This is a genomic window from Candidatus Nitrosopumilus salarius BD31 (genome assembly GCF_000242875.2).
Classification (GTDB): Archaea; Thermoproteota; Nitrososphaeria; order Nitrososphaerales; family Nitrosopumilaceae; genus Nitrosopumilus; species Nitrosopumilus salarius.
This window is the reverse complement of the sequence record NZ_AEXL02000168.1, coordinates 1-41,398: the sequence shown is the minus strand read 5'-3', so window position 1 is coordinate 41,398 and position 41,398 is coordinate 1. Positions and strand designations below refer to the sequence as shown.

General features: G+C 31.7%; 56 protein-coding genes. 23 read left to right on the top strand and 33 right to left on the bottom strand.

Going from position 1 to position 41,398, the window contains the following annotated elements:
• The coding region (locus tag BD31_RS10155) for a hypothetical protein (RefSeq protein WP_158641246.1) at positions 1–290 on the bottom strand (290 nt) is incomplete at its 3' end.
• A gap of 159 nt (positions 291–449) precedes the next feature.
• Here BD31_RS10155 and BD31_RS09580 point away from each other — a divergent pair.
• On the top strand, positions 450–1,127 hold the full coding sequence (locus BD31_RS09580) for a M48 family metallopeptidase (protein ID WP_081583242.1): 678 nt from the start codon (positions 450–452) through the stop codon (positions 1,125–1,127).
• A gap of 233 nt (positions 1,128–1,360) precedes the next feature.
• Here the strand turns inward: BD31_RS09580 and BD31_RS09575 are convergent, their stop codons facing one another.
• The 6 genes from BD31_RS09575 to BD31_RS10150 form a co-directional block, all read right to left on the bottom strand.
• Positions 1,361–3,064 carry a hypothetical protein gene (locus BD31_RS09575; protein WP_008301721.1) on the bottom strand — a complete coding sequence of 568 codons (1,704 nt, stop codon included), beginning with the start codon at positions 3,062–3,064 and terminating at the stop codon, positions 1,361–1,363.
• Complete coding sequence (locus BD31_RS09570; RefSeq protein WP_008301735.1) at positions 3,051–3,374, bottom strand: hypothetical protein; 324 nt, start codon at positions 3,372–3,374, stop codon at positions 3,051–3,053. Before BD31_RS09570 ends, BD31_RS09575 begins: the two co-directional genes overlap by 14 nt.
• 49 nt (positions 3,375–3,423) lie before the next feature.
• Positions 3,424–3,828 (bottom strand): hypothetical protein, encoded by a 405-nt coding sequence (locus tag BD31_RS09565; protein WP_008301693.1) that lies wholly within the window; start codon positions 3,826–3,828, stop codon positions 3,424–3,426.
• Between the two features lie 211 nt (positions 3,829–4,039).
• Positions 4,040–5,395, bottom strand: a complete 1,356-nt coding sequence (locus BD31_RS09560) for a hypothetical protein (protein ID WP_008301804.1) — start codon at positions 5,393–5,395, stop codon at positions 4,040–4,042.
• Positions 5,373–5,651, bottom strand: coding sequence for a hypothetical protein (locus BD31_RS09555; protein ID WP_008301808.1), 279 nt, complete (start codon positions 5,649–5,651; stop codon positions 5,373–5,375). The genes BD31_RS09560 and BD31_RS09555 overlap by 23 nt, the downstream gene beginning before the upstream one ends.
• Complete coding sequence (locus BD31_RS10150) at positions 5,651–5,824, bottom strand: hypothetical protein (protein WP_008301689.1); 174 nt, start codon at positions 5,822–5,824, stop codon at positions 5,651–5,653. Before BD31_RS10150 ends, BD31_RS09555 begins: the two co-directional genes overlap by 1 nt.
• Positions 5,825–6,362: 538 nt before the next feature.
• Between BD31_RS10150 and BD31_RS09550 the strand changes: the two genes are divergently transcribed.
• Entirely contained in the window at positions 6,363–8,132 is a 1,770-nt protein-coding gene (locus tag BD31_RS09550; protein ID WP_158641245.1) for a hypothetical protein, read from the top strand.
• 31 nt (positions 8,133–8,163) lie between these two features.
• Positions 8,164–8,400 (top strand): hypothetical protein, encoded by a 237-nt coding sequence (locus tag BD31_RS09545; protein ID WP_008301743.1) that lies wholly within the window; start codon positions 8,164–8,166, stop codon positions 8,398–8,400.
• A gap of 12 nt (positions 8,401–8,412) precedes the next feature.
• Here the strand turns inward: BD31_RS09545 and BD31_RS09540 are convergent, their stop codons facing one another.
• Positions 8,413–11,607, bottom strand: coding sequence for a pentapeptide repeat-containing protein (locus BD31_RS09540; protein WP_008301817.1), 3,195 nt, complete (start codon positions 11,605–11,607; stop codon positions 8,413–8,415).
• Positions 11,608–11,812: 205 nt separating this feature from the next.
• Entirely contained in the window at positions 11,813–12,946 is a 1,134-nt protein-coding gene (locus tag BD31_RS09535) for a site-specific integrase (protein WP_048097652.1), read from the bottom strand.
• Between the two features lie 51 nt (positions 12,947–12,997).
• On the opposite strand from BD31_RS09535, the gene BD31_RS09530 reads away from it, so the two are divergent.
• Positions 12,998–13,240, top strand: coding sequence for a hypothetical protein (locus BD31_RS09530; protein WP_238536124.1), 243 nt, complete (start codon positions 12,998–13,000; stop codon positions 13,238–13,240).
• A gap of 20 nt (positions 13,241–13,260) precedes the next feature.
• On the opposite strand, the gene BD31_RS10445 is transcribed toward BD31_RS09530, so the two are convergent.
• The 4 genes from BD31_RS10445 to BD31_RS09510 all read right to left on the bottom strand — a co-directional run bounded on the left by BD31_RS10445 (position 13,261) and on the right by BD31_RS09510 (position 16,835).
• Positions 13,261–13,404, bottom strand: a complete 144-nt coding sequence (locus BD31_RS10445) for a DUF5679 domain-containing protein (RefSeq protein WP_008301710.1) — start codon at positions 13,402–13,404, stop codon at positions 13,261–13,263.
• Positions 13,405–13,585: 181 nt separating this feature from the next.
• Complete coding sequence (locus tag BD31_RS09520; RefSeq protein ID WP_008301802.1) at positions 13,586–14,017, bottom strand: hypothetical protein; 432 nt, start codon at positions 14,015–14,017, stop codon at positions 13,586–13,588.
• A gap of 67 nt (positions 14,018–14,084) precedes the next feature.
• Positions 14,085–15,536 carry an FAD-binding oxidoreductase gene (locus BD31_RS09515; protein ID WP_008301698.1) on the bottom strand — a complete coding sequence of 484 codons (1,452 nt, stop codon included), beginning with the start codon at positions 15,534–15,536 and terminating at the stop codon, positions 14,085–14,087.
• A 9-nt stretch (positions 15,537–15,545) separates the two neighbouring features.
• Positions 15,546–16,835, bottom strand: a complete 1,290-nt coding sequence (locus BD31_RS09510) for an HD domain-containing protein (RefSeq protein WP_008301707.1) — start codon at positions 16,833–16,835, stop codon at positions 15,546–15,548.
• Between the two features lie 169 nt (positions 16,836–17,004).
• Between BD31_RS09510 and BD31_RS09505 the strand changes: the two genes are divergently transcribed.
• Positions 17,005–17,376, top strand: a complete 372-nt coding sequence (locus BD31_RS09505; protein ID WP_100222209.1) for a hypothetical protein — start codon at positions 17,005–17,007, stop codon at positions 17,374–17,376.
• On the opposite strand, the gene BD31_RS09500 is transcribed toward BD31_RS09505, so the two are convergent.
• A complete protein-coding gene (locus BD31_RS09500; RefSeq protein ID WP_008301785.1) occupies positions 17,373–17,924 on the bottom strand; it encodes a DnaJ domain-containing protein in 552 nt (183 codons plus the stop codon). The two genes, BD31_RS09505 and BD31_RS09500, sit on opposite strands and share 4 nt — an antisense overlap.
• 9 nt (positions 17,925–17,933) lie before the next feature.
• Positions 17,934–18,377, bottom strand: a complete 444-nt coding sequence (locus BD31_RS09495; RefSeq protein WP_008301724.1) for an Lrp/AsnC family transcriptional regulator — start codon at positions 18,375–18,377, stop codon at positions 17,934–17,936.
• Between the two features lie 123 nt (positions 18,378–18,500).
• On the opposite strand from BD31_RS09495, the gene BD31_RS09490 reads away from it, so the two are divergent.
• Complete coding sequence (locus tag BD31_RS09490) at positions 18,501–18,728, top strand: tetratricopeptide repeat protein (protein ID WP_008301777.1); 228 nt, start codon at positions 18,501–18,503, stop codon at positions 18,726–18,728.
• Positions 18,729–18,768: 40 nt separating this feature from the next.
• On the opposite strand, the gene BD31_RS09485 is transcribed toward BD31_RS09490, so the two are convergent.
• A complete protein-coding gene (locus BD31_RS09485) occupies positions 18,769–19,164 on the bottom strand; it encodes a DUF6659 family protein (protein WP_008301774.1) in 396 nt (131 codons plus the stop codon).
• Between the two features lie 225 nt (positions 19,165–19,389).
• Between BD31_RS09485 and BD31_RS09480 the strand changes: the two genes are divergently transcribed.
• Positions 19,390–19,902 (top strand): tetratricopeptide repeat protein, encoded by a 513-nt coding sequence (locus BD31_RS09480; RefSeq protein ID WP_425589718.1) that lies wholly within the window; start codon positions 19,390–19,392, stop codon positions 19,900–19,902.
• Here BD31_RS09480 and BD31_RS10440 read toward each other — a convergent pair.
• Positions 19,889–20,062, bottom strand: coding sequence for a hypothetical protein (locus BD31_RS10440; protein WP_008301749.1), 174 nt, complete (start codon positions 20,060–20,062; stop codon positions 19,889–19,891). The two genes, BD31_RS09480 and BD31_RS10440, sit on opposite strands and share 14 nt — an antisense overlap.
• Before the next feature lie 73 nt (positions 20,063–20,135).
• Here BD31_RS10440 and BD31_RS09475 point away from each other — a divergent pair, with 73 nt between their 5' ends.
• On the top strand, positions 20,136–21,233 hold the full coding sequence (locus BD31_RS09475) for a radical SAM protein (RefSeq protein ID WP_008301727.1): 1,098 nt from the start codon (positions 20,136–20,138) through the stop codon (positions 21,231–21,233).
• Between the two features lie 55 nt (positions 21,234–21,288).
• Positions 21,289–21,456: a hypothetical protein gene (locus BD31_RS10860; RefSeq protein WP_238536123.1), complete on the top strand. Its 168-nt coding sequence runs from the start codon at positions 21,289–21,291 to the stop codon at positions 21,454–21,456.
• Between the two features lie 238 nt (positions 21,457–21,694).
• On the opposite strand, the gene BD31_RS09465 is transcribed toward BD31_RS10860, so the two are convergent.
• The 7 genes from BD31_RS09465 to BD31_RS09435 all read right to left on the bottom strand — a co-directional run bounded on the left by BD31_RS09465 (position 21,695) and on the right by BD31_RS09435 (position 25,421).
• Positions 21,695–22,003, bottom strand: coding sequence for an MTH1187 family thiamine-binding protein (locus tag BD31_RS09465; protein WP_048097650.1), 309 nt, complete (start codon positions 22,001–22,003; stop codon positions 21,695–21,697).
• Between the two features lie 37 nt (positions 22,004–22,040).
• Complete coding sequence (locus BD31_RS09460; RefSeq protein ID WP_238536122.1) at positions 22,041–22,337, bottom strand: hypothetical protein; 297 nt, start codon at positions 22,335–22,337, stop codon at positions 22,041–22,043.
• 641 nt (positions 22,338–22,978) lie between these two features.
• The gene (locus BD31_RS10435) at positions 22,979–23,131 is read right to left on the bottom strand and encodes a hypothetical protein (RefSeq protein WP_193353398.1); all 153 of its coding nucleotides are present in this window, start codon (positions 23,129–23,131) and stop codon (positions 22,979–22,981) included.
• Positions 23,132–23,244: 113 nt separating this feature from the next.
• Entirely contained in the window at positions 23,245–23,742 is a 498-nt protein-coding gene (locus BD31_RS09450; protein WP_008301741.1) for a pentapeptide repeat-containing protein, read from the bottom strand.
• 195 nt (positions 23,743–23,937) lie between these two features.
• A complete protein-coding gene (locus tag BD31_RS09445; RefSeq protein WP_008301812.1) occupies positions 23,938–24,231 on the bottom strand; it encodes a hypothetical protein in 294 nt (97 codons plus the stop codon).
• 44 nt (positions 24,232–24,275) lie between these two features.
• Positions 24,276–24,566: a hypothetical protein gene (locus BD31_RS09440; RefSeq protein WP_008301815.1), complete on the bottom strand. Its 291-nt coding sequence runs from the start codon at positions 24,564–24,566 to the stop codon at positions 24,276–24,278.
• A 27-nt stretch (positions 24,567–24,593) separates the two neighbouring features.
• A complete protein-coding gene (locus BD31_RS09435; RefSeq protein WP_008301739.1) occupies positions 24,594–25,421 on the bottom strand; it encodes an MqnA/MqnD/SBP family protein in 828 nt (275 codons plus the stop codon).
• Between the two features lie 261 nt (positions 25,422–25,682).
• Here BD31_RS09435 and BD31_RS09430 point away from each other — a divergent pair, with 261 nt between their 5' ends.
• From BD31_RS09430 to BD31_RS11050, 4 genes are all read left to right on the top strand, one after another.
• A complete protein-coding gene (locus tag BD31_RS09430) occupies positions 25,683–26,405 on the top strand; it encodes a glutamine--fructose-6-phosphate aminotransferase (protein WP_008301791.1) in 723 nt (240 codons plus the stop codon).
• 40 nt (positions 26,406–26,445) lie between these two features.
• On the top strand, positions 26,446–28,638 hold the full coding sequence (locus BD31_RS09425; protein ID WP_008301700.1) for an elongation factor EF-2: 2,193 nt from the start codon (positions 26,446–26,448) through the stop codon (positions 28,636–28,638).
• A 174-nt stretch (positions 28,639–28,812) separates the two neighbouring features.
• Entirely contained in the window at positions 28,813–30,384 is a 1,572-nt protein-coding gene (locus BD31_RS09420; protein ID WP_008301709.1) for a vWA domain-containing protein, read from the top strand.
• A 290-nt stretch (positions 30,385–30,674) separates the two neighbouring features.
• Positions 30,675–30,800, top strand: a complete 126-nt coding sequence (locus tag BD31_RS11050; protein WP_008301767.1) for a hypothetical protein — start codon at positions 30,675–30,677, stop codon at positions 30,798–30,800.
• On the opposite strand, the gene BD31_RS09415 is transcribed toward BD31_RS11050, so the two are convergent.
• Positions 30,797–32,074, bottom strand: a complete 1,278-nt coding sequence (locus BD31_RS09415; protein ID WP_008301714.1) for an RAD55 family ATPase — start codon at positions 32,072–32,074, stop codon at positions 30,797–30,799. The genes BD31_RS11050 and BD31_RS09415 overlap by 4 nt on opposite strands.
• Positions 32,075–32,283: 209 nt before the next feature.
• On the opposite strand from BD31_RS09415, the gene BD31_RS09410 reads away from it, so the two are divergent.
• The 4 genes from BD31_RS09410 to BD31_RS09395 all read left to right on the top strand — a co-directional run bounded on the left by BD31_RS09410 (position 32,284) and on the right by BD31_RS09395 (position 34,627).
• Positions 32,284–33,444 (top strand): MBL fold metallo-hydrolase, encoded by a 1,161-nt coding sequence (locus BD31_RS09410; RefSeq protein WP_048097649.1) that lies wholly within the window; start codon positions 32,284–32,286, stop codon positions 33,442–33,444.
• 64 nt (positions 33,445–33,508) lie between these two features.
• On the top strand, positions 33,509–34,078 hold the full coding sequence (locus BD31_RS09405; protein ID WP_008301799.1) for a hypothetical protein: 570 nt from the start codon (positions 33,509–33,511) through the stop codon (positions 34,076–34,078).
• Between the two features lie 54 nt (positions 34,079–34,132).
• The gene (locus BD31_RS09400; RefSeq protein ID WP_008301805.1) at positions 34,133–34,360 is read left to right on the top strand and encodes a hypothetical protein; all 228 of its coding nucleotides are present in this window, start codon (positions 34,133–34,135) and stop codon (positions 34,358–34,360) included.
• Between the two features lie 36 nt (positions 34,361–34,396).
• Complete coding sequence (locus tag BD31_RS09395; protein WP_008301705.1) at positions 34,397–34,627, top strand: hypothetical protein; 231 nt, start codon at positions 34,397–34,399, stop codon at positions 34,625–34,627.
• Positions 34,628–34,632: 5 nt separating this feature from the next.
• On the opposite strand, the gene BD31_RS09390 is transcribed toward BD31_RS09395, so the two are convergent.
• A complete protein-coding gene (locus tag BD31_RS09390; protein WP_008301703.1) occupies positions 34,633–35,055 on the bottom strand; it encodes a hypothetical protein in 423 nt (140 codons plus the stop codon).
• Between the two features lie 290 nt (positions 35,056–35,345).
• Positions 35,346–35,564, bottom strand: coding sequence for a hypothetical protein (locus tag BD31_RS09380; RefSeq protein WP_238536121.1), 219 nt, complete (start codon positions 35,562–35,564; stop codon positions 35,346–35,348).
• Positions 35,565–35,736: 172 nt separating this feature from the next.
• On the opposite strand from BD31_RS09380, the gene BD31_RS10855 reads away from it, so the two are divergent.
• From BD31_RS10855 to BD31_RS09365, 4 genes are all read left to right on the top strand, one after another.
• On the top strand, positions 35,737–36,123 hold the full coding sequence (locus tag BD31_RS10855; RefSeq protein WP_008301717.1) for a hypothetical protein: 387 nt from the start codon (positions 35,737–35,739) through the stop codon (positions 36,121–36,123).
• Positions 36,089–37,174, top strand: a complete 1,086-nt coding sequence (locus BD31_RS09375; protein WP_238536120.1) for a coiled-coil domain-containing protein — start codon at positions 36,089–36,091, stop codon at positions 37,172–37,174. Before BD31_RS10855 ends, BD31_RS09375 begins: the two co-directional genes overlap by 35 nt.
• A gap of 108 nt (positions 37,175–37,282) precedes the next feature.
• Positions 37,283–37,660: a DUF6659 family protein gene (locus BD31_RS09370; protein ID WP_008301814.1), complete on the top strand. Its 378-nt coding sequence runs from the start codon at positions 37,283–37,285 to the stop codon at positions 37,658–37,660.
• Between the two features lie 30 nt (positions 37,661–37,690).
• Positions 37,691–38,035: a hypothetical protein gene (locus BD31_RS09365; RefSeq protein ID WP_048097647.1), complete on the top strand. Its 345-nt coding sequence runs from the start codon at positions 37,691–37,693 to the stop codon at positions 38,033–38,035.
• A gap of 3 nt (positions 38,036–38,038) precedes the next feature.
• Here the strand turns inward: BD31_RS09365 and BD31_RS09360 are convergent, their stop codons facing one another.
• Positions 38,039–38,245: a hypothetical protein gene (locus tag BD31_RS09360; protein WP_008301781.1), complete on the bottom strand. Its 207-nt coding sequence runs from the start codon at positions 38,243–38,245 to the stop codon at positions 38,039–38,041.
• The gene (locus tag BD31_RS09355; protein ID WP_008301763.1) at positions 38,229–38,462 is read right to left on the bottom strand and encodes a hypothetical protein; all 234 of its coding nucleotides are present in this window, start codon (positions 38,460–38,462) and stop codon (positions 38,229–38,231) included. Before BD31_RS09355 ends, BD31_RS09360 begins: the two co-directional genes overlap by 17 nt.
• Before the next feature lie 83 nt (positions 38,463–38,545).
• Here BD31_RS09355 and BD31_RS09350 point away from each other — a divergent pair, with 83 nt between their 5' ends.
• Positions 38,546–38,818: a DUF5615 family PIN-like protein gene (locus BD31_RS09350; protein ID WP_048097646.1), complete on the top strand. Its 273-nt coding sequence runs from the start codon at positions 38,546–38,548 to the stop codon at positions 38,816–38,818.
• Here BD31_RS09350 and BD31_RS09345 read toward each other — a convergent pair.
• A complete protein-coding gene (locus tag BD31_RS09345; RefSeq protein WP_008301795.1) occupies positions 38,815–39,381 on the bottom strand; it encodes a hypothetical protein in 567 nt (188 codons plus the stop codon). The two genes, BD31_RS09350 and BD31_RS09345, sit on opposite strands and share 4 nt — an antisense overlap.
• Before the next feature lie 16 nt (positions 39,382–39,397).
• The gene (locus BD31_RS09340; RefSeq protein WP_238536119.1) at positions 39,398–39,664 is read right to left on the bottom strand and encodes a hypothetical protein; all 267 of its coding nucleotides are present in this window, start codon (positions 39,662–39,664) and stop codon (positions 39,398–39,400) included.
• A 46-nt stretch (positions 39,665–39,710) separates the two neighbouring features.
• Here BD31_RS09340 and BD31_RS09335 point away from each other — a divergent pair, with 46 nt between their 5' ends.
• The gene (locus tag BD31_RS09335) at positions 39,711–39,965 is read left to right on the top strand and encodes a hypothetical protein (RefSeq protein WP_008301819.1); all 255 of its coding nucleotides are present in this window, start codon (positions 39,711–39,713) and stop codon (positions 39,963–39,965) included.
• Here the strand turns inward: BD31_RS09335 and BD31_RS09330 are convergent.
• Positions 39,962–40,786 carry a hypothetical protein gene (locus tag BD31_RS09330; RefSeq protein WP_008301789.1) on the bottom strand — a complete coding sequence of 275 codons (825 nt, stop codon included), beginning with the start codon at positions 40,784–40,786 and terminating at the stop codon, positions 39,962–39,964. The two genes, BD31_RS09335 and BD31_RS09330, sit on opposite strands and share 4 nt — an antisense overlap.
• Positions 40,787–40,820: 34 nt before the next feature.
• A partial coding sequence (locus BD31_RS09325) for a potassium transporter TrkG (protein WP_008301810.1) occupies positions 40,821–41,398 on the bottom strand: 578 nt, incomplete at its 5' end.

The following is a 41,398-nucleotide window of genomic DNA, read 5'->3' as shown; positions in this document are numbered from 1 at the left end:
GTAGTATTATAGTCTGATTGTGATTCATCTGAATTATTAAAATCATCAGGAAACTGAGTTATGCCAGTTACTAATTTAGATGAATCTCCATTTAGTACCAAATTAGATTTGTATGACTTACCATCAGGAGTCAATATAGTTATCTCAAATAGCTTTTCAACTTCTGAATCCACAGTTGTCGATATTCTTACATTTGCTTTTTCATTAGAAACTATGGTCTGTGGAAAAATTTCCACATATGTGTTAGCATTATCAAATTCCGCAAATATTGTGGATGTAGAACTATACAAGATGAGTAGAGAAAAACCTATAATCAAAAAATATGATTTCCACACCACAACATTTCTTATTTTATATGAACTTAAGCATTTAGGAATCAGTTTTTAGTGATTGCCTAAAATAATGAGGGACTTGAACTAACTTGACAAGTCACCTCGAGGGCCCTTTTTATTTTAAAATTTGGGAAATCAAAAATCCCATACAAAATAATTAGAAGCAAACAAAGGAGAAAAACATCTCAGATAATTGTAGATGAATCAAGCGTTCAAGTTTTCGCTCCAATGTCACAATCAGATGAAGACATACAGAAACTAGTAGAATCTAAATCAAAGTGGATTTATCAAAAAAAATACAAATTGACACAAACAAAAAAACTTCAAGATAAAACTAATTTGTTATACAAGGGAATAAAATATCCATTTAAAATTATTAGATCTGACGAAGAGTCGGTATCTTTTTCTAAAGGTGTGTTTTTAATTAAAACAAAATCTTTCAGTCAAAAAAAGATAAACGAGTTGTATCAAAAATGGATTAAAACAAAGGCACAATCAATAATAGAAAAACGTGTAAAATTAGGCTCAAAGATAACAAAAATCCCCGTAAAAAAGATTAGAGTGAAAGATGTACGTGAAAGATGGGGTAGTCTTTCAGATGATGGTTCCATCAATGTAAATTTGAATTTAATTAAAGCCCCAACTGAAATTTTGGATTATGTAATTATACACGAGTTATGTCACAAGAAAATTCCAAATCATTCTCAAAGATACTGGAATTTGCTTTACAAATTTGTGCCAGATTATGAAACTAAAATAAAATGGCTTGAAGAAAATGAAAAGTCTATTTTGTAATTGCACACGTGTGTGACATGACGCGTAATTGGTTATTATCATGGCTTAGTTTCTTTTAGTCCCAAATTTCAAAAAACTAAACAGGTAATTCACTAATCAATTAATCAACCACCATATACTATAGAGAATTCGATTAATGATTAATTGATTACAATTTTTGTGCGTAAATGAAAAAGTTTTTTTGTAGTTTTTTAATCAAAAACTAATCAAAACAACTCATTTTTAATCAAAAATCATGATAAATTCTTCTTTTTCCATCTATTCCATAAATTGTTAAAGTAGATTGGTTCTTTATCTTCAAAATCCATATTTGGAATAATTCCATCTTTTTGCATTTGGACAAGGTCATCTTTAATTTGTTTGAAAGACTTTCCATCTGTTATGTGCATTTGATGTATTTTGTTTAGGATCAATTCCTTGTTATTCTTTTTTTGAGATGAATTAGTTGTAGAAGTTTCTTTTGGGGTTTTTTTGGAATTAACCTTCCAAGTAATTCCAGTATCTTTCTGAAAATCTTCTAGAGATGTTTTATGGTGAAATGATGGCATGTCAAACCGCCATCGTGCTACTTCGCCGTTGATGAAAGTAAGATATCCAATGTTGTCAGGCATCTCATCTATCTTTGGACGCCTATCATCAAGGTATTTTCTAATCTGAGGATATTTCTCATATCTCCACATATCTTCAGGTCTTTCAATTCTCTTTCCTGCTTTGCGTAACAATCCCATTCTGTCGCGTTCAATTTTCTCAAAAAGCCATGCCCAATCAGAACCCAAAATACTTCTTGAGGCACGTTTTATCACAACAATATTTGATTGGTATCGCACTCCTGCATAAAGATCCTCGGGATTTTGATAGTCGCCTAAAAACCAGGTTTTCATATGTCGGGCTTCGGGAATAAAATCATAGATTGCTTTTTTTGATTTACTTGATTCACGTTCTCCGGATAATCTTGATGAGGGTGCAACTGATCTTAACTCATTAATTACAATTGCAACTTTATGCCAAGACTTTTGTTGTTTAGTCCAATACTTTTTTGCTTTTCCAACATCTAATTCAGACAATGGTGAAAACAAGCCAGACTTGTTCATCAGATATGGAATCATTCTGATTATTTCAGCTAGGGTGTCAAACTTGTCATTTGCATATTCAAAGATTGCAGGATTCATCACGACGATTCTTTTTTCTTTTCTTGCTTGCACAACAATGTCTGTGAACTGTTTTTGAAAAGTTTCTTTTCTAGATGAACTGGTTGGTGGGGTAATTCGTTTTACGATTATTTTTTCATCTGGGGCAAACTGCTTTGGTTTTTTCAACACTCCTTGTAAAAGTAGTTGTTTTTCTTTTGATGTAATTTCTAGCAGATAGTTTCTATATTCAGAAATATTCTTCCAATATTGGTCGTTAAATTTATCTAGTGACTCTTGATTGACTTCAATGTAATCAGGAACAATCCAAACTATGGGATATGATTTGTGGCAATTGCAATGTAAAACTTCGCCTTTAAGAAATTCCAATCCAAGTTTTTCTAACCTGATAGAATTTCTCTCAACTGATACCAACTTGTTATTTTTTATTATTTCAAAATAATATTGAAACTCTTTTTCAAATATTTGGTTATGAAACGCCCATTTTTTCAAAGAGATCTTTTGTTCAAATCCTTGTAAAATTAGTTTGATTTTGTCATATTTTTCCTTGCAATCTTTGTTTACTGCCCAATACAAATTCTCAAAACTTCGAGCTCCCCATATGTGCCATATGTTAATTCCTTCTTTGTACAGTTCTTCTGCAGTCTTGTCAACTGCAACTCCTTTACCGCCACCTCTCATCCCCTGAAACAAAATTACTTGAGGTTCGTCTGTTCTGAGCCATTTTTCATCCATGAATTTTTTAGGCTTTTTTGACCTGAAGGTAGGTGTGAAATCACTCAATTTCATCGTACCATTCGTCTGAATAGTCATCATGCTTGAATCTGTCATGTGGAAAATATTCCCATGCAATTCCTCCACACATCTTACATCGTCTAATAATCCCGATTAACCTGAAATTTTCTAAATCATCCGTTTCCCTATCTGCATCAATTCGCCATCTTTCTTCTTGGAATTTCCAATTATGTCCAAATATCACACATTGAAGATGATGGTTTTCTAAACTATCATTGTCTTCAGGAGGATCTCTTTGTTTTTTTATTTTAGGGTAATGTAAACAACAATTTGCCAAATCGGGCATTGTTGGATAATATGGCAATGAAGGAATCACAAATGATTTGTTACATTCTAATTGAAAAAGCCAATGATTATTTGAGGCATGAACTTAAATCACAAATAAAATCATATACCCGTAATTTTCTTTTTTCCCATTCATTTAGATGATTGATGAATTCGTACCAATCACAATCCGATAATTTTTCACCTTGTATGATTCTGTTTGCAATTTCACGTGCTTTAGGATCTACTAAAGTATTTGCAAATGCTTGATCTAATTGACTCATAATATGATCTTCTAAACCACACAGTTTTGTTATGCTATCTACTATGTCTGGAACTACTTCCTTTACATTTTTCACATTTCTTTGTACATATTCTTGATTTTGAACATACCAATTAACAACCGCTACAATAATCATGATTGCAACAATGATAACTAGAACAATACCAATTATGGTTCCGGCTAATGCGGCTCCTGTTGCAATAAAACTCATGTTCAAAACACATGTTTTAGATATTTGAGGGTTAGGTGTGTTGTATATTTAGTACTTCATACTTTTTTTGATCTTTATTTCGTGTCATCGTGACGAAATTTTTCCCAGAATTTTCTGTCACTAACAAAAATAAGTTTGAATTAAACACGATTAATGAAATCGTGCCAAAAATGGGCTTTTTGAGGTGAAAAATGCTGTTTTTGAGTCTGTTTCATGACACGAAAACACTATTTTTAGGATATACAATTTCTAATTCTTTATTTTCACTAATTTCCTTTTTCACCCATTTCTCTAATTCTTCTTTTGTGTAATCCAATTCGTCAAATTTGATATTCTCAAATTTCTTACCTGTTGGATAGTATTCAAATTCTCGTGATTTTGTTTTTTCACGGGAAACAAATCCATTTGTCAATAATTGACTCATTAATTCCCTTGTACGATTCTGACTTAGATATGTGATTTTTGTCAATTCTTTAATTGTTATTCCGACATCAATGATGTTATCATTATCTAAGGTAGTATTTTGACCTGAAATGGAATTCTCTGATATTTTTTGTCTATAAACATCCATAAATTTCTCATACATTTCAATTGATGATTGGTTAATTTTGTTAATGGTCTGAGTAATGGTAGTACCTGCAATTTTTATTGCTTCTTGAAAATCAGATGGTTCTGCAATGATTGTGTATGTATAATATTTTTCTGTATTTCCAAATTGATCATCAATGAACTGTTCTCCATTATTGTTTCGTATGCACGTTCTGTTTGCTATATGGGTAAATGCTACAACACAAGTCAAGTTTAGAATTTTTGGTAAATCTCGCCTTATTGTTACATCTGAAACAGGAATTTTTGATTCTAATTTTCTGCCAAAAGGAACTACGATATCTCTAATTTGTTTTGCATGTTCTTTGAATAATCTTGCTAACTTTTCTAATTCTTTTAGATCATTGTTCCAATTGTTGTTTACTGATAAATGCTCATAAGAATTTATGATGTGTGAAATTACTTTTTTTGTTTGAAACTCTGATTCGTCTACCTGCATCAATAATGTGCGATTAAGGGTCTCAGGATCAATGTTGTAATTTGTTGATGTGGATATGAATACTGGTATTCCATTTACTTGAAGTGTTTTTGGCACATTTTTTCCTTTCTCGTTCTTATCCACCAAACCTATCTTTAGAACTCCCTCAGTGAGTAAAAATTTCAAATTAGAGATGCTTACTTGTTTTTTGTCATTTGTACGCTCAATCTGCTCCATTTTGAGTATTTTTCCATTCATTATTACCTCCTGCCTGCTTAGAAATGCAGGTGTGTAATCAGTAAAATCTATGACGTCCTCATGAAATGGCATTAGTACAGAATTCACCAGATTTGATTTTCCTGCACTTGATTGACTGGTAATTATGGCAGATAGTCTGTTTCTTTTTGGCAGATCTTTTGAAATACATGCTAGCCACAATAGCTTGATGTTGTTTTCTTCCCCAACTATTTTGGAATGATATCCCGCAACAATTTTTGACAGTATGTCAGTGTCAGTTATTTTATAATCCAAACTTTTGGTCATATTTTTTCAGTTTCCTCTGTAGTTGTTCTATTTCATAGTGTATCTGTAGAATGGCATTATCATGTTCATGAAATCGTGTAAGATTTGAATTTTGAATCTGTTTTAGTTGTTTTAAGTCAGAATGAAACTGGTATGCTCTGTTGCTATGTTTGTGTTTTTTAGTACATTCTGGGTTGTCAAAAAATTCTCTTTTACCATTAAGATCTTTTTCATAAATCGGCTCAAAACAGTATTTGCAATCAAATGATTCTGTCATTAGATATCCTCCAATTTGATAACTTTCAAAATGTTTTTGTCATATGGTGGTGTGTTTAGATGATTATTGCAAAGATAGACTGCATAATTTCTTGATGGATTTCCATTAAAGTAAACTAGATGATCTGATTTTCTTTTACAACATCTACCGACTAGGAACTCCTCTTCTATCATTTTACAATCATTCCTAAATTTTTTGCTTGTTCTATGTACTTGAATTCAAGTTTGTTTTTTAAAGATGAACAAATATTCTCTAAAATTATGATTTGAAATTCTTTAGTTGGGTAATTGATATGATCAAAATTCCTGCATTGCCATGTATGATACCAAATCTCTTGTAGGTTTTTAAAAGATTTTGAATGTTTACCATTAGTTTTGTTTATTTCACAACCAGCACATCGTAACCTTATGGGAGTTTTGTCTTTCTTACATGAATAATTGCATTTTTTAATATGGTCTTGGCTAGAAATACTATCTTGACTCTTTGAACTGGAGCAAGTGGGGCCTGATTTGTGTATCAGGTTCCCCTCCTTAATCTTTCATTAAGAATTTTTTGTACATATGCAGATCTAGAAATTAAACCACGCGAATTATCTATTATTTCTAAAATCTCCCTGTCTAGAGAAAGTCCAATTATTTTTTTCATGAAGAGTTAACAAACTTATAAAATATAACAAACATGACACAATATAGGAAAAAAAATGTGGTATTAATGCCTAAAAATAATGAAGATAAAAATGATAATCTTGATCTAGAAGACAGAATAATTAATCTGTTAATTGATGGCAAGCCTAGAAACCCTAAGGAAATAGCTTCCAAAATTTATCTAAAGAAGAAATGTAATATCTGCAAAGGAGAAAAATACATTGCTACTGAATTATGTAAACGATGTTGTGGTACAGGAATAAAACCAACCAGTTCCTATCCTATCACTAGAATTTTACACAAAAAAGGTTATGATAAAACTGAAGTTGTTCAAATAATTGATAACGAACAAGGTAAAACAACAAAATTTTATGCTATAACTACAAAAGGTGTTCTTCGTTATTTAGAAAATTTTAATCCCGATGCAATCCAATTTTGGAAAATTCTATTCACCTTAGCCTTAAATGAGTTAAACCTAGTAATTAGAACAAGAAATACACCAAAAAAAAATCAAGTTATCTATGGTAGATATGATAACCAATACATTACAAAATACAAACGTCGTAAATTTGGATTAAACTATAAAACAATTATTCATTTTTATGAACAAGAAAAATTACATTATGATAGACAATATTCATCCATTCCATTTACTATATTTTTTAAAAAAAATAAAATCTCAATAATTGAAATCGAGATACTTGATTATTTGGCAAAAAATAGAATGTCTACAGTTAAAGATATTTTTAAAAATAATTCTGAATCAAGACGGGAAGGAGAATTTGTATTTAATAATTTTCAAGTATTGGTAGAAAGTATGGTTTCCGCAGGTTTGTTATTGAGCAAAAGTTTTTCAAATAAAGATTTTTATGTAAAAAATGGTGAGAAATTTGTTCGTGTTCCAACCTTTTTACATAAATATCAGCTAACACAATCTGGTTTGTTTTATTTAATTTATAATAAAATGGGTGATTTTCCTTTAGACGAAATTAAAAATCAATACCATGAATTATTTCCGATGATTTTTAATAATAAAAGATGGAAAAAATTTGAAAAAACAGGCATAGATCTGAAAAATATATTCGTCCAACTTGCAACTTTTTATTTTGCTGATGAACAATTTGACATCAAATATTTTGATCAACCTGTTTGGGTAGCATTTAAAACTCAGTCTTTATTATACCGTTATTTTGAAATAAAATTTTTGAATATGTTTGATGATGGGCAAATGAGTTTACGTGAATGGATTTCTGAAAATAAATTTTTGAAAAATATTGAAAATTCATTCTCTCTATCTACTCGTAAATTTATTCCAACTAATCCAAATGCAAAATTACATGCGGTTGCAGATAATATGCTTTCACAAGCTAAAGAAATACATGATCTTAAGAAAATTAATCTGAGAACAAATTCTAAAAATGAATATTCTGAACAAGAATTTACCATCGTTTCTAAATTATATGTGCCTCTTCTTGAATTATCTGAAATAGGCGATTTAAGAAATGAGCATGTCATTTCAAATAAAATTAATGCCTCACATTATCTAAAATATGATCCTGAAATTTTGGACAGTGTCTCTAACATAATTCAATTCCATTTTTATCTTTTAATTAAAACTAAGATTTCTGGTGTTGCATGGAAGTATGTTTTAACTAAAGATAGACCCTTAAGAAAATGGTATTTTGATTGGGTGGACACTTTAGCATATGTTAATAATGAATTTGAAAAAAATCTTTTCGAATTAAAAAATCTAAAAATAAATAAACGAAAAATTCAATCCGAACGAAAAAAATTTCTAGATTACCTACAAGGAATGCTTGATGTTTTGCCAAGTTAGGGTATTTCAATAAAAGTGTAATATCAATAACATGGGTAAGAAATTCAGCATAATTCTTCAGAAACCTAAATGTGTTAAATGTGGCTGTAGGTTACAAGTAGATAGATCAGAAACCAATTACAATGATGGAAAAATCACTGCCTATTGCTTTAAACGTGAAAAACATGGTGGAAAGGTGCTGAAATTCAAGATAGAATCCTTGTTTTCAAATACACCTACATCTGATTTCATCTTTAAACTTAAACAAGAAAAATCTGATTATGTCTAAATTATAGAAAATTTAATTAATTCCGAAAAATATAGGGTTATCTCTAATTACAGCATTTTTAAAGTTTTGAGGTAAATTTCTAAATGTATTTTCAGACATGATGATTCCCTTTGTTGTTGTTTTCTTATCAACGCTGATTTTTTCACATTTAATTCCTGTAAAATCAGAATTTGTTAAATTACACCCTTCAAAAATAACATCAGACAAAGTAGCATTAACAAAGTTTGATGAGTTCATATCTGTTTGTTCAAATTTACATTTGATAAATTTTGAATCACGGAAATTTGATTTGTATAAATTTGCATTATTATATCTACAATGATCAAATACACAATTAATCATTATTGTACTGTTCATTTTTGCTGCTCCAAAACCAACTCTGACAAATTCATGGTTTTCAAATTTAGATTTTTTTAAATTTACATTAGTCAGTTCAATTTTTGTCAAAACTGCATCAAAAAATGAACAATTTGTTAAATTTGCGTTTTTAAAAGTTGTCCCAGTTAAAATACAATCATCAAAAATACAATTATCTATTGTTGAGTTTTCAAAATTGGATTCAGTAAAATCAGTTCCAGTAAAATCACTATTTCTAGCTGCAATCTGGTCTAAAATAGAATAAATAAATTTGGACTTTTGAAATTGAGAATTGGAAAAATTAGCTCCGGTTAGAATTGCATTTTTAAAATTAGAACGTCGTCCTTTACAATTTGTGATATTAACATTATCTCCTTCAACACCTACAAAGTTTGAATGTTGGAAGCTTGCGCCTGCCAAATTACAGTTATTTAGTTTTGATTTATGTAGATTAGAACCGTCTAATAGACAGTGTTGCAAATTAGATCCATCTAGAATACAATTTGTAAGTTTACAGTTTTCTAATTCTGCATTAGGTAAATTGATTCCAAACATATTTTGAGAGTCAATAGATTCACCCATCTGAACTAATAATGAAATTAGATTACTGTTGAGAAATCCTACCGTGTCTCCTTTTTTTCTACTTCTTTCAAATAATTCCTTTAATACATGACTTCCAGATACCATATCTCTAAGAAATAATGAAATTTCTGGAGTTAGAATAAATGCTCCAAAACTTTCTATAAGATCTGGTAGAGGTTTTTGTACTCTGTCTTCATTTGAAATATCTGTAAGAAATTGTTTTTTTGCTGCACCTAATTCTATTGCAAACTTATATGCAGTAAAAAATTCAGTCATGGATTTGTGAGTGAATTCAAAAACTCCGTCTTCATCTCTTTTTAAAAATGAGTTTGTTCTGAGATCTGCAGCATAGTAGTCCAATTCACTAGAATCCACATTGAAATGTTGGTCGATAAATTCTGGCATTTTTTTCCAATGAATTCTTAAATTTTGAGACTTAATCATATACCAAGCTAAACTCGTGACGAAAAATAGAGATTGTGATTTAGTTTTTAGAAAAGTACGTTTTTCTTCATGTGCTTTTTTCAACCATCTGTTGACATATGTGTAATATATTGTCGATGGATCTACTGATTTATTTTCTATTATGTCTGACATAACTTCAATTAACATTGGTATCAAAACTGGTTTGTGTGCTATACTTGGAATGTCATAAATTGGTTTCAATTTTTCCCAATATTCTATTGCTTGTTCTTTATTTCCAATTCTTTTTGACATCACTTCAATAACTTGAGACTCATCAAATTCTTTGAGATGAATTATTTCAAAACCCGGTTGATTAAGTGGTAATGATGTTGAAAGTTGTTCCTTACCACTAAGTACTTTCTGTGACTCCATTTCATATCTGAAATAAGTGGTACGACATGTTAACAACACCTTGCTATTTGGAGTTGCAACTTTAGCTAATTCCCAAAAATTATCCACAACTGTATCATAATCTACTTTTTGAGCCATTTCATCAAACCCATCAAAAATTAGTAAAAATTTACCTTGATTGTTTAGTTCTTCGAAAACATCAAATGCCCCTCTTATTTTGAAACCATATTCATTCAATAACAAATCCGTAATCATTTGTTTAATGCTGTATGATTTAGCATAATCTCGTAATGAGATCAAAATTGGAATCCTGTTTGATTCTGGATCTTCTAAGTATCTGTCTAAACAAATTTTTGCATATTTTTTAGAAAACCATGTTTTACCTGAACCAAATTCCCCCAGAATAGAAAGATGTTTTTTTGTTTTATCTTTTAACCATCCATCAACATATTTTTCTAGATTTCCAAAATCTTCTTTGACAAAGTTTGGACCATTAGATTGTACTTCTTTGAAACAATTCAGATCAACATAAAATTTTGAGATTTCACTACTGTCATAATATTTTTTTAACCACTGAAAATATGATTCTGGATTTAGTATATTTCTATAAAAATTGAATTGGGATTGAATTGTAATATTTTCAAATTCTTTTGCTTTTTCTAGAGCTGATTCTGATACACGTTGATGAGTAAAAATAAATCCTTCATCAAATTTTGGATTCATGTTTAAAAAACGATTCACAACAACAACATCACTTGAATCCGCAGATCCATCAACACATCTGATGAAAACTTTTCTACTTCCAGACCAGTCATCATATTTCCCAGAAAAATTTACTGTTGACCCGTCAATTTGACAATTTGTTATAGAATAACCCATTGCATTCCAAACTAACATTACTTCACTAGCAATTTGATTGATGGATGCTAATGAAGATGGATTAGTGGTGCAAATTTTTTGTAAATATTCCTGAATTGTTTCTTTGTCGCCAAAAACAGAAGTTTTATTGGGAATTTTTTGAGCTTCTATGAATTTTTTTGCAAGGAGTTTTGCCATATCGCTTTGTATTTTTTGCTCCAATTCTTTTACATTATCAAAAGTATCATAGGTGTTATTTTCTCTTATTTTCCCAATAAATTGATCAAGTTTTTTATCTCGTTGGTTGATATTATATTCTGAAATATAACAAAGAATTTCTTTTTTATTTTTATTTGCTATGTCGTATTCTTCTTCAGTAGGTTCACTATGGTCTTCTCGAAAAAGCCCGATGTAAATATCGCATTCACTTACTTCTGTTCTGTAAACTTCTTCAGAAGATTCTGTTCTGGCACCTGCATCGTCTTCAAAAATAAATACCTCAAAATTAAATGGTTTGAGGCACTCTTTAATTGACATTCTAGCATCATGAAGTTCTTGTGTTTTTGAACTTATAAAAACTCGAAGTTTTCTCAATGAAATAGTGTTAATCGACTTAGATTAAAATATTAAGAAAATTGTATTTTCATACTTTTGATATGTTTTACATTCATGCCTCTTCATGAACCCCCAAGTAGATGTATTTTAGATATCTGCATATTTCCAGTTCATTCATAACCCTTTGATTGTGCATCTGATCTAATCTAGATTGCTCAAAAGATGTATCCAACTCAAACACAAGTTAGGTTTGAACCCCCAGTCCTTCATTTACTGAGATGGTTTTTTCTCGTATGGTGTCTTTTTGAATCAATCTGTTTACTGCTTCTTTTAATTCATCAACTTGTGATTGAAGATTTTTGTTTGACTTATTGATTTTGTTAATTTCTGTTTTTTCTTTCTCTAGATTTTCGATGGTTATCTTTTGTCTTTCTTCATCATTGATGGTTAATTCGGGTTCTACTTCCAAAAACCATTCTAATTTCTTAGTATCACTCATTCTATCATATTGAGGTAAATATCCCCCATGACCTGTCATCCTGTGTGCATATCCCTCTCTATGAACGTCAGATGCACGTCCAAAGAAGTATGATCTGAATGAATAAAGCGTAATCATTCTAAAACCATTAGACTTGTACTTTTGAGTAAATCCTGCCTCCTCAGTGTACTTGTTAAACATCTGAGCTTCTGCCTTTTCTGCAAATGCTGGATTCTCGTTAGTTGCCCAAACTAGATCATTTTCTTTCAAGTCCTTTAGCCGAATCATCAGTAATCTTCCAGCTTCTTTTGTCAGCCAAACAGAACGTCCTGATCTAGTCTTTGTGTTCTCAGCTTCTATCCTAATCTTGATTCTCTTCTGAGTGGTGTCAATGTCTTTCTTTCTGACTTGGAGTAACTCTCCAGGTCTAGCACCTGTTGAAATTAAAGCCAAATAGAATCCTGTCCTCCTTGGCAATGCCACTGAGAATATTTTTTGAATCTCCTCCAAGGTTAACTCATGGAGTTCTTCTTTGGTTACAGGTTTGTATTCCAAAGGCTCATCAAAGTCTTCTATGTGGATTTTGATGTTATTGTGGAGAAATACCCGTTTAATTTTAGAGACATACTGCTTTACTGAATTGGTCAAGGATCCTTCATTGTATTGCCAGTCAATCCATGACTGTAGGACTTCCCTTACTGCTTGAGTTTGTTCGTCCCCTTTGAGTGTCTGCAATTCTCTGAAAATATCCTCCAAGGTTCTACCGTCATAGTAATCCTGACAGAATCTATCCAAGGAGTTTTTAGAAGCCTCTATGTTTTGTCTTGTTTTGACGGATAATTTTTCTGTCTTTTCTGCAAAAGATTTTTGATTCTTTTTTTCCACCAAGAATGATGTCATGCTTTGAAATACTTTAGTATGCCTATAAAGTAGAACTTATCGATGGATTTCATGCTAGAAGAAGAACTAATTGATTTGATGACTTTCTGTCTTCAAAATCCTGAATCTGAAAAAATTTCTGAAAAACACAAAAGAATTGCTGACATTGGCTGTGAATTATATTCTGATGGCGGTGTTGACGCATTAGAGAATTTTTCTTTTGTGTTAAGAAATAGAATTATGGAAGAAATAGAAAAAGATCCATCCCCAATGCGTTCGCTCTGGAATGGCCTCACTGATGAATGGCAGTATTAAATTTCACACTAGTGTGAAATTTATCCTCTACCAATTCTGAAAATGGCTGTGCTACAAGTTGGGCATGTACCTTTGATTGCAGGTTTACCATTTTTCATGGTGTATGGTTTAGAGCCTTCGATTTCACGTTTATCTCGGCACTTTACACAATATCCTATTGTCATACTTGTAATAGGCTCAAGGTTCTATTAGCGAGAACTTGTTGAATTTTTTTCACTAACAGACAAATCTCAGATCTTAATTATCATATCACATCCAATATTTTTCGTACAGGTTATTTTTTTTGATAATTTAGGAATGAATTATTCGAATTTCTTATATAATGCCTATAGTTTTTTGTCAGAATTAACTCACGTTAATTTTTAACGTTGTATATTCAGTTAATGCTTTGTGATTAACTGGAAATCCCTCCCATAGAAAAATCTCTGCAGTAAACTCTCCCGGTTCTTTTGGACTCCAAGATAATGACGGATTTAATTTTTGATGTGGATTTAATTCTCCAAGAAACCATCCAAAATAAACTACTATGTCATTCTCGTTTTTTATTTGAACAAGATATGCAAAAATCTGGGATTTTTCTTGATTGTTTATTACATCTGCTGAGATCTGCACTTGTTGATCAACATTAATCAAATTTCCGATGGGAGATCCAAATGCATTCACTAATCTTGGATCTACAATCGATGCTCTTTCTAATTCTGTCAATGCAAATGCTGGGGTAAACCCAGACGCAATAATTATTAGAATTGTAAATAACCCAATGCCCTTGTATAACACGATTTTTTGGATATTTTTTAGTTAATAAAGCGTTTCTGAATATGTTTTGATTTTTTGACTGTACATTCTAAAACTTTTCTAGATTACTTATGATGGTACTTTTTTTTGAGATGATTTTGCCTGGATTGAGAATATTGGTTGGATCAAACAGTTTTTTAATTTCTTTGAATATTCTGTAATTTTGTGTTCCATATTGTTTTTTGACAAATTCTGAGCGTGCAAGGCCATCTCCGTGTTCTGCAGTAATTGTTCCCTGAAGTTTAATGATCTCATTAAAATATTCTTTTGCAATATTTTTGATAATTTTGGTCTTTATTCTATCTGCAATTAGTCTCACATGTACATTGCCATTACCAGCATGTCCATAAACAATACATTTTGTCCTGTATTTTTTATTTATTTCGTTAAGTAATGAAAATACTTTTGGAAGGTTCTTCAAAGGAACTGCGGCATCTTCGATTATGTGTGGAACTCTTTTTTCTTTTTTGATTGTTCTTAAACTATAGTATAATGATAAATCTCTATATCTCCACCATTGTTCTATTTCTTGTTCTTTTTTTAATTTTTTAATAATTCTCCCCGTAATGACTGATTGTAACTCTTTTTCCTTTTTTGTAATATCTTCGTCATACTCTACATAAAGTACACATTTTGTATTTTTAACAAATTTGAATTTGATCTGATGAAGAGTTAATTCATCCATAAATTCTATTGCTGTTGGGGCTGTCTGATTTATTTTCATGCACTCCCTTACTGCAACATAAATTGATTTGTATCCTATTATGTATAGGATTCTTTTTTTTGGCATCTCTTTGATTTTTATTTTTGCTGATAATATTACTCCCAATGTTCCTTCAGATCCAATTATTATTTTATGTGTATCTTCAATTGACTTTACTTTGTCAATTCTATACCCAGAAGAATTTTTTGATGTGTTAGGAAATTTTTTAGATTCTACTAATTTTGAAAATTTTATAATTTCATTTGAAATTTTTTTATTTTTTGGTAGGGTTATTTTTCTTGCATTTCCATCAACAAATGTTATTTCTTCAACATTGTCTATGACACTTCCGTACTTCAAACTTCTACTTCCACTTGAATTATTTCCTAACATGCCTCCTACTGAACAATAAGAACCAACTGATGGATTCGGCGGGAAGAATTTTTTTGCCCTTTCAAGTTCTTTATCTATTTTTCCTTTGATTGTGCCGGAACCTATTATGGCATATTTTTTCGTGATTCTGATTTGGTCAAATTTTTGCATATCTAATATGATCCCTCGGTTTAATGCACTACCAACAAGTCCAGTTCCTGCACCACGTGCCGTGACTGGGGTTTTGAATTTTTTTGCAATTCTTATGACGTTGATCACATCTTTTTCGTGCTTTGGAATTACTACTATGCTTGGAATTATTTTATATGAACTAGCATCCACTGAGTAAAATTCCTTGAACTCCTTACTGGAAAAAATGTCTCCCTGAATTTTAGATTTTAATGATTTAAGAATTAATTTTTTCATATGTTGAACTTAAATTTTGATTCGATAATAATCCCACCTTTCAGGATCAAACTGTGTAACAAATTCCGCTTGCTCTTTGCTTATTCTTGCTCTTATGACATCACGTAATGCAAAACTTGTCAAAAATTTGTATTTCATAGAGTGTGCTTGCATGATAAACAGATGACGCATCTCACTTCCACCTTTTAGGCCCCAATACCCCATCTTTAGTGCTAATGGTTCTAAAAATATCGTATTTCCAAGACCATAATTTTCATCTTTAATTTCTTCCCGTAACTGGTATTTTTCAAGTGGACCTCCTTTAGAGAATCCTACAATTTCACCATTTTTGTCATTTAGTCTTAATGTGTTAATAATTACTTGTGGATCTTTGATTGATTTTTCAAAATTTGCTTTCTCGAATTGAAGTGGTGTTGGTAGCTCCAAGAAGATTTCATATAGTGATTTGATAAAATTTGGATCTTCTCTTGTAATTCTATTTTCAATTGTCGGAATTAGTTTGAGATTTTCATAGGAAGCATCTGCTTGAATAGAAATTTCCTGTTGTCTAATTCTCATAAACGATAACACTGTATCAAAAAAATTCTTTCTCATTTCTTTTGGAAGTACTTTGAGAATTTCCCTCGCCATGTCTGTTTCTTTATTTAACAATTCTTCAAAATATGCAACTGAACTTCGTACAATTAGTGATGGTCTCCATGCAAGCGCATGAGCGTTCATTTTAGACATCTCCATTGCCTTTGAAAAATCTCCTAATGCATATCCACTAATCCTGTCTATTACTGATAGATACCAACCCATCTCCATGATGTGCTCTTGATATGGTTTATCATCTCTTGTTAATTTTGAATTTTCAAAGCATTGTTTGATTTGTGCTTCGGCGTTTTTTCTCAGTTCCCCACTCCATGGATATGTAGTTCTCAAAATTAACACCTTGATAATTTCTAAATCAATGTTTGCAGAATTGATTAATTGACTTAGTTTTCTATCCATTGAGATAAATTTCAGAACACTTTCTTCATGTGGTTTATCTACACTTTTTTGAGGATCGAAATCATGAAACAACGCAGAAACATACAGATATTTTATATCATTATCTGTTAATTTGATTTTTTCTTGTTTTGCAGCTAAAAGTGAGACATATGTTACTTCTAATTCATGGTTGATATTGTGATATCCGTAATAATCTGTTCCAAGACCCTGACTTTCAAATAAGTCAATTGTATAGTCTAACATCTCAACATAACAATCATCCTCCAATCCCATTTCTACCATCTTACTGAGAATTTCATTTCTCATTGAATGAGTATTTGCAAACTGCTGCAATACAAATGAAAATGAACTGTGGGTTTTAAAGATGATCTTCATCATTTAAAATACTTTATTTTTTGATTTTTGGAAAGATTCAATAGAATTATGATTTGATTGTTTTTTAATGCCATTTAACCACGATTTGCTAAATCTTTTAATGGATTCTAACAAGAATGGTTCTCTCGCATACAGACTTTTCATAAATGATGTATCATATCCTATGACTGCAGTATCCATTACCAATTCCCCCATTCCTGTTAATGAACCAACTACTCGTGGTGGTGTCTATTTTTCAGATAAATTTGCCTTCAAAATGAAAGGAATGATCAATGATTTGTCTGTCGTTCCTTTACTGACCAAGAAAATGCTTGGACCTAATACTGAATTTGGAGAACTCAAAATCACTACCTTGCTAGAATCCTCAGGAAAATCTATCTCGCTAGAGATATTCACAAATCTTACGAATAGTGTTCAGACTTCAAATTCTATTGAATTAAGCATGATTATTGTGAAATTAGAATCTGTCTAATCAACTCTAAAATATCTATCATATTTTTCTCTACGTTCTTTATCTGATAATACTTCATACGCTTTGTTTAATTTTGCCATGCTCTCTTCAGAATTTTCTTTTGTTTTATCTGGATGAGTTTTCTTTGCTAGTTCTCTAAATTTCTGTTTGATTTCCTCTTGAGTTGCATCTTTAGTAATCTCTAAAATGTTGTAATAGTCTGGCAACTCATTATTCATGGATGCGTTACGAAACTCTGTGTCCTCTTTTGTGTTACGTCTATTTCCAAATTCCTCATAGTCATCATTCCAATCAGAGTGATACTTCTCAAACGTTTTATCTTTTTTTGATTCTAACTCGTTTTTGTCATATGATGTTTTTCTTCTAAGTATAATGTCTCTTGCTAAAAACAAAACTATGCCTAAAACTACAATCGAAAAACTCGTAAAGAGTATTATTTTTTCTTCATCTGTAACTTCTAACTCCATATCTAATTCAGTATTTTGTGCATTGCTTACTTGAATTCCACCAATGAATAGTGCAATTACAATAATCCAAAATATGTTCATGATCTAGTCCTATGTTAATCTAAAATCTTCCTTAGCTGTATTTAGTACTACATGTGTGATAGTATTTTCCACGTTTGGGATTACTGCCAATGCTTTAACAAACTTGCTCAATTCATTACGCTCCTTGAATTTTGCTATGATTACTGTGTCTGTAGAACCTGTAATGTCGTAGACTCCACACACATTCTCAAATTTTGATATTGCTTCTTCAATACCAACAATTTTGTCATTTTTGGCCATGATTTCAATAATTGCAGTTAATGAATAACCTATTTTTTCGTGATCAATTATCGTGGTGTATCCTTTAATGATCTTCTCTTTTTCAAGTTTCTTAATCCTTGATAGAACTGTCACTGTTGAGATTCCTAGTTTTAGGGCTAATTGTCTAGCGGATTGTCTTGCATCTACTAACAAATTTTTGAGAATCCTCTCATCTATTTCATCTAATCCCATACAGTGTAATGTTGAAAAATTTATTTAAATTTTAACTCTATTCTTGTAAATTTGTTTAGTTTATTTGACTGATTTTGTGTGTTATAATTTCAAATTTAATAGAAATGATGTATTTTATGATTTATGGATTCTATACGATCTCTTGTTGAAAAGGGCCAATCTTTGATGGATGATGGAAAATTTGATGATGCGTTAGGTTTCTTTGAACAAGCTCTTCTTTTGAATCAAGATGATCCTGATCTTTGGAATTACAAAGGTGTTGCACTAAGAAGCTTGGGAAGATATGAAGAATCAATGGAATGTTTTAACAAGTCATTGGAGATTGAACCCCGAGATAAACACGCATCTTGATTATGGATTCAATACTTTCAAAATCATATATTCTGTGAATTTAAAATCCATAAAACTCAGACCATTGATTTTCTAACTTGTAGATGATTTTCCATGCAAATCTGTCTATGTTGATACTTAATTCAGTAATGATCAATATGATGTATCTGCCAATAGGAAAACTCATCATTACGACTTTCTCTCTTCTGGAAGCGGAATATTTCACTCTGCCTAAATTTGAGTCAAAGCCTTGTCTATTTGCAACCCTGTGTGCTAATTCTTGAAACATTTGTCTTCTTTGTTTATCCGTTTCCAAAGGTACGACCCCTTTTTTAAAATCGCCAGCTACTAATTCTCCTGAACTATCTATCAGACCACAAAATCTAATTTCTGGCTCTTCCAGAATACTCTTTATTTTCTTTTTTACATCTTCCACTGAAAACTGTTTTTCTGACATATGGAATTATAATGCATTTCTATGTTATTATTACTTTGGAGTTTACAGTTCTCTCTTGTTGTTGGTTTTTGACCTTATTGCTGATAATTTCACAAACGGATTATAGTATAACCTAGAGGTTAATTCTGAATTTGTATATTTCGTTGCATGTCCGAATTGATGATTATCTCTAAACGTAATCCAATACAAGAACGTCCTGTTAAAGAAGGCTATATTATTAACAATATGCTTTCTAATACGTTGAGTAATCAAATTAAAGAAATACTTTCCCAGGCATTTGAGTTTGTAGAGGATGGACATTACTCTAGGGCTTTGAGATTGTATGATTTGATATTAAAAGAAGACCCTGAAAATATTAATGCGTTAGTAGACAAAGGAGCTACTTTACAAAATATGGGAAAAATTAAGCGAGCCATTTCTTCATATGATAAAGCACTTGTTATTGCTCCTGATAATCTTGATGCGTTATTGAATAAAGGAGCGGCATTGCATTCTAATCAAAAATATGTTCAAGCTATAGAATGCTATGATAAAGCTTTGAAAGTTGACAAGCAATGTGCTATGGCGCTTGCATACAAGGGACTCTCATTAGGCGAAATGGGTGAATTGAAAGATGCGATCAAATATTTCAAAAAAGCCTTGTCTATTGACAAGTACTGTGATTTGGCTAACATTTCAAATGATGTTGCTCAAGATTTACTAAAATCTCTCAAAGAAAAAAAATCTAAAATACGGTAACATCGCCTGGTGCTGGTCCTCGTTCAATTTGTTTTTCGTTATTTCCCAAAAAATCGGCATGTGCTGATTTTTGATGCTCTCTTAACTTCTCTATGTTTTCAAATCCGTCATGGCACAAATAGCATTTTGGCTTATGTTCATCTACTAGTGGGAGTACCATACTATTTCTATCATGACTAACTACTTATTTCTTGAGACTAAGGAATATATCATAACGAGCAATACCTTGTAGCATGTTAGAACAACTAGTAGGAGATTCTTCAGCACTAGATCGCGCTCTTGCAGGAGAAGAACTCTCATACAATGATGGCTTAGAATTGATGAATTATGATAATCTACATTTACTTGCAGCTGTTGCAGATAATGCCCGGAAGAAACTAGTTGGTGATACTGTCACATTTGCGGCGTCATATTACATGAATTACACTAATGTTTGTGCGGCTAGTTGTCAGATGTGTGCATTTTACAGAAAAGATGGTGCAGATGATGCATACACGTTAACTCCGCAAGAAATTGAACAAAGAGTTGGAATTGCAAAACAAATGGGCGCAACTGAAGTTCATATTGTTGGAGGTTTTCATCCAAAACTTCCATTGGAATATTATGAAGATATGATGAAGGTGATCAAAAAAAATCACCCTCAACTTAACATTAAAGCATTGACTGCAGCTGAAATTTTCTATTTGTCTAAATTGACAAAAAATTCAACTAAAGAAATTTTATCTCGTCTAAAGGATGCAGGTCTTGACTCAATGCCTGGAGGAGGAGCAGAACTGTTTCATCCTGATATTAGAAATAAAATTGTTAGGGGTAAATGTACTGGCCAACAATGGCTTGATGTAATTGAAGAAGCACATACCATGGGAATTAACAGTAATGTTACTATGCTCTACGGTCATATAGAAAAGCCTGAACATGTAGTTGATCATCTGATCAAGATCCGTGAATTACAAAAGAAAACTAGAGGCTTCTTAACTTTAATTCCTTTAAAATTTAGTCTTGATAATACTGAGTTGGAACAAGAGCATCTGGTAAACAATGAATGCTCTTCTGTCTATGATTTAAAAATAATTGCACTTTCAAGATTGATGCTTGCAAATGTTCTAAACAACATTTCAGTATACTGGGTTGCATATGGTAAAAAACTTGCACAGGTTGCTTTGTCTAACGGTGGCAATGATTTGGTGGGAACTGCATTTTCTGAAGAGATTTATCGTGCAGCAGGTAAACCTACTGCATCATCAGTTGAGGAATTGGCAACAATGGTTAAAGAGATAGGTCGCACACCTGCTCAAAGAAACACTCATTTTGAAATATTGAAAAAATTCTAGTGAATATTTAGAATAAATTCAACAGGTTTTTAGATTATGATGTTGTATGTAATCTGTGGAAAAGTATGAACGATTATTGAATATGTTGATGGACTTTAATTCCGATATGAGATTTGCAGCAGTTTGTGATAAAAATGGGGGGATTCTTTGGAATACTAAACGCAACAATGTAAAAAACATGGTTCCATTAAGTGATACAAAAAAACCCTTCAAAGAGCTTTAAGTGCTTGGGAAGAGCGCTCAAAAATTACTGATAAAGTCGGACTAGGTCTTTATGTAATTGCAGCATATGAAAAAATAAAGCGAATTACTATTCCGTTAAATAACAAACATGTTTTATTTATCAGCATAGATAACACTCCGTTACACACTTCGAACAAGAAAAGCTATGGGCATTTATTTGAAATGGGGAAAATCATGTCCATTGTAGACTTTGTTAATTCTGCAAACTAACACATTCATCACAATTCAATGTATTTTTTAACTGATGCTATTTTTTCTTCCATCTTGACATCTTTGTCTCTTCGTGAATCAATTTTTATAATGACTTCTACCCTTACAATTCCAAGATTATGTACAGTCTCCATCATTTTCTTTGAAGCAGCATTAATGACATCAATGCTATCTGATTCTAAAATTGTCCCCATCGAATTAATCTCAAATCTGAGATTTTCTATATTCTGAATTGATTCTATTGCCTTTGCGATATAGAAACTTGCACTAGTGGTACGCGTAGCCATTGGATATATGCTGATCTCAGCCTGAATCAATAATATTGAATGATGATTTGAGATTAAAAAGTTTGAATTACTCTGCAGGTTTTTTCTCTTCTCTTTTTGCACTATCTTTTTTTCTTCTGGCACCAAAACTGATGAGTACTAGTAAAAATCCAATTCCTATTAAAATTCCTGACAATGTGTTAAGATCTTGACTCTCTTGCTGGGCAATCAACAAATCCATTGCTTCCTCCTCGGTCATACCAGATTGGCCAACTGGCATTGTTGCACTGATGTTTACAACAAGTATTATTCCCACAACTATCATTGCAATTCCAGCTACAAGCATTCTTTTATCAACAAGAACCATTTCTGATGATAATTTCACTCCATCCTATATTAGGTATTTTGTGTAACTGTTTTTCTGTATCCTTATCTCTATAATTATACTGAAATTTTGATTTTCTTTTTCTTATAGATATCCATTCCACAATGTATGCAAAAATAAGATCCGTTTGCTACCCAATAATGATCACAGTCAGACTCATCCATATTTTAATAGTTTTTTCAGGCTCATTATTTGCTGAGATTGCAAACTTTGTACTATTTGCAAAAAAAAGTTAACCCTTTCTAGAGTCTCCATAAAAGACTCATTATACCATAAAACGCAATAACTGAAATTACGATAATTATGACTCCTTTAGTTGACGACTTCATACATTTTAGATGTAAATTATCCACTTAAGCATTTGGAAAACAACATCTGTTTTCTGGTCTCTGATTTTATGGATTTAGATTTTTAAATTCTATGCATTTTGAATCAAATTTGTTAAGATACTGTTTGGCATTAATCTGAGAGTCTTTAATGTACAATTCACAAGTTTCAGCATCAATGAGTGGATTATTGTTACTATTATACATCAATTGCAATCCAAAAATTCCAGCCAATACTATTATCAAAATGATTGCAAATTTGCTAGAGTAAATATCCACCATTTTTCTTAATGCTTATGAGTTTAAGAATATTTGTTAATTGAACAATTCCAACTCTTGAAGAATTTTCCCCATGGAATGCTTCCATCTTCTCATTTCGTCAATATCATGTGGTCTGTTATCTTCAAGTTCTTTTTTTTGTTTTAGTAATTCTTGGTATCTTTTCTCATCAATTCTTACTTTTATCATTAAACATAACATTATTCTCTAATATGAAATCATTTCGATGTTGAGATTGATACTTTACACTATAATTACAAAATGCAATTAAAAATATTTTGTAGTATTCATGTATCTGAATTTTACCATGATTTACCCTGCTTCTTTAATTTGATTTTTAGATCTTCAGAAAGGGTATCCAATGTGTGCAAATCATAGTTTGCATCTGTGAATTTAGTGGATGCAAGAATTGCTCCTTCAAAGTTTGCATGCCTTAGATTAACTCCACTTAAATCAGCTCCAGTTAAATCTGAATTTCTTAAATCTGTATAAAACAAATCAGCTCCACTAATGTTGGCCTCTTGAAGATTTGCTCCATATAATTCAGCATCCCACAATTTTGCATTTGAAAGGTTAATCCCTTGCATATCTGCCCCTCTTAATTTAACATAAAACAATATTGCATCGCTCATGTCAGCTTCCCTCAAATCCGTACAACTAAGATCTGCATTATGGATGTCTCTGTTCTTGAGGTTAACTCCTCTCATATTGGAATCAGACAAATTTCTTCCAATCAAATCTTCATATTCAAAATTAACTTTGGAAAGATCACGCTTTCTAAATACGTCTGAAGGATTCATATAGAAATTATGAACGACAGTCAATTTGAATTTAGATGGATATTCCTGGTGAATCTCAAATTATCGTTCCAATATTGATCATTCTTGCAGTTGGAATATTTGTTGGTAGTAGAATATTGATATTGTTTAGAAAATGACGTTTAAAGTCTATTCTAACATTTACAACCTATTCATTAGTCTTTATCTGCGATTTTTTCAATTATTTTTCCACGTCTTTTTGAAGATTTTCCATTTTCTTTTGTAATCTATCTCATTTTTCTTTTCAATTAGTTCTCGACGTTTTTTTTCTAAGATTTCCATTTTCTTTTGTAATCTATCCCATTTTTTCTTAATCTCAAGTCTTAATTCTGGATCCTTATTTTTTCGATATTCATGCTTGAGCCAAATCCACTGTTTTGAAACCTTATCAATTTTTTCATCTGTTTCATTTAAAATTTGAATGACTTTGTGTTCATCATCTTCAATTTTATTATCTTTAGTATCTCTCATTAACAAACTTACTAGAATATTTTTGAACTTAATCTTTTTGGAATTTAAAATCCTTCAGGTGGCTTTTGAACAAAAACATTACAAACAAGTGCATCTGTTTTTGTATCTCTATATTGTACGTTACATGAAACAAATTTGCCTTTTAATGCACGTTCCAAATCTTCTTTTGTAGTTTCTCCATACTGAGGTTGTTCTGGATCATCAATCTTTCCAATAACTATTCTTTCTGTTTTTCCATAACTCTCTTGATTATCTTTTCTAGTGTGACTCACTAATAATTCAAAAGCGTTATTTGTCAAAATACCTATGACTGGACCGCCAATACCATCTCCCATATTTACTAATTTTTTTTTCTTCTATAATTACTTGGTGGCAATACTGATCTCAAAATCTGGAACAAGATTCTTTTCTTTTGCCATCTCAAAGAATTTTCTGATTGATTCTTCGCCAGAATTCCCCATGTTTACTGTTACTTGATTGACATACATTTTTACAAATTTTTCAATCAACTCACGTGGCTTTCCTCTTGAATACTGCATTGCGTATTCTATTGCATCGTCAAAATTTTTCAGTCCAAATTCAATTGAAGATTGGAGATATCTATCAAATTTTACAATTGTATCCATGCCTAGATCCGTTCTCATTACATTAATCCCTAGTGGCACTGGCAATCCATTTGTTGTCTTATCCCACCATTCTCCCACATCTAGAATTTTGACATTTCCTTCTTGCTCATATGACAGCTGGGTTTCATGGATTACTAACCCTGCATCTACTTTGCCTGATTTAACAGCCTCTGGAATGTCGCTAAAATTCATTTCTATGTAATCAAATTTTCCAATCATTAACTGTAGCAACAAAAATGCTGATGTCATCTTTCCTGGAATTGCAATCTTACATTTTTTTATCTCATCAATTGACATTTGTTTTGTTGCCGTAACTATGGGACCATAACCAATTCCAAAACTCCCCCCACTTCTTAAAATCGTGTATCCTGGAATATATGCACATGCGTGGACTGAAACTGCTGTTACATCAAGTTGCGGATCAGTTGCTTTACGATTTAGCTTCTCAATATCTTCTATTACATGATTCACTGTAAACTCTGGTGATGGAACTTTTCCGGTAAACATTCCATAAAACATGAATGCGTCATCAGAATCAGGAGTATGCCCTACAGAAATTTCCATATCTGAATCCTGAATTCTCGTAATAAAAATCAAAACCCAGTAAAACCGTTTTTCTAATATATGTCAAAAATTATTTGATATTGTGAATTCTATTGAATCATATGAAAAAGATATTGAATTACAGCCCTTGTTTTTAAAATTGTTTAAACCTCAAAAACCACTTTCGCAAAATCACCAAAAAAAACATACTTTTCTGGAAGCGGTGATTCTCTAGTATCTTCATTACTTGCAGAATCTTTTTCTGGTGGGATTGTAAAAGCAATGGATCCTTTAGATCTTTACAAAAACAAAAAACTGGTAAAATCAAAACATATCTATTTTATTTCAGTTTCTGGAAATACCTTCTCAAATGTCAAAGTAGCAAAGATTGCAAAAAAATCAACTGCCGTCACATCCGACTCTGCTAGTAGGCTTGCAAATGAATCTAATCAAATAATTCAACTCCATTTTCCAAGTGCAGGTGTATTCACTGCAGGTAGCATCTCATTTTTGGCAAGTGCTCTTACATGTATTTCCTTGGTAAAAAAAATCATCGTCCCTAATGAAGTAATTTTCCAAAAAGCAAAATCTGATGCAAAAAAAGTTGAATTATCTGAAAGGATATTTATCTTGGGGAATATGTTTACTTATCCCATAGCCATGTATTGTGCTGCAAAATTTTATGAGGTTTTGGGATATGATGCACACTATTGCAGAATTGAACAATTCTCACACATGGAATTATTCTCGGCCAAAAAAGGAGACTCTGTGATAATCTTTGAAGAAAAAAACTCTCACAATAAACAACTAGATAAACATCTTAAAAAAATCGGCATGAATGTGATTCACCCTGACATACCTTCAAAGAAACTAGACCAGATCATCTTCAGTGTTTTTTTCTCTCAGATGATTGTTTTGAATGAGGCAAAAAAGAAAAAAATGAAAGAGTGCCATTTTGTAGATGCAAAAAATATTCGTAATGTATCCAATCAAATGATCTATTAGAAGGCTAAGGTTTAATACCTGAAAACTTTGGTTTGCGAATATGGCAAAATTCAAGTCAACATCAGAAGTAATGAAAATTATCAAGAACAAAGCCAATATTCGTAACTTTGGTGTTATTGCTCATGTTGACCATGGAAAAACTACAATGAGTGACAGCCTTTTGGCACACTCTGGAATTATTGCCCCCTCTGCTGCAGGTAAAGCGCTTGCAATGGACTTTGATAAAGAAGAACAACAAAGAGGAATTACAATTTATCAGGCAAACGTTACATTACTCTTTTCTCAACAAGGCCAAGAATATGTCATTAACATGATTGATACTCCTGGTCACGTAGACTTTAGCGGAAGGGTAATTCGTAGTCTTAGGGCAATTGATGGCGCTGTAGTTGTATGTGATGCTGTAGAGGGAATTATGACTCAAACTGAAACTGTCACTCGAATGGCACTTGAAGAAAGAGTGAAACCTGTTTTGTTTATCAACAAAGTGGATAGATTGATCAAAGAACTCCGACTGACTCCTGAAAAAATGCAACAGCAACTAGCCGATGTGGTTTCTAATTTTAATCAATTAATTGACACATATGCTGAACCTGAATACAAAGAAAAATGGAAGGTATCTATTCAGAATGCAAGTGTGACATTTGGTTCTGCAAAAGACAAATGGGCAATAAACCTAGATGTTATGAAAGAAAAAGGAATCACTTTCAAAGATGTAATTGATGCTTATGTTAACGAAAAAGTAGATGTTTTGGTTGAAAAAGCACCACTAGCTAATGCAGTACTTGGAATGGTCGTAAAACATCATCCAGCACCACATGAAGCAGTTCAATACAGAATTCCACAAATATGGAAAGGTGATTTAGAATCTGATGTTGGAAAAGCACTTCTTGCATGCAGTGATGATGGTCCAACAATCATGATGATTGTAAATATGGTATTAGATCCTGCCGCAGGACCTGTTGCCATTGGAAGATTATTCTCTGGAATAGTAAAAGATGGGCAAACAATCAATATCATTGATTCAAAAAGAGAAGGTAGAATACAATCAGTCAATTTCTTTATGGGTAACCAAAGAGAGCAAGTCGGAGAACTTGGAGCTGGAAATATTCCTGCATTATTGGGATTGACTGAAGCAAGAGCTGGAAACACATTATCTTCAGTTAAAGGCATTCCAATGTTTGAAGGTGTCAAATATGTTTCAGAACCTGTCGTTCAAATTGCAATTGAACCAAAACATCCTAAAGATTTACCAAAACTTGTAGAAATTCTAAAACAGCTTACTATTGAGGATCCTAATCTTATTGTAAAAATTGATGAAGAAAGTGGAGAAACTATTGTTGCTGGAATGGGCGTGTTACATCTTGATGTTGCAACCCACAGGATTCAAGATGCAAAATGTGAAATTGTGACCTCTGAACCTTTGATTAACTATAGGGAAACTGTCAAGGGAACTTGTGAACCAATTATGGCAAAATCTCCTAATAGGCACAATAAGATTTTCATGAAAGTAGAACCATTGGAACCAAAAATTGCTCACATGCTTAGAACTGGTGAAATCAGTGATATGAAAGATAAAAAAGTAGTTTCTGATTTACTAAAAGAAGCTGGGTGGGATACGGATACAATTAAGAGAGTCATGAAATTTGATTCACGTGGCAATGTTTTGATTAACGGAACAAAAGGTGTTCAATTTGTACAAGAGTCCACTGACTCTATTAATTCTGGATTTGAAGAAGTGATGAAAGAAGGCCCTCTTTGCAAAGAGCAAATGAGAAACTGTAAATTTATCTTCACTCATTTTGTTCCTCATGAGGACACTGCACACAGAGGGTTGTCTCAACTAGGTCCTGCTTCACGTAGAGCTTGTATGGGTGCATTGCTAACTGCAGGTACTGCCGTTTTAGAACCAACACTAGCAATCGAGGTTCGTGTCCCAACTGATTTGGTTGGAAATGTAGCTACAGTTCTCTCTGGTAAACGTGGTAAAGTTCTAGACATGCAACAAAAAGGCGCATCAAGTATCATTGTTGGTGAAATCCCAGCTTCTGAAACATTCACCTTATCTGAAGAAATGAGAGGTCAAACTGCAGGTCGTGCGACATGGAATACATCCTTTAAAGAATGGACTGAAGTCCCAAAATCTATGCTTGCCTCAGCAGTGGCAGATATTAGGAAAAGAAAGGGATTGGCACCAGAACCTCCAGGTGTTAACGAATTTATCGACAAAGAGTAAAAAGGGTCTTTTTTAATAATAAAAAAAATTGTTTATTCTCGTTTTCATGCCTAAAATCTAAACATGATGTGTTTGTTCAAAAATTACAACCAGTCCTTTATGTACTAACAAAGAGGTAAAGCGATCTATGGGTAGATCTGTCATTGCATGTCTTAATGGATATTTTGAGTAATTATGAAAAAAACCCTTTTTGAGTTTTCCAAATCTATTTTTGATGAAATAGTTGGAATTTCAAATGCTGATATAGATTTTAGCATAACCAATAAAATTGAGTATGCAAAAATTGAATTCGCTGAATGCATTTCAGCTACGATTCCTAGTCCAATAACTCTTCACAAACAATACTTTCTTGAAGGAAATGTTTTTTCTGATTATCAAACACATGCAAATTCTATTTGGAATTTGTATCTATGCACTATTTATCATGTAGGTGTACATGTACGTCTTTCTGATTATTCTAAATATGACACTTGGATGAAAGACAAAACATTTGAAAAATGTTGGAATGTAATCACTTTTGTTGAAGACGCCAAAGTAGATGAATATATAAAAAAATCATATCCTGAAATGTGGCAAAACATGGAGTTGATAAAAATGCTTTATGATACTCATTATGAAAATAAAATTCACAAGAATTTAACCTATTCGAGAGATCGTTTTTCAATGTTTTCTGGAGTTGAACACTCAAAAAAATTATGGCGTGAAAAGTTCACAAAAACATTATTGAATGTATCTTCTTACAATATGGCACAAATTACACCTTATCTTGATTTTCTCTATAGCAATCCTCATCTTTTGCCAAAAAAATTATATCCTTTTTGTGACCGCCCTAATTATGAAAAATACCAAAAAGGAATTCTTAACATGGTCATTCCTGCTAAAGATGAATTTCAGAGCACACTTGATGATTTGAATGAGAGCTGGTTAAAAGAAGCATTTTTGGAAGCTCAACAATTGGAGCGTTATAAAAAATTCAGTGAAAATTCAAATTTTGATGAAATAGAAATTAGTCCTGAAAATTTTGCTGAGTTTATGAGAATCACCAATACTAATGCTTCTGATTTGAGAAGATTGAGAAATACTCTTAGAACACTTTCATTCTATGTCGACTCTCCAGCATTTGAGGAAATTGGTCTGATTGATATGCCTTCGGCAATACAAAAAGAGTCTAGCATGCGTGAAGGAATCGAAATATTTGAACAAGACATTCCTAAAAAAGAGAGTGAGAATTGGGTTGTTGTCTTTGATAATAGTTCAAGCATGAAACTACGATTTGAAGAAATGAAAAAATTTATCATTTGTTTAGGTGAAACTGCAGAACACATAAATCGCGATGGAGGTAGATGGGGATTGTATAGTTTCAATAATAAATTTTTGATTCTCAAAGATCACAAAGAACCTTACAATCAAAAAGTGAAGGCACGAATTGGCGGATTGAAAAGTTCTGGACTGTCGTTTATATCTGATGCTGTAAACATGGGGGTAAAAATCTTACAACATGATAATCGATCCGAAAATAAATATCTGATAATCGTTTCTGATGGAAGATCCCTTGGGAGCGATGATGCTGATAATGAATTGTTAACAGCATTATTACATGCAAAAAAACATAGGATTCACTTGATTGGTATAGGTATACCTCCAAATATGCGCAAATCATTTGCGTTTACAATAGATTACACTGATACAAAAAAATCTGTAAAGCAGTTCATTGATTCCTATACGTGTCTTGTTCAATCTCACTAAACCTGATTTCCTTTAATAATTTACTGCGTTTTATCTACAAATAATTAAAAATGGTTTTCAATATTTGAAGCATATTTGGATATTATCTAATATGCTATGTGCAGATAATTTAGAAATAATTCATGGGGTTTTGATGATTCCTCACCAATCCTCCATGATGTGTTAGGTGTTTTGTCTTTCAAAATTTGTATTTAACGTCGATGGATGATTCCTTAGTAAAATGTTATTTTTTAGGCTCTGAGTTTTCGAAGGGCTTATTTCATACTACTGGTATATGTCATTAGAATATTATGGGTAAAAATTACTGGGAAAAGAAATTCAAAAAAGATCTAATTGAAGAGGAAGACAAGTTAAAACAAGAAATTGCTCAAGCTGTAAAAAAGAAGCTTGATGAACTTGCAGACTCTGAATCTTAGATATCATATACACACAACCCATCATTGCCTAGCTCCAAGGAATGAACATGCTCACTATGAGACATCCCTCGTAATTTTCTAATTTTGATCGTTCTTTTCATACTATTGTCGATAATTTGGTTATCTAACTGAATAATTCCTGATGTGACAAACCATTCTGATGGCATTCCATTATTTTCTGAAAATTCTGAAATTAAAATGGATGTTACATCATAATTTTCTAGTGATTGAATCATTCCTTGCATTCCCTGTCTCATGTAAAATTTATCAGAGTATTGCATTCCAAGAATTGAAATTGAATCAATCACGATTCTTTTAGCTTTAATTTTTTTAATGCTGTTAAGTATGAATTTTGTAAGGTGTTCAAATGGCATTTGCTCTCCACGATAAAGAGAATCATCTTTTCCAATAACTTCATCTTTAATTTTAAATGGTCTTAAATCTATAATGAGTATTTTTTGCTTTGAAATCAAACCGTCAATATCCCATCCAAATGATTTACAATCATTTTTCATTTCTTCAACACTTTGTGATAGGGAGATGTATATTCCTGGTTCATTAAATTCTTTAGCGCCTGCATGAATAAACTGTAATCCAAATATTGTCTTTCCACTCCCAGGTGGACCTGAAACTATTATTGAACTATTTTTTTTAATACCTGGTGATATTATGGAATCAAATCCTGGAATACCTGTTTTTACTACTGATGGTTTTTTTCTTTTCTTTTGTAGAATTTGTGACCTAAAAATTATTAAAAATAATATGCTACCACAAATTCCAACTGCCGATGATATTTGACTGTCTGTCAAAAAATATGTCGTGCCAACCAGCGAGGCTAACAACCCTGCTGAGAATACCATCTGTGGGGTCATTGACTGAGATTTTTCATTTTTAATTGACTGTCTAATTTTTTTGGCAGCAGGTTCTGTTTTTTGAAAATGGCTTGACTGCACTATTGGAATTTTTTTAAAACATTTTTCATGAAACCAGAAATTATTTTTTCTTATTGATCTTTCATCTAATTCTATTTCTAAACTACACTGATTACATTTGATTAAATCTTCTGATAAAACGTTTTCAAAAATAATCGGAATATTTGATTCTATAGGTGATTGCTCGCATAAATCTATCATTCTTTTGATGTATAGATGATCTGATTTTGGTATTGTTTGGTTTTTTTGCAGTTTTTCAATAATGTACTGTGTCCTGCCATAATCCCCGTAATCTTTTCCAAGACTTTCTTCAAGTTTCAGAATAGTACTGTTTGAATCCAATTGTCATAATTTGTGATATTTTCCAGTAATGGGTTGTGAGTAGTCAAAATTCTCTTAGATGTCAAATATTTGGACTGGAATTTTGAAAATGTATGAAAAATTTGCCCTTTTTACAGTCAATTTTGTTATGTCTTAAATGAGACAAAAATCTGTATGTGTAAAAATATTACACGTTATTTGATATATTGAAAATTATGCCTTTTTGTAATATGATTATTAGTAAATTCCTAGTTTTACCACTATTTTTTGCCCTCATAATATCTGGAACTGCCACTTTTTCATTTGGTGCAGTTAACACTGAAGCTCAAGAAGATATTATGGCAGGATGTAGATCTGAACAGTCTCTAGTTTTTCGTTTTGCTTACAAAGATTATGTTTGTCTTGATCCTCCAACTGCTGAAAGATGGGAGAAATTAGGTTTGGCTGAAATAATTCAAAATGCCACTAAAATAAATCAAAACGAACGAGACGATTCAGACACTGTTTATTATGGTGCCCCTCCACCTGCACCTCAGGCAAAACATATTGATATGTCCGATGATTCTGAATGTAGATCTGGATACACTTTAGTTCATAGATTATCATATGATGATTTGTATTGTATTAGTTCATCAACGGCAAAACTTTGGGAAAGATTAGGTTTGGCTGAAATAATTATAACTGATCAAATTGAAAATGACTTTAACGTTAAATCTTCTGAAGATAATGACAATGACTCCTTAAACAAAATGGAGACAAATTCCCAAGACATTGAATCACTTGAAGAAGTTCCAGATGATGTGTTGTCACTTGAAGAAGTTCCAGATGAGGAGTTAAACATATCATCAAATTCACAGGAATCAAATATTCCAAAACCACTGAAAATTTTTACTCTTTATGACCGAATTTTAGTCGCTATTGGAAATGATGGCAAAAATAGCGTGTTAATTGAAGGTGACACTGGACTTATAGTAATTGACACTTTAAGTTCATATGAAGAATCAAAAAAATTTCTTGAAACTGTTAGACTGAAAACTGATAAACCTATCAACATTATTGTTTATACAACAATTACTCCTGAACAAGTTAGTGCATCAAGAGCTTACATAGAAGAAGGTGATGGAAGTGTTGGGATTGTGATCAACGAATCTTTGGTAGACTATTATAATGATGTTTATGGTTTGGATGTTGTACCTACTCATACATATGAGTCAGAACTCTCGCTTGATATTTCCAATGTTAAAATGAATTTATTTTTAGATGAAGGGGAATTCTCTGATCAAACATATGTGTATTTTCCAGATGAAAATGTCCTTTTAATCGGAGATAGTGTTAATGGCATACATCCATTTCTCTTACACCTAGATTATCTTGAAAATCTTCTTGATTAGATTATCTAAATAATCTGCCCTAACAATGATTATAATGACTCATATAATATAGGTCGACCTAGATATGATGAGTCACATTAAGCCTGATTTAAAAAAAAATGAGCGTGAGAGAATTCTGTTTGAAACTATCAAAAATAATCCTAACTTACACCATAATGCATTGATAAAGCAAATTGTCCCAAAACATATGGCAAAAACAACCTTTGAAAAAACAAGAGACTCTCTTCTAGATAAAGAAGTCATTCATGTAAAAATCAAAGGTAACATGAAGTTTTATTGTTTAACTGAAAACTATGAGTTAAAATCACAACAACATATTGAACGAAATACTAACAATTCGTTTCATGATTTAAAATTAAATATTAAAAGATTGAATACTGAATACCCCCACAAGGATATTGATGAAAAGATCACGCTTGCGGTTTCTTTGTTGAGTGATCTTTTGCATACTGATAATGGATTCACTATTTTAGATGCTATAAAAAATCCGAAAAAAACCCTCTATCGTGACGAACATCTCTTAATACAACAATTAATTCATCAAATTTTCGATATAATTAAAAATGATCGAGATTTTGACATAATCCTTCCGGCCATTGTTAGTCATATGGGTCTAATTACGTCTAAGGCCTAATTGATAAATTGGTCTCATCTAGTTATTTATTCAGGTATATTTCACTAAACGCTGATGGGGCTACTTTACACAAAATTCTATCTTGATTTTAATGGTGATCAATGGAAACAAATCTCAAACGATCCTATTGTATTTCAAACTAAAAAAAATGACGTAATCTTGGAAATTGAGGATATTTCTCACAAATCTTACAAGTTACATTTTAAGGAAGGTGGCAAACTGAACATGTTTCGAGTTACTGGAAAGTTTCGTCTAACTTGGGATGACGATGATGTTGTTTAGATTTATTAAATAATCTAAGGATCTTTACGTAAAGACATGACTCTAGAAGATCAAATCAAACATATCATCACTAATTTTGATAATACCTCGTCTGACCATTTTTTGGAAATTCTTGAACAGATAAAACCCTTCTTTAAAAATTCTTTAATTTCTGAATATCTTCAAGGGAAAATCCAAAAAATTATTGACACTGCCGATGAGATTGAAAAACAACAACAATGTAGGGCTTTAATGCCTTATTTAGACTGGTATTTGCAGGGATTGTGAATATCTTAAGAATACTGTTTTATTTTTCTTAATGCCATTCTGATAGTTTCTTTGTCATTTCTTGCATCTTGCATATTTCCAACAAGTTTTACAAAGTACTCGTGTCCTGTATCTTCTGCTTTACAAATATCTGAATAGTAACATGAAAGCGCTTTTTCTAAAAATGAAATATCTTCAATTAATGAATTGACCGATTTGATTTCAGATAGGCTATTTTGAATTTTCTGAATAATCCTGTCAATTTCAGGAATCGTTTTAATTGCCTGTTGGTTTAAAACAGATGCAAACATTGCTGCAGCATTTTTTAATTCTGGACTGTTATGCAAAGTTTTTAATCTTTGTTTGTAATGATTTAGCGACTTTAGAACAATTTCGTACCCCCCCTCATCTTTTAGATATATTGCACCTAACCAAATTTTTTCAGGCATCTATGGTTTTTAGATTGATTGTTATTATAATTTAATTCCTGCAATTACCACTAGTATAATTACTACTTGATACTAATATATCAGAACTTCATACATCAAACAATGAATCTAAAGAATGAATTTGGTATGAACAAACTTTTAGCAGCATGTCCTAATTGTGAGTTTGATACATTATACTGTGGAAAAATTCCTACGTCCATCAAAAATTTAGCAAATAAAGAAGTTTTATTTTGTAAGAGTTGCAAATTCGTAGTATCTGTGGATAATTATAAAAAAATCCTTTTTCAAGTTTAAACATCAAAACTTTCTTTCACGGTTGGCTCATTTCTATTAATTAGATGTAATAGAATTCCAGCTAAAGTGACTCCCATCCCACTTAGACCAATAAATGTGCCAGTATTTTTGATAACTCTCAGTAATTGATCTTTTTGACCTATCTCTACAGAGTAAAACATCACCAACCCGAAAACAAACATGCTTATTCCTGTTGTTATAATGATTGTCCCCATTCGCATATTTTGAGTCCTTTTTTCCGATTAATAAATAACTAGAACAATAATTGTACCCATTCTCAATCTTTTTTAGGGATCTCTTGTAACTGAATCATCTAAAATTTATTCACGAGTTAATTTTTTTAAAAAGTTATTTTTACTTGATTTCTACAACAACAATTACAAGAATATGCCTCAATATGAAATTCTATCTTTAGGTCAAACCATTGAAAAAGTAGAAAATCTGATTGATTTAGGTAACGGGGATGCAGGTAGATTATACCATATTTTAGAGTCATTGAAAAATAATCGACCACTATATAATTCAGATCAAGTTTATCTAGAAAATAAATTAAATTCTTCATTCATAGTTGAGGTAGAAAAAATTGAAGACAACCCTCTTCTTCCTAAGATACAACGTCTAATTGATTTAGGACATGGTGATCCTGGAAGATTACAGCATATCTATGATATGTTGTTGAATCATAAGCCGTTGTACAAATCTGACAAATTATATCTTGAAACAAAACTAGAAGGAAATCATGATATTCCTACTCAAAAAAATCGAAATAATTGACACTAACGAATCAAAACCAGTAATTCAGGAAACATTGGTACGGGATATTCCCCATGAAGTAAAGATTGAAAATAGGAGAATCATGCCAAAAGGTTGGAATGATGACAAATCTAAAGATTTAGATGACATTTCTAAAAATATTAAACATGAAGAGACAAAAATTATACAACAACAAAAAATAGATGATGAAATTCATTTACAGCGTACAAATTTATCTCAATTAATTTCTCATAGAAAACAATATGAGGAAAAAATCACACAAGAAAAATTAGAACTTGAATCACAAATACAAGATGAAAGGATCAAAATTGAAACCCAAACAAAACTTTCTAAAGATATAATTTTACAAAAAGAAGAACTTGCTAAAGTACAAAAAGAAAGAGCAAATATTATAAAAAAAATTGATTCTGAAAAAGCCAGAATTACAAAAGAACTCTTACAGCAAAAAAAACAACTTGCTCAAGCACAACTTGAACAAGAAACAATAGAAAAACAAGTCCAAGATGAACAGATGCTGCTTACTAAAATGATTGAAGATCAGAAATCCCGACTCACAGAACAGGCACAGATAGCACATGAAATAAAATTAAAACAACGTGAATTAGAAAAATCCAAGAAAGACTACGATCTAATAGTTAATCAGGTAAATGAGGAAAAAGCAAAATTTGACGAATCTGAAAAACTACAAAAACTAATTCATAAACAAGAACAAGATTTGATTAAAGCAAAAGAAGATCGACTTGACTTGATTAACATAATATCTAAGGAAAAAGAAATTATAGCTAAAAAAACAGTAGAAGAAAAACTAAAACTTCAATCCCAGAAAGAACTGGCTGCCCAACTAAAAAAAGAAGAAAAACTTTATGAATCTCTTAGAAAAAAGCGTGAAAAAATTGAACAACAAATTAAAGTTAAAAATCATAAATTAAAAGAAAAACAACAAATGTTAAAAAAACAAATAGATGAAAAGAACAGGAAATTAAAATCAATTGCTAAAAAACCCCCTGCTGTAAAATCTTCCAAAAAATCTCCCAAAAAGAAAACTGTATAGGCCTATATTTCTTTTAGTTCTTTTAAATAGACAGATCTGTGTTGAAAATTTGAATTTTTAGAATATTCTATAGATTATATTTGGTAAATTGAATTTTTGAATTAAGATATGGCGGCAAAGAAAGTAGACCTTCTAAAAATTGTTCAGGAAATACTAAATCTAGATCCTAAAATGAGATTTGCGGCGATAATTGATCCAAAAGGTAACATTCGTGAGGCAATAATGAAAACTGGAAAAACAAGCCTGAAAAATCAAAAAGAAGAAGAACATTTCTGTAAACAAATTGCACAAAGAAGAGCAATGAGAAAGGAATTTGATAAATCTCTAGGTAAAGTAAGATACGTTCACGTTGAAAGAGAAAAAGTATCTCAACTAGTAATATACACAAAAAGAAACATTATCTATTTCACAATGGAGCCTGAAATGCCAATTGACATAAAAATTCGATTAATCACAAAAGTAAAGAAAATCACCATCGATCTTTAGTGTTATTTTAAATTAATTTCTCTTACTATCATGATTTTCCACAAATATCTTGGCGACTCTAAGATGTTTGAGTATGATAAACACTATCGAGAATGCCAACAGCAAAACATGCCATTTATCAAGGCTAAAACAAATCCTGCCCATGGAAATTACTATGTACAAATTGATTTGATGACTTGTGATTATGAGTTATCGTTAGAAGAACAAGATGAAATAAAAAAATTAATCCAAAAAGAAATTGAATATGTAAAATTAAACTCAAAATTTGAATTTAGTGGATTTAGTGTTACAAAAGATCTTGCCTGGTTTGATGGAATCTCCTCTGAACATGTGGATAATTTTTGTAATACTCTTTATGACTTGATCCGGAAATAATAATTAAAACCGTATCAGATTTTTTAGAATCTTATCTATTGCTTGAATCTCTTGTTTTCTTTCTTTAATTGTTGTCTCATTCCATTTTTTTGCAAATTCTGATTGTCTATCCAATTTTTCTAACTCTTCTATGTATTTTATCAGATGGATTTTATACTCATGAAGCAAGTCCAGATGCTTATTGTGGTTTTTCTCAGTTGGTGTGGTCATCCCATTCTTCTTCCTTTATCTCTGGAAACATATCTCTGATTCTTTTTTTGTCTTTTTCCATTGCCTCAATTCTATTCTCTAAATGATTTTTAATTGCAGGCTCCTTCTCTTGGATTTTTTCCTCTTTAATATCCATTATAATTCTGCAAAGTGATCTGTAATATTCTATATGGTTTTTCTTAGATTCCTCTGATTTATCTTCTTCTTTAACATCCATGAAATCTACTCTTTTATTGAAAATAAGTACTTGATCATTAGATACTTGTTTACACTAATATTGAAATTAAATTATAAAATTACATGAAAATACTGGTAGATGAAAATCTAGATGGGATGGATGAGCGATTACAATGTCTTGGATATGAAGCTTATAGCGTCAGGAAATTACAGGTGGCTGGAAAAAAACTTGGCTCTGACTATTCTATAATTAATTATGCCCGTGAAAATGATATGATCATTGTTACTAAAGACACTGAATTTCGTAAAGCAAGTGAAGAAAATAATTTCCCACTAATATTACTTGATGACGAAGAAATTCTCAAAGTCATTGTAGATAAATTAAAAAATTTTTAATTCATATTGTTTGAATCAATTCGTGATATGTTCAAATTTGCAAGTACCTCATTTAGAAAACTCTCTTCAGGTTGATGCACGATACTGTCCATAATTATTTCCCAACAGTCACTGATTTTTCTAATAACTTGTGAGAACATTTGATCTTTTTTAAATGATGGATAATATGATAACAACTTCATCACCCCATCAATTGTTTGCACAATCTGTATTTGATGTATGATAGATCTTAGTCTTTGATGAAATGAAAAATTTTCACTCCTACTTATTTTTTTAAAGTTTATGATTTCATCAAAAATTATCATTATCTCTCCGTGTACATTTTTGAGTTGTTTGTTTACTGACTCGTAGAGATTAATCAACTCGTACTCAATATGTGATCTATTGTAAACTTTTTTTTCAATCTCCCCTGCCTCTACAAGCAGGCTTATTTCTCTATAAACCGTTTTCTCGTTGCCCACCTTCTTGATTACTCTTTTGGCAAGTTCTGTCCCTCTGATCTTTCCATTCTCATTTAGAATTCTGATGATTTCAGTTCTGATTATTTCTGAATTTTTGTCCATGATTTTTCTCTAGCGGTTATTTTTTGTATTTTTCTAGTACTGCTTTATCTCCCATCTCATTAATCTCTCTTGCTAATTGTTCTAAAATTACTATTCCTTTTTTGATTGGTTCTTTTTCTAAATTTTTGAGCTCAAGGTTTTTTTTCAGTGTCATTTTTTCATTATTTATGAAACTTATGAGACTGACATTTTCTCCCATATTCAGATTGATGAAAAAATCTATGTATTCTGTAGCTGATTTTATGCCCATAAAGTTAGATTTTTTTTCTAGTATTTGTTTCAAGGGCTAATTAATCTAGGTTTATTTACATTTTTAATTATTTGATAATGTGGATAGTTGTGATAGACGTGTTCGTGCTTATAAAAATGGAAAAACTTTTGATCAATGCAGAGAAATTGCTGAATCAATGAATCCTGATTTTAAAAGACAAATTCAAGAAAACGGTAAAGTTCTATGGACTGAAATATTGGAACAAGTTGATCATGATGAGTTACTTTACAAGTTAACGCTCAAGTACTTACGTCGTGATGGTTATGATATTGGAAATCATAAGATTCCGGAAGTAAAGCCTTTTTCACTTTAGTGATCTATCTTACAACTACCGTCATTATTGCGCAATTTTTTTGCCATCACGTATGGAGTCACAAGCAAGATTGGAATTGAAATTGCAATAAATAATGTTTGCATCTGTGCTAGTGCAATTGAAAGTGCAATTCCACTTGCAGTCCCAATAAATACTGACAGAAATGTTCCTGCACAAGTTGGGCATGCTATGAATAACCCTGCAGCAGCACCGATGGTACTGATCCCTCTTCCTTTTTTAGATATTGCATATGCACTTACTGCAATTGATGTATTCAATGCAACAAGATATGATACCACTAACTGTAATACGAGATTTATTGGGATTACTTGTAATCCGATATGCTCTGTCAGGTAAATTATTATCTTTGGCATGTAGCCTGGACTGTCACAGCATGGAGCAATAAAGCCTGATGGGATTATTGCACCGTAGTGAGTTACAAAATTGACTTCGGGTTGGTATACTAAAGTGCCAGATATCAGTGAAAAAAATATACCATATATGATAAATGTTGTAACAAATACTTTCTTAGATTTTGAGCTGTTTGTAACTATTGCAATTATCGTCGTCAAATCTTTTCCATTATTTTGGACTTTTTCTTTATGGTACCTGTATATCCCAAATGCAATAGCGCCAAATGATACAACCAATGTGATGTAAAATCCATATGCTATTCTCTGTATGGTGTCAATTGCACTTGGTGTGATAAGCTCTGGATCCTGATATCTGTTAAACATTAAAAATAATATTCCAATTGTAACAAATCCTAATACAATTAGCTTCTTACCTCTACTGGCTTTCTTTTCTAACGCATTGACCATATTTCGAGTTCCAGTCTACAAAATTAAACTCTATCTAACTAAGTTTGGGGACAAAGATGTAGATGATAGCAATTATCTCTAATCTCCCAAATATCATTAAAAATCCAAGAACCATTTTTGTACCAGAATCAGTATCGATATCTATTACTCCTGCTGATAATCCTCCTGTAGTAATTACCCCTACTGCCTCAAAGAATGCATCTTCAAATGACACCTCTTCTGTAACTGCAAGATGTGCCCCTGTTACAACCGAAATTACTGGAAATGATACAATAATGATCATTGTTGCAATTACTTCTTTTTTTGTATGTTCGGACAGCTCTGCTCTTTTTACTTTGTTGAAAAATGATATGGCATCTTTTAAATGAAGTAATCGGAATATTTTCAATCCTCCTGCAGTAGAAAATCCACACCCACCAATGAACATTAGAATTATCAAAATTGCATGGGCGCCTCCATTAAGTCCTGCAAGACTTTCTTGCTGTAACCCTGCTGTGGTGCTAGCTGATACTGAATAAAATGCACTGTCCCATGGATCTAGTCCGCTGATTGCAACAAACAAAATAGTGGCACCACCTAAAATTCCGAAATATGTCAACACTTCTTTTCCAA

Bases quoted from the DNA above. Each gene is read 5' to 3' on its own strand.
- BD31_RS09535 (WP_048097652.1), bottom strand. From the start codon at position 12,946: ATGACATCATTCTTGGTGGAAAAAAAGAATCAAAAATCTTTTGCAGAA.
- BD31_RS09420 (WP_008301709.1), top strand. From the start codon at position 28,813: ATGAAAAAAACCCTTTTTGAGTTTTCCAAATCTATTTTTGATGAAATA.
- BD31_RS09375 (WP_238536120.1), top strand. From the start codon at position 36,089: ATGATATTCCTACTCAAAAAAATCGAAATAATTGACACTAACGAATCA.
- BD31_RS10435 (WP_193353398.1), bottom strand. From the start codon at position 23,131: ATGATAAAAGTAAGAATTGATGAGAAAAGATACCAAGAATTACTAAAA.
- BD31_RS09450 (WP_008301741.1), bottom strand. From the start codon at position 23,742: ATGAATCCTTCAGACGTATTTAGAAAGCGTGATCTTTCCAAAGTTAAT.
- BD31_RS09360 (WP_008301781.1), bottom strand. From the start codon at position 38,245: ATGACCACACCAACTGAGAAAAACCACAATAAGCATCTGGACTTGCTT.
- BD31_RS09500 (WP_008301785.1), bottom strand. From the start codon at position 17,924: ATGAACATATTTTGGATTATTGTAATTGCACTATTCATTGGTGGAATT.
- BD31_RS09560 (WP_008301804.1), bottom strand. From the start codon at position 5,395: ATGACCAAAAGTTTGGATTATAAAATAACTGACACTGACATACTGTCA.
- BD31_RS11050 (WP_008301767.1), top strand. From the start codon at position 30,675: ATGGGTAAAAATTACTGGGAAAAGAAATTCAAAAAAGATCTAATTGAA.
- BD31_RS09370 (WP_008301814.1), top strand. From the start codon at position 37,283: ATGGCGGCAAAGAAAGTAGACCTTCTAAAAATTGTTCAGGAAATACTA.
- BD31_RS09475 (WP_008301727.1), top strand. From the start codon at position 20,136: ATGTTAGAACAACTAGTAGGAGATTCTTCAGCACTAGATCGCGCTCTT.
- BD31_RS09345 (WP_008301795.1), bottom strand. From the start codon at position 39,381: ATGGACAAAAATTCAGAAATAATCAGAACTGAAATCATCAGAATTCTA.
- BD31_RS09405 (WP_008301799.1), top strand. From the start codon at position 33,509: ATGATGAGTCACATTAAGCCTGATTTAAAAAAAAATGAGCGTGAGAGA.
- BD31_RS10150 (WP_008301689.1), bottom strand. From the start codon at position 5,824: ATGATAGAAGAGGAGTTCCTAGTCGGTAGATGTTGTAAAAGAAAATCA.
- BD31_RS09550 (WP_158641245.1), top strand. From the start codon at position 6,363: ATGCCTAAAAATAATGAAGATAAAAATGATAATCTTGATCTAGAAGAC.
- BD31_RS09510 (WP_008301707.1), bottom strand. From the start codon at position 16,835: ATGAGAAATGAAATTCTCAGTAAGATGGTAGAAATGGGATTGGAGGAT.
- BD31_RS09505 (WP_100222209.1), top strand. From the start codon at position 17,005: ATGGATTCTAACAAGAATGGTTCTCTCGCATACAGACTTTTCATAAAT.
- BD31_RS09390 (WP_008301703.1), bottom strand. From the start codon at position 35,055: ATGCCTGAAAAAATTTGGTTAGGTGCAATATATCTAAAAGATGAGGGG.
- BD31_RS09485 (WP_008301774.1), bottom strand. From the start codon at position 19,164: ATGTCAGAAAAACAGTTTTCAGTGGAAGATGTAAAAAAGAAAATAAAG.
- BD31_RS09400 (WP_008301805.1), top strand. From the start codon at position 34,133: ATGGGGCTACTTTACACAAAATTCTATCTTGATTTTAATGGTGATCAA.
- BD31_RS09355 (WP_008301763.1), bottom strand. From the start codon at position 38,462: ATGGATGTTAAAGAAGAAGATAAATCAGAGGAATCTAAGAAAAACCAT.
- BD31_RS09395 (WP_008301705.1), top strand. From the start codon at position 34,397: ATGACTCTAGAAGATCAAATCAAACATATCATCACTAATTTTGATAAT.
- BD31_RS09565 (WP_008301693.1), bottom strand. From the start codon at position 3,828: ATGAGTTTTATTGCAACAGGAGCCGCATTAGCCGGAACCATAATTGGT.
- BD31_RS09330 (WP_008301789.1), bottom strand. From the start codon at position 40,786: ATGGTCAATGCGTTAGAAAAGAAAGCCAGTAGAGGTAAGAAGCTAATT.
- BD31_RS09425 (WP_008301700.1), top strand. From the start codon at position 26,446: ATGGCAAAATTCAAGTCAACATCAGAAGTAATGAAAATTATCAAGAAC.
- BD31_RS09530 (WP_238536124.1), top strand. From the start codon at position 12,998: ATGCTAGAAGAAGAACTAATTGATTTGATGACTTTCTGTCTTCAAAAT.
- BD31_RS09350 (WP_048097646.1), top strand. From the start codon at position 38,546: ATGAAAATACTGGTAGATGAAAATCTAGATGGGATGGATGAGCGATTA.
- BD31_RS09440 (WP_008301815.1), bottom strand. From the start codon at position 24,566: ATGGGAGATGGTATTGGCGGTCCAGTCATAGGTATTTTGACAAATAAC.
- BD31_RS09480 (WP_425589718.1), top strand. From the start codon at position 19,390: ATGCTTTCTAATACGTTGAGTAATCAAATTAAAGAAATACTTTCCCAG.
- BD31_RS10445 (WP_008301710.1), bottom strand. From the start codon at position 13,404: ATGACAATAGGATATTGTGTAAAGTGCCGAGATAAACGTGAAATCGAA.
- BD31_RS10440 (WP_008301749.1), bottom strand. From the start codon at position 20,062: ATGGTACTCCCACTAGTAGATGAACATAAGCCAAAATGCTATTTGTGC.
- BD31_RS09490 (WP_008301777.1), top strand. From the start codon at position 18,501: ATGGATTCTATACGATCTCTTGTTGAAAAGGGCCAATCTTTGATGGAT.
- BD31_RS09380 (WP_238536121.1), bottom strand. From the start codon at position 35,564: ATGGGGACAATCATTATAACAACAGGAATAAGCATGTTTGTTTTCGGG.
- BD31_RS09515 (WP_008301698.1), bottom strand. From the start codon at position 15,536: ATGAAAAAATTAATTCTTAAATCATTAAAATCTAAAATTCAGGGAGAC.
- BD31_RS09495 (WP_008301724.1), bottom strand. From the start codon at position 18,377: ATGGGATTAGATGAAATAGATGAGAGGATTCTCAAAAATTTGTTAGTA.
- BD31_RS09430 (WP_008301791.1), top strand. From the start codon at position 25,683: ATGGATCCTTTAGATCTTTACAAAAACAAAAAACTGGTAAAATCAAAA.
- BD31_RS09410 (WP_048097649.1), top strand. From the start codon at position 32,284: ATGATTATTAGTAAATTCCTAGTTTTACCACTATTTTTTGCCCTCATA.
- BD31_RS09575 (WP_008301721.1), bottom strand. From the start codon at position 3,064: ATGAAATTGAGTGATTTCACACCTACCTTCAGGTCAAAAAAGCCTAAA.
- BD31_RS10855 (WP_008301717.1), top strand. From the start codon at position 35,737: ATGCCTCAATATGAAATTCTATCTTTAGGTCAAACCATTGAAAAAGTA.
- BD31_RS09555 (WP_008301808.1), bottom strand. From the start codon at position 5,651: ATGACAGAATCATTTGATTGCAAATACTGTTTTGAGCCGATTTATGAA.
- BD31_RS09445 (WP_008301812.1), bottom strand. From the start codon at position 24,231: ATGAGAGATACTAAAGATAATAAAATTGAAGATGATGAACACAAAGTC.
- BD31_RS09545 (WP_008301743.1), top strand. From the start codon at position 8,164: ATGGGTAAGAAATTCAGCATAATTCTTCAGAAACCTAAATGTGTTAAA.
- BD31_RS09435 (WP_008301739.1), bottom strand. From the start codon at position 25,421: ATGGAAATTTCTGTAGGGCATACTCCTGATTCTGATGACGCATTCATG.
- BD31_RS09365 (WP_048097647.1), top strand. From the start codon at position 37,691: ATGATTTTCCACAAATATCTTGGCGACTCTAAGATGTTTGAGTATGAT.